This is a genomic window from Streptomyces sp. NPDC054842 (genome assembly GCF_053611025.1).
In genome coordinates this window covers 55811-112433 of the sequence record NZ_JBSGZN010000002.1, presented here as the reverse complement: position 1 = coordinate 112433, position 56623 = coordinate 55811, and the positions used below count along the sequence as shown (strand labels likewise).

The window sequence follows — 56623 nt, the reverse complement described above, 5'->3', positions numbered from 1 at the left end:
GCCGTCGAGCACCTGGCCGCGCAACTGGGCATCGACGACCCGGCGTGCCGGCGGCGGCCCGCGGCCCCTGCGCGGGCTGAATGTTGCCGGACCCAACGAGGAGTGAACGGGACCATGGTGGCTCCCCGCGTTCCGGAGTGTTGCCCGGGATAGGTGCCCGACAAAGGACTTCGTCGGAGTTGAAATCGGGGCCTTCGGGCCGGTGGTGAGGGTGCCGTTCACGCCCTCGACCGGGCCACAGTCGCCCTCCGGCGATGGTTCGCGCCCCCTGTGCCGCCCGCCTCCGACCAGCCGCTCACACGCCCGCCCGAGGCATCGAAGAAAGGGCTCTGACCTGGTGTTTTCCTGGGATTCGCCTAGCCTTGAGGAGTTCTGCTGGACACCATCGGAGGGGACATCGTGAGCGAGGAAGCCGCCAGGTACGACGCCAGCCACATACAGGTGTTGGAGGGGCGGGAGGCCGTTCGAAAGCGGCCCGGAATGTACATCGGCTCGACAAGTGAACGCGGCCTGCGCCACATGGTGTTCGAGGTTGCGGACCGGCCGGTGAACGAGGTTCTGGACGGCCGTGCCACATCCGTCGGCGTCACCCTCGCGCCCGACGGCGGCGTACGTGTCGCCGACGACGGGCCGGGCATTCCCATCGACGACGCCGGAGCCGCCGACGGCCCCGAGTCTGCGCTGATGTCTGCAGTTCTCTGCACGCCCGCCGTGGGGCTGTATCGATTCGACGTCCTCGTCAGGCGTGACGGTGCTCCTCCGGGACGACGCCCAGCGCCTGCTTGTGTGACAGTGCGATTCGGCGCCGGGTGGGGTCGACTTCGAGGATCTTGACGGCGAGTGCTTCGCCGACCTGAACGACGTCTTCGGGCCTCTCCACGTGCTCGTCGGCCAGTTCGGTGTTATGGACCAGTCCCTCGAATCCGTCCTCGGAGTCCTCGATGCGGACGAAGGCGCCGAACGGTACGAGTTTCGTGACGGGGCCGATGACGATCTGACCGACCTGCCGCGCGAGATCCTGCATCGGGTCCGGCTGCAGTGCCTTCAGCGACAGCGGCACACGCTCCCGCACCATGTCGACGTCGAGGACCTCGGCGGTGATCTCCTGGCCGACGCTGACGACGTCGGACGGATGGTTGATGCGCCGCCAGGACAGCTCCGGAATGTTGATCATCGCGGTGAAGCCGCCGATGTCCACGAAGGTGACGCCGAAGCTCGCGATGGTCGTCACCCTGCCGGTGACGACCTGGCCGCGCCGCAGAGTTTTCAGGAAGGCCCAGTCCCGGTCGCTCGGCGTCGGCTCGGTCTGCCAGCGGGCACGCAGGACACCGTCGCTGTCCGGCAGTACGGCGGTGAACAGAGGGAAATCTTCACCGGCATCTATGGATACGACGCCGGCAGCACGCGCGCCGGCGAGCTGGGAGGTCACCGCCGCGAACCGGGTCTCGTCCACGACCGTGCTCGTGATCTGTCCGTCCTTGTCCTCCCGGAGGACCTCCACCAGGCCTTCGTCGGGCAGAGCGGCCACGGCCGTGTCGACGTCGGTGAGCAGGTCCGGCCAGACCGCCAACCGGGAGCGCGGGGCCAGCTGGGTGCGCACGATCTCGATGGAGTCGCGGGTCAGGCGGTGCCACCGGGAGGCGTTCGCAGCGGAGGACTCCTCCAATGGTATGTGGCGCGGTGGGCGCTGACGGTCCAGTGCAGGCGGCCCCAGAAGTCGGCGTCGGCCGGCCGCTGCTGGTGCTGTGGGTCGTCGGGGGCGAAGTCGTACGGCGATGCGTTCAGTCGTTCGGGGAACAGGCCGAGCGCACGGGTGCGGGTCAGCGCTCTTTCACAGGGCCGACTGCTGCCGAGGTAGAGGTACTGGTCCCAGCCGACGTGCACCGTGAAAGCTCCCTCTGCCTCCAGGCGGCACCAGACCCCGTTGTCGCGGAGCATGGCCCGGACCAGTTCCAGGCCGACATCGATCGACACCAGTGCGCCGTCGTGAAACCCGGCGGGGCCGGCGGGGAAAGGGCCGGCCGGACCGTAGCCGTCGACCGGTGGCTCCAGGCCGAAGGGGGCGAAGCCGCCGAGTTGCGGCTCGCGGACGGCCAGCTTGTCGACGCCGGTGTCCTCGGCGAAGGCGGCGACAGCCTGCAGGTAGGCGGCTTCGACCGGTCCGTGATCGCTGATTGCAGGCTCGGTTCCGGTGTAGTGGCCGTACTCGTCACGGTCGGCGGGGTTGCACTTGGTGACCCGGTAGACATGGGGCATCACGTCACTGCCCGCCCGGGGTCGACGGCGCGGGTGTGTCTTGGTGGCGTGTGAGGACGCGGTGGACGCCGGCGCGGCTGACGGACTGCGCCTCTTCCCATGCGGTGACGACATTCCTCTGTTCTCCCTGGGGGCCGAACAGGCTCAGGAACTCGGCCGGTTGATCACCCGCGTTGGTCAAGGCGTGGGGCAGCCGGGTGTCGAACTCGGCGGCCTGCCCGGCGACCAGAACGAGTTGCCGGGTGCCTGCCAGGATGCGCAGTCGTCCGTACAGGACGTAGACCCAGCTGTACCCCTGGTGCGTGTGCGGTCCCTCTGAGCCGGCGGTCGTCGCTCCCGTCGCCAGCACGTGCTTGTGGGCGCGAGGACCGCCGTAGTGTCGGACCAGGGGCAGGACTGTCTGCGCCTGACCGGGCACGGCGACGGGACGCAGATGGATGCGGGGATCGCCGGTCTGCGGCGCACCGACCAGCTCGTCGAGCGGCACACCGTAGGTGGCCGCCAGCGGCAACAGCAGGTCGAGGGTGTATTTGCGCTGCCCGGACTCCAGCCGCGACAGCGTGCTCGGGGAGATACCGCTGCGCTCGCTGATGTCGTCCAGGGTCGCGCCGCGCGACTGTCGCAGCGTACGGAGTCGTTCCCCCACCGTCAGCAGCGCCGCCCGCAGATCGTCATGGTGCATTCCCGCATCTTGCCAGGTCGGCAAGGCGCCTTGGGCGAGGGGAACGGCAGGCCACAGGATCGCCGGCGAGAGAAGGGACCAACATGGCACTCACGCACAACTCCCAAGAGCCAGAGGCCGACGGCCGACTCGCCCCGGTCACCGACGTCGTGGTGATCGGTGGCGGCGCGGCCGGCCTGAACGCCGCGCTGACCCTCGGACGCGCCCGCCGCACGGTGTTGCTCGTCGATGCCGGACAGCAGCGCAACGCGCCCGCACCCAGCATGCACAACTACCTCGGCCACGAGGGCATCGCTCCGTCCGACTTCCTCGCTGTGGCGCGGGAGGAAGTCACACGCTACGGCGTGCGGCAGACCGCGTCCTCGGTCGTCGACGCGAGACGTGCCGGAGGCGGTGACTTCGAGGTCACCCTGGACGACGGCAGCGTGGTCACGGCGCGTCGTCTGCTGCTGGCCACCGGTCTGGTGGACGAACTTCCCGATGTGCCGGGGGTGGCCGAGAACTGGGCACGTTGGGTGCTTCACTGCCCCTACTGTCACGGCTGGGAGGTACGCGGCCGGCCTCTGGGTGTGCTCGCCACCAGCCGTGTCGGAGTGGAGCAGGCGCTGCTGTGGAGTCAGTGGAGCAGCGACATCACCCTGTTCACGCATACGGCACCCCCCTTGGACGACACCGCACGCGCGCGGCTCGCCGCGAGGGACGTTCGGATGATGGAGGGAGAGGTGTCGCAGTTCGACGAGGGGTCGGACCGTTTGCGGTACGTCGAGTTGGCCGACGGGCGGCGCCATGCGGTGAGCCACCTGGTGGTCGCGCCCCGGTTCAACGCACGGCTCGCGGGGGTGACCGGCCTGGGCGTCGAGGTGGCGGAACTGACCCTGTTCGGACAGGTCGCGGGTCGCCATGTGGTGACGGACGCGCAGGGAGGGACGAGCGTGTCGGGTGTGTACGCCGCGGGCAACGTCACGAGCCTCACGGAGACCGTGATCGGATCGGCGGCTGCCGGCCTGAAGACTGCGGCAGCCCTCAACCTGGACCTCATCACCGAGGACACCCAGCGAGCCATCGCCTCCAAGGCCGTTCCCGATGTGTCGCGACGTGCGCCGGCCTCCGGTGACGGTCGTCGGCCCGGCGGGTGACGACGAGCCGGCCCGAGAGACCGATGGGCTGCCGCAGGACGTGGCGTCGTAGCCTTTCGCGTACCCCCATCCGGTGGCTCGCGTACCCCCGCCCGGTGGCTCGCGTGCCCCCGCCCGGTGGCTCGCGTGCACCTGCCCGTGGCATCAGCGGGCGTTGGGACGAGACAGATGACCCCTGCGCCGCGTGAGCACTCGGGGCAGGGGCCTGGTGTCCGACGGCTGCGGAAGGGGCGCAGGGTCGTCCTCACCCTGGCATCACGGGTTCGTGAACCGGTACGGGTCCGGCACAGGAAGTGCCGGACCCGTCCCAGGCTTCGTGCTGCTCACCAGGCGTTCAGGTGCAGGCCTGTACACCTTCCAGCCAGGCCGGGCCCTGGATGTAGATGTTGGTGACCCAGGCCTTGTAGTCGGGGAGGTAGGACCAGACGTCGTTGGTGTAGCCCTCGGCGGTGACGCTTTCGGCGTGCTTCTGGCACTCGACGCGGATCGTCGTCGCGTCGGGGAAGGCGTAGACACGCCGGCTGTCGAGGGCGGCATCGACGTGGGTCCACACCCCGGTGCCCCACGTGCGGTGGACATGGCCGGTCACAGCCCCGGTGTTGACCCGCAGCGCGCCCAAGTAGTCGCCGCCCAGGCGCACGTCACTGACCATGATGCGGGTGCCGGACTGCCGGGCCTCGACCATCTTGCCCGCGCCGAGGTAGATGGCGATGTGATGGATCTGGTCGGGAGGGCCGTAGGCCAGCAGGTCGCCGGGGAGCAGTGGTGCCTGGCCCTGGTCGGCGGTGAAGCGTGCGGCGGCGCGGACGCTGTAGTACTGGGTGTCCGCGCTGCCGTTGAGGATGTCGGAGCCGGCCGCCTGCGCGTAGGCGTAGCGGACCAGGCCGGAGCAGTCGAAGCCTTTGCGCTCGGGGTCGTGTTCACTCGCGGGATCGGTGGGATCGATCTGGCCGTAGGTGGCGCCGGGTTGGGCTCCGTGGCCGCCGCCCCAGCTGTACCAGGTGCCGGCGGCGACCTGGCCGCAGGCGGCCGCCACCGCTCTGGCCGCGGCGTCGGAGGCGCCCGGCGCGAGCACGCCGCAGGTGCCGGCGGCAGCCGTGGCCGGTTGCGCGGCGGACGCCGCGGTGCTCGCTGCCGCCGCTGCGGTCCCGCTCGAAGGGTCGAGCAGGACCATGGCCGGCAGTGCCATGAAGAGGGTGAGGATGGTGATCAGTGTGCCGCGGATGCGCGTACGCATGTGGTCTCCCCCGTCGGTCGGTGGTCGGGGCTCGTCGTCCGGTGTCCTGCCGGTCCGGTGGCGATGCCTTCGCCGCAAGGCTGGTTCGGCCGTGGCGGCCGTGTCCAGACACGCGAGGTCGACCGTGCGGGCGGGAAACGGGAAACCCCCGAGGGAAACCCCGGCCGCCGCCGACGCGTGGCACGACAGCCTCAGCCGTCGCAGGACGTGGCGGCCTCCGGTCGAGCGGTCGCCTCTCGTCCGCGTTTCCAGTCGGCTGCGCCGCCGAGCCGGCACACGGCCGCGAGTCCGGCGTCGAGGTCGAAGTTCCACAGCCGTACCGTGCCGTCGTTGCTGGCGCTGGCCAACGTCCGGCCGTCGGGGGCGAATCGGACGCCCCAGACCGCGTTGGTGTGGCCCGTCAGCGCGGCGAACAGCCGACGTCCGGGCACGTCCCACAACCGGACGGAGCGGTCGTTGCCGCTGCTGGCCAGCGTGCGGCCGTCCGGGCTGAAGGCGACCCCCCGCACCGATCCGGTGTGCCCGGTCAGAGTCTTCAGGAGCCGCCGGTCGGCGGTGCGCCACAGCCTCACCGTGCCGTCGTTGCCGCTGCTGGCCAGCGTGCGGCCGTCCGGGCTGAAGGCGACGCCCCGCACCGCGCCGGAGTGCCCCTTCAGTACTCCCAGCGGGCGTCGTCGCGCCACGTCCCACAGCCGTACCGTCAGATCGTCCCCGGCGCTGGCCAGCGTCCGGCCGTCCGCACTGAACGTGACATCGTTGGCAAAGTCCGTGTGGCCCCGCAGCGTGTCCAGCTCACGGTGGCTCCGGGTGTCCCACAGCCGGACGGTGTGGTCGGAGCCGGCCGAGGCCAGGGTGCGGCCGTCCGGGGCGAACGTCACCGCGAACACGGACCCCGCATGTCCTCTCAGGACGGCCAGTTGTCTGCGTTCCGCCACATCCCACAGGCGGACGGTGGCATCGGAGTCGGCCGAGGCGAGAGTGCGGCCGTCCGGACTGAACGCGACGGCGAAGACCGAGCCCCGGTGCCCTGGGAGCACCGCCAGCTGTCTGTGCCGGGCCACGTCCCACAACCGCACGGTGTGGTCCGCGTGGGCGGTGGCCAGCAGGGCCCCGTCGGGACGGTAGGCCGCCTTCCACACCTCGGTGAAGGGCCGCGCGGTCAGCACCGAGCGGTCCAGGTCCCAGACCACGGTGGACTGGTCGAACCCGGCGGTGGCCAGCAGGGAACCGGACGGGCTGACCGCCACGCCCATGACGTAGTCCGTGTGTCCGGACAGCGTTGTCGTCAGCCGGCGGCTGTCCACGTCCCACAGGCGTACGGCTCCGTCGCCACAGGCGCTGACCACGGTGGTGCCGTCGGACGTGAACGCCACGGCGTTCACGTCGTCACCGTGACCGGTGAGCGTGGCGAGCGGTTTGTGCCGGTTCACGTCCCACAGGCGTACGGTGCGGTCGGCGCCGCCCGTGGCCAGGGTGCGGCCGTCCGGACTGAACGCGGCACCCAGCACTCCGTCGGTGTGTCCGGGGAGGACGACCGGCTTACGGCGTCCGGTCAGGTCCCACAGTCGTACGGTGCCGTCGGCGCCCGCGGAGGCCAGGATGCGGCCGTCGGGAGACCAGGAGAGCGCGTCGATGTCTCCGCTGTGACCGGTGAGGGTGTCGACCGGCCGGCTTGCCAGGCCCTCCCACAGCCGGATCCGGCCATCGGCACCCGCCGACGCCCAGCGCTTGCCGTGCGGCGCGAACACGACGTCTCCCAGCCGCCCGCGGTGCGCCCGCACCGTCGCGACGGTCCGGCGGCGCACCGTGTCCCACAACTGCACCGTGCCGTCCGTGCGGCCCGCCGCCAGCAGGTGTCCATCGGCTCCGAAGGCGACCGCCCGTACCTTGCCGGCCCCTGTGACGGTCGCGGTCCGGTGTCGGTCCGCGGTCCGCCACACCGCGACGGTGCCGTCCGAACTGGCCGTCGCCAGCCGCTTGCCCGCGGGGTCGAAGGCCACGTCGTTGACCGGTCCGCGCTGACCGGTGAGCCGGCCGGCGAAGTACTGGGCCTGCGTGCTGAGCAGCGCGCCGCGGGCCTCGGTGGTCGGCGACGTGCGGTAGGCCCGGGCGGCCATGAGCATGGACTCCTCCGGCTGTCCGGCCGCGAGGGACGTGGAGGCCACGGCGAGAGCCTGCGAGCGGGCGACGCGCCCCTGGTCCACCGCGCTGGACCGCTGCTGCACTGCCAGTACACCGGCGGTCAGGGCCAGTGCCAGCAGTCCGGTCAGCGTCGCGAGCAGCCTCCGCTGCTGACGACCGTGCCGCCTGGCCTGCTCAAGGCCGCGCCGCTCCTCGGCATCGCTCGCCGCGAGGAACCGGGTCTCCCGCGGGCTGAGTCCCGCCGCGCCGTCCACGTCCTCGGCCGCCCACAGCCGTACGGTGGCGAGCCGGCCGCCGCGGTAGAGGACCGACGGGTCCCGGTCCTCGCGCTCCCATTCCGCGGCGGCGTCGGCGATCTGCTGCTGGACCAGCATCCCGGCGCGGCCCGCCTCGATCCATTGCCTCAGCCGCGGCCAGGCGTGCAACAGCGCCTCGTGCGTGATCTCGACGGAGTCGCTGTCCAGGGTGATCAGCCGCGCGCGGACGAACGCGTCCAGTGCCCTGGCGGCGTCCTCCCCCTCGGTCGACTGCTCCAGCAGCGCCGAGCGGTCCACCCGCCGCCTCGTCTGTCCGCCGCTCTCGTCGACATGCACCAGCCGCACCAGCATGCGGCGGATCATCTTCTGTTCGCCCGGATAGAGCCGCGCGAACACGTCCTCCGCGGTCCGGGCGACCGCTCCGCGGATGCCGCCGGTGCGCTCGTAGCCGGCGAGGGTGAGGGTCCGGCCCTCACGCTGCTGCCAGGTGGCGAGCAGAGCGTGGGAGAGGAGGGGCAGCGCGCCACGCGGGGCCGGCGAGGAATCGGCCGGGCCGGTGCCCGGTTCGGTCAACGGACCCAGGTCGCGCAGGATGAGCTGGACCAGGCCGTTCTCCATCGTGAGGCCGGCGCGCTCCGCCGGGCGCGTGATCGCGGTGCGCAACTCGCCCACCGTCATCGGGCCCAGGACGAACAGTCCGTCACCGAAGGCCGCGGTCAGCTCCGGATGTTCGAGGCACCGGCCGCAGAAGTCGGCTCGTACGCCCAGGACCACGACGGCCGCGGGCGGCGGCTCCTGCCGGGTCGAGCGCGGTCCGGTCGTGCCGGCGGCCGCTGACAGGGACAGCACGCGGATGAACGTGCGCCGCTCCGCCTCGTCGGCGCACAGGGTGAAGACCTCTTCGAACTGGTCCACCAGCAGGACCAGGCGGTTGCGCGGCCCCCGGTCGCCGTCCGTCGCCGGCGGCCCGTCGGTGAGCGAGTCCACGGCTCGGAGCAGGAGGTGCGGATCGCGGGCCAGGTCGTCGGTGGTGATGCCGAGATCGGTACCGAGGACTTTGGCCACGCAGTCCAGCAGTTCCTGCAGCGGGTGGGCGGTGGGCGTCAGCACGGCCACCGCCCACTGGGCGGAACCGGCCATGGGCAGGGATCCGCCGCGCAGCAAGGGCACCAGGCCGGCGTTGAGGAGCGAGGACTTCCCGGAGCCCGAGGGTGCGACCAGCATGAGCGGCCCGAGGTCGACGCGTTCGAAGACGCGGTCCAGTAGGGCCGCGCTCGTCCGTTCCCTGCCGAAGAACCACTCGGTGTCCTGCGCGGTGAACGCCGACAGCCCTCGGTAGGGGCTTTGTTCGCCCTCTCCCCCGGTGGCACGCCGCCCCGGACCGTCTTCGGACGCCGCACGCGGTAACAGCCGCAGGAGTTCCCCTTCGGCCGACAGCACGTCGTCACACCGGCGCGCCACGTCCTCCGTGGGCGGTTTCGCGCCGTTCTCGATCTTGCTCAGATAGCCCTTGCTGTAGTGCACCTGACGCGCCAGCGCCGCCAGGGACAGTCCTCGTTCGTGGCGCAGTTGCCGCAGCCGCACGGCGAAATCGGCCGCATGCGTCTCCGGTCTCCCGACTGCGAAAGCGCTTCCCGCCCTGTCCGGTCGCTCGTCCACGCCACCCCCATGGCCGTCCGTGCTGAGCCGCCGGCCCGGTCAAGACCGACGAACCCATCACGCTACCGCCCGGCACTGACAGACCACGGGTAGCGGTAGGACGTATTCCGGACATGTCGCACGGGGAGGCGCGACACCCGGCCCGGCAGGAACCGACGGGGGTTTGGGGGCTGTGGGTACCGGTAGCACGGAAGGCCGGACGGCGTACGGGGCGGGTGCGCCGGCGGAGGAAGCAGGCGGGAAATCAGCCGTCGGAGGCGCGGATCGCCCGGTCCGCCTCGGCCAACTGGTCGCGCTTGTGCGCGGCCAGCCGTTCGACCCGGTCGCCGCCGGCCTTCAGGATCTGCTTCTGGTAGGCGGCGTCGACGGCATACCAGACGCCGACCACATTGGTACGCCGCTTGCACTCCACGTCGGCCTTCGCCACGGCCTTCTCCCGCTCGGAGACGCGACTGCCGCTGAACTCCTTGTCGTTGATGGCCTGCCAGGGGTCCCGGTAGTGGTGGCCCTTCTCGCTCATGCACGCCGCCCATGAGCGGAACGCCCGCTTCACCCGCGCGTCCTTCGCCGCCTTCAGCACGCTGTCGCTGTTGATGCGCCGCACGGTCTCCGCTTCGCCGAACTGCCCCTTGCCGCCGAGGGAACGTTGCGCTTCGCCCATGCAGCCCCCGTCCGGGACAGGTGCGCCCCGGTAGGTCAGGGGTTCGCGGCTGCGCGCCTGGGCACTGCCGGGCGCCGGACCCGCCAGGACCGTCAGTTGGGCCTCGCTCAGCCGGGGCGGGGTCGGTGGCGCGGCCCTCATGGCGGCGGGAACGTGGTACCCGCTGGTACGCGCCAGTCGCGCGTCGGCGAGGCCGTAGCGTCGCTCGGTGCGCGAACGGATCACCGGCGCCCGCTTCCCGTCGGACGGCCGGTAGTCGATGCCGTAGCGTTTCATGCACGCCGCGGCCAGGAGGTGCTGCGCCCGGTTCAGCCGAGCCCACTCCGCGTCGCTGAACTGGTAGCGCTCCAGAGGCAGTCGAAGCTCCGCCGGGTCGAGTACCGTCGGCGTCGTCTCGACGACGGGGCGCCGCGCGGCCCCGTCACCGTCCGCCGCGGATGCGGAGCAGCCGACGGCGCACGCCATCAGCACAGCAGCCGCGGCGAGTGTCCTCGCGGTCATGACCATCCCCCAACTCACGTGTCCCGTACTCGTCTGTGCGCTGCCCCCGCGCCCCGCGAAGGCAGCGGACCGAGGGGCTCGTCCGATACGGACGAGCCCCTGCGGCCGCGAAGTGCGCTGATCACACCCAGTTGAACGACGCGTTGTCGTTCCAGGTCCTCACGAGGTTGACCGAGCCGTACGCCGGCACGTCGTCGTAGGAACCGCTGAAGTTCTCGTTGTAGTACACGCGGCCCAGCGGGCTCCAGCGGTTGTACGCCGACGCCGAGTTGTTCTTCACCCGCTCGCCCTGGCCGGAACCCCCGGACAGGAAGACGTCGCTGCCGAAGTCACTGGTGGAGTAGTAGTAGTCGTGGAAGGAGCCGCTGAGGTTGCCGCCCCAGTACATGCACATCTCGGCCGCCTCGCAGACGCCGTTGTGTCCCGCTGCCTGGGCGGAGCCCGACGTCGCGACGGTTCCGGCCAGGGTGGCCGCCACGACGGCTCCCGCCGCGGCGATCTTCTTGAAACGCACTGTCGTCTCCCCGTGATCGATGATGGTGCCTGGTCTGTCGAACACCTCCAATGTCGTGCCGCCTCTCGGCACCGGGCGACCCGTTTCCCGTTGCCCGTGCCGTTCAGGGCAGGGAAACCGGCTCTCACCAGTCCTTGTCGGCGAGGCGGTCAACCCGATCGCGGCGCGGAGCCCGCTCGACCACCACAAGCGGGTGCTTGCGAGCACCCTCACCGCCGTCGACGGCGGCTCGCACGGGACCGCGAGCCGCTCGTGCGACCGAACCGGGGGCTTTCCGTGGTGGCTTGATTTGTTGAAGGCGCCCGAGAGCCGGACCGTATCAATCGCTACGAGAACTATTGACGCCTACATGACATGTGCCCTTCACTCGGCGCAGGCCCGGAACCGGTTCCGGTACCGGTCCCGGCAGACGTCCCCCACCACTTCTTCCAAGGAGGAGTGCCGTGCTGAGGAATCCCCCACGCCCTCCCACAGACCGCCGCCGCAAGCACCGCGCCTGGTCGACGGCCCTGGCCGCACTCGGTCTTCTGTTCGCCGCTCTGTACAGCGGCGCCCCTTCACCCGGTCCCGAGCCGAAGGCCGGGGATTTCCACGCCACCCCCCAGGGAGCCCAGGTCATCCGGGTGGCGGAGTTCCTCGCCGAGTGCCCCTACAGCCACCGGCTGCCCGACGACCCGATCGTCTTCCCCGGCCTCCCCGGCGCCTCTCACATGCACAGCTTCTTCGGGAGCCGGGTGACGAACGCCCACACGAACGTCACGGACCTGCTCCGCTCGTCGTCCACGTGCAGCCCGGCGGTGGACACGTCTTCGTACTGGGTGCCGACGCTCTACCGGAACGATCAGCCGGTGGAGCCCACCGGCACCACCTTCTACTACCTCGGTGAAGGGGTCCGGGACGACGTCATCCAGCGCATACGCCCCTTCCCGCAGGGGCTGCGGATCGTAGCCGGGAACGCGAAGGCCACGGGCACCAACGACCCCACGTCCGTGGCTCGTTGGTCCTGCCTGCACCACGGCGAGGTCAACCCTTCCAAGGACTTCGTGACCTGCCCCGCAGGGTCGATGCTGGAGTCGTACCTGGACTTCCCGCAATGCTGGAACGGTAAGGACCTGGACTCCGCCGACCACAAGAGCCACATGTCCTACCCGGTCAACGGCGAGTGCCCGACCAGCCATCCCGTTCCCGTGCCGAAGCTGCGCCAGGTCCTGCGCTACCCGGTTTCGGGCTCCACCCAGGGCCTGCGGCTCGCGTCGGGACCCGGGTACACCATGCACGGTGACTTCTTCAACGCGTGGCCCGAGAACGAGCTCGCCCGCAGGGTCACGAACTGCATCAACGCCATCGTCAAGTGCGGAGCGGAGGGCAACCCCTCCTGATCCTCCGTCCCCAGGCACCCAGCCCCGACACGCCAGAGCACCGAGAAGCAGAGGAACAGCGATGACGACACCCACCGTCGCTGGAGCAGGTAGGACCCTGGCCGCCGCTCTGCTCTGCGCACTGAGCGTGTCGGGGTGTGCCCACTCCCCACAACAGCCCGTTCCCTCCATGACCTCAACAGTTGAACCCGGTCAGCGCTCCCCCGCCCTCGGCGCGACCCAAGGCCATGCCGTCGCCTCCGCGGGGAGCTTCAACGCCACGGATCTCGGTTGGATACAGCTGATGATCGCGATGGACGGTCAGACGCAACGGCTTCTCGATCTGGTACCGGGGCAGAGCGCAAGCACGAAGCTCAAGACCTGGGCCGCCGGCGCCTCGGACCGCAATGGGGCCGAGCTCTCGGCCTTACGGGCCCTGCTCGCCGCCAGAGGCGCAGCCGACGACAATCCGCACAAGGGCCACGACATGCCCGGCATGGTGGACGAAGGGCAGCTGCGAGCCTTGGAGAGCGCCAACGGAGTGCGTTTCGACGTCCTCGCACGGTCCGCCCTGCACGACCACTACAGCCAGGTACGAAAACTGGCCTCAAGCATTCAAGAGGCCGAGGCGAGCGCAGACGTTCAAGAGGCCGCCCGCAAGGCGGGAGCGGACGCCACGAACGCCCTGCGCGACCTCGGCCACCTCTGACAGCTCTGCCCTGCACCGACTCACGTGCCGGGGCAGGTCCTTACGACCATGGGCAGAGTTCGTTCAAGGCCCCTCGCATCGGTCCACGAGAAGAGGGTGATGCGAGGGCTCGGCGGTCCGTTTCCCACCGGTCGGCTGTCCCTCGCTCGCCGGCTAGGACGTCCGGGCGCAGGCGGTCCGGTCGCCCAGGACGCACACGGTCACGTCGTCCAGGGCACGCGGTCACGTCGTCCGGCGTCGCCAGCGCGGCCCGACCGTCTCCCACTCCCGCGCCCACAGGTCGTAGCGCCGACGGTCCAGCCGCCACCGTACGGCCCGTCCGCCGGCGTACGTCATGCCACCGAAGGCGGCGCCCGCGCCGGCACCCAGGAGCGCGGACTCCGTCGCCGCCTCACCCGCCGAGGGCGGTTCCCGGGTGAGCCGGCCCTGACCGTCGGTCCATACGGGCACGATCGCACCCGCCTCCCGACCGGCGTCCACCCACGCTCGGGAGGTGTGCGTGCCACCGTCCGGAGCGGTCCAGCGGACCTCCGCCCGCACACTGATCCGCTGAGGTCCCTCGGCCATCGGGACGGCGTCCATGGTGCTCTCCAGGAGCACGCCCTGCGCGGGGCGGAGTGCGGCCCGCCGCTCCGCGAAGGACTGGTCGATACCGTGCGCCGTCATCGCGCCGACGAACGTGCCGCCCAGCGAGACGGCCGCCCATACCGCCACCACGATCCATGCCTCGACGACGTCGGCGTGCCGCCGCAGCGGATTGCTCCGCCACCGCCACATCAGGTGTCGTCTGGTGCTCGCGTACTCCGCCTCCGGCATCGGACTGCACCTCCCGGTCGTCCCCCTACAAGGTGACATCGGGTGGGCCATGACCGCATGTGCTGAGCGGTCGGGGGTCTCGGGTGCACCCGGTCCGGGCACGAGAGGACTCAGGGGCCGTTCGGCCCTGATGACGGGAAGTTTCTGCATCCGGTCACCCCTGGTCACGGGGCGACCGTACCCGGTGACCGTGCGGTTCAGCCGCGATGTGCCTCGGGGCCGGAGGCAACCGCAGCGCCCCTACCGTGCCGAGCGCGACGGTGTCGCGCAGCGGGGGTGCCCTCGTGAGCGGCGGACTGCCAGCACATGGCACGTGTAAGAGCACCCGGCGGCGACGCCGAGCGTCGAGCGTCGAGCGTCGACAGAACCGTCGCGCCGATGTCATCGCCGCACTCGGACCCGGTCAGGACGCCGCGGTCAGACGCCGGGGAGGGCCATCCACAGCTGCAGGTCCTGGGTGACCAGCCGGCCCGGTCGTTGCGTACCGGAGTCCGGGACCGTCACTCGCACCACCGACGTGTCGCCCTTCACGATTGTCACTTTCGCGCCGTCGAAGTCCGGTGCCTCGTCGCGGACGGTGGCCCGCAGCTCGTCGACGGCACTGTCGGCGGTAGCCCTGTCCTTGGCCACGACGCACATCACCTCGGTGTTCCGGCCTCCGGCGGAAACCCGTTGGCCGAGTGCGGAGAGTCGCACTCGCTTTCCGGCCGTCAGTGGCATGACATCGGCGCGATAGACGTCGCCGAGGCATTCGGCGACGCGCTGATAGTCCTTGTTGTCGGCCAGGGAGGCGCCGTCATCGGGGTCGACGTCAGCCAGGGCGTCGGCGCCGCCCATGGAGTAGGAGACCTCGTCGTCCGAGACCTGGAACAACGGTTGTTTCGTGCCGGACCGCTGCCAGAACTTCCGGCCGTCCTTCTCCCGCTGCTGGTAACCGTCGGACTTCAACGACTTGATGAGGGCATCCGCGTCGAACGGGCCCTTCAGGAGCCCGGCGTTGGCGCTTTCGACGGAGCTGTCGATCCGGGACGGCTTCAGCTGCTTGCCCCAAGGCCGGGGGTCGTATGCGCTCGCCGTCGTGATGCGCGGCTGGGTGATGGCGTCGTACTTCTTGGCGTCGCCATGCTTTCGTGCGAGCGCGGGGTCCATGTAGAGCACCTCGGCCGAGGCGGCGTCGTCGGACAGTTTCCCCAGGGCCGCCAGCAGTCCTGACGCCTCGTCGTCGGAGCCGGACGAACAACCCGTCACGGCCGTCAGCAGCAGAGCGGCGGATGCGGCGGGCAGGGCTGACTTGCGGAGGCTTATCGGCATGACGGAGGAGCCTATCGGCACGGCCTCACCACGCCCAACCGGATCGAGCGACCACTGAGCGAGGCTCGGGCAACGAGGCAGCGAAGCAGTCAGCGACGCCCCGGTGAACGCGACGCACCCCCTCGCGGACGTAGGGCACCCGCCTCCGCCGCCCGCGGGATGTGTCCCCTTCTCGCTGCGATGCTCCCGGACGCGGGAGCCGCGATCCGTGGCATGGGTGCGCCTGGAGGCACGGGCTTTGCCGGTAGCGTGATCGCCGCCGCACGCGGGGTCCGTGTGGACGGCCGACCCGTGCGAGAGATTCCGATGGCGAACGAGGGACTGTGATGAGCGAACCGACGAAGCCCACGATCGAGGTTCCTGAGGGTGCCCCGCCCACCGAGCTGACGATCCGGGACCTCGTGATCGGGGACGGACCCGAGGCGCTGCCGGGCAGGGTCGTCCAGGTGCACTACGTCGGGGTCACGTTCGCGTCCGGCAGGGAGTTCGACTCCTCCTGGGAGGCGGACCGGCCGTACAAGTTCGCCGTGGGCGGCGGCAAGGTCATCAAGGGCTGGGACCGGGGCGTGCGCGGAATGAAGGTCGGCGGGCGACGCGAGATCATCGTTCCCCCGCGTCTCGGTTACGGCAAGCAGTCGCCCTCCGCCCTGATCCCCGCGGGCTCGACGCTGATCTTCGTCGTGGACCTGCTAACGGTCGTCGGCGGCCCCCCTGGAGCGAGGCCCTGACAGACCGGCCCGTACTGAGCACGGCTGCGTCCACGAAATGCCGTGAGGCGCCAGTGCCCTCCGGCGACGACCACACAACTCCCGCCCGCGCGACGCACAGCGAACGCAGCGATGGCTTCGGGTCCGCTCGTCCGTCCGTCTTCCTGATGAACGAAAGCACTTCAGGTGAAGGGGTCTGGAAGGGCGAGCACCGCGAGTAACCTCTCCACCTCAGTACAGTCACGGCAGGCCGGGGAAATGGGCCTGCCCAGGGGGATTTGAGGGGGATCTTCCATGGCCGGGCCTCATCATGAGTCGAGCGGATTTCCGGACGACGAGGGTGCCGACGATTTCGTCCGCGAGTTCCGTCAGGCGGTCTCACCCGCCGACCGGGACATGCTCGCCCACACACCGCCTCTGCTGATCCTGGACGTCGCCGGCGACGACGTCGACTACGACCGCCGGGTCCGGCGGCTCGTCGAGGCGCTCGAGCGGGCGCTCCGCGGTCAACAGGACGCGAAGCTCGTCCCGTACACGCTTCCGACGGCCGACGACGCCTCCGCGCTGCTGTCCGGCGCCGCGGCCCGCGGACTGGGCCGGGGGATGCCCAGGCACATGACACCCGACCGGCTGCCGGGCTTCTGGCCCCTGTGGGATTCGGTCGCCTACATCCGGGCGCACGCGGAGGAACGGCAGGCTCCGGGAGCGGCCGCGCTGCGCGATCATGCGCACGAGCAGTTGCGCCTCAACCGCCAGCAGCGGCGCGAAGGACGCCTGCAGGCCGCCCTCTGGGCGCTCGGCGGCGGTGAGTCGCCGCCGGTCGGCGGGCTGCGCGGCTGGCTGCTCGGCTCCCTGTGGCACGGGATCACGCGGACGCTCCCCCGCTGGTGGTGGGAGCGGCGCAAGACCCGGCGGATGGTACGCAAGCCGCGCCTGTTCCGCCCCGCCCGTCAGCGATGGCTCGGCGGGATGCTGGGCATGACCGGTGATGCCGAGACGCTCTTCGCGGTCATGGACGAAGTGGCCGACCGGCAGATGTCGCGGCTCGTGCTGCCCCTCGACCATCCCCGGCACCAGGAGTCGCTGGCCGCCCTTGAGGCGCTGCTCACGCGAGCACTGCTGGAGGACCTGAAGGCGCCCGCGATCGGCAGATGGCGTCCTCTGCAACGCCGCCGCACCGCACGTCCGGTGCTACTGGTCCAGCTGCCCCGGCAGGACAGACCGAGTGCCGTGGCCGTGGAGCGCTTCCTGCGGGCGTTCCACCGTGAGCGCAGGAGCAGCACCCAGTCGCCGGGGCCGCTGGTCATCGCGATCGGAAGGCCCTCGCAGCAACTGCTGTCGGACCTCGGCAATCCACCCGTGTCCGGTCTCACCCCGGCGGGACGCCTGCTGCACCAGTCCGGCTCCGAGGTGATCCTGGTACGGCTGAAGGAAGAGCCGTTCACCCGGGAAGGGTTGTTCATCCGCCCCACGTCACCGGCGACCTACCGCGTCAGCGGCCGCCTGATGACCGCGGGGGTGGCCGGCGGCACCGTGCTGGCCCTGGCGCTGACAGGAATCGGCGCTGCCCAGGCGTTCATCCCGGACACCCCGGAGAACAGCAGGTGCGTGGCCGGTGACATGCCGGTCGCGGGAAGCAGGTACAACCGGCCCGTCCCGCTGCACCCCAAGCAGTGGTACGACCAGACGCTGGCGGAGATCCACGCCCAGAACCGGCGGGCCGAGGCTTTCGCGGCGCAGGGCAAGACCGTTCGCACGGTCGTCGCGTTCACATCGAACGGTCCGACATCGAAGACGGACACGCTGTTCGACGGAACGATTCCGGAGCTGCGCGGTATCGCCATGTGGCAGCGCAAGCTTAACGACGACGCGATCTCCGACGACTCCCGGGTGCCGCTCCGGGTCGACGTACGCCCGAGCGGCGAGGGTTTCGCACGCGCCGAGCAGGAGGCACGGAAGCTCGTCGACCAGGTCAGGGGGGCCGGCCAGGGCACCGGCAGCCCGACGTACGAGAAGGTGATCGGCGTACTCGGCTTCGCCCAGAGCAAGGAGGCCACGCGAGAAGCCCTCAAGATCCTGGAGCAGGCCGGCCTCCCCGTTATCGGGACCACCGCCACCGCGGACGAGATGCTGGTCAGCGCCAACTACTGGCCGTTCACGCCGCTCAACAGCACCGAAGCCCTCATCGCGGCCAACTTCGCCTCCAACTCCCCCGTCATCGCCCGCCCTTCCGGCGGGTGCGAGCCGGCCGAACGGGCCGTCGTCATCCAGAGCCCCGCGGACCTGTACAGCAAGAGCCTCGCCGACAAGTTCCGCGGTGACTTCCACGGCACCAGCCACCTCATCAACTTCTCCCAGACCAGCGACTTCTCCGGCGCGCCCGCGGGCACTCCGAAGATGAAGAGCGCCCACGACCTCGCCGAGAGCGTGTGTGACGCCCTGCGCGGTTCCGAACCCACGATCGTCTACTGGTCCGCGCGCGCCCGCGACTTCGTCGCCTTCGTCAACGCCCTGGACACCCAGGGGACTTGCACGGACCGCGACATCACCATGCTCGGCGGCAACGAGCTGACGAACGTGGCGCTCACCGGCGAGTTCAACGACAAGACCTGGCTGCGCCTGTACTACTCGGCGCACCGGATGCCGGCCGGCGACGGCGCCACCGACAACAAGACCAAGCAGTTCGTCGACGTGTACGACGGCTTCGTGCCCGGAGCCGCCAAGGACGACCCCTGGCGCGACGACGGCCACTCCGCAGTGTCGTACGACGCCTTCCACGTCCTGTCCCGCGCCGCGGACATGGCGGTCTCCGGCCAGGGCGACCTGGACCCCAACGCCATGCTCACCGCACTGCGGAGCGGCATCACCTTCGACGGCGCCACCGGCTACGTCTCCTACGGTCAGGGAAGCAACATGCCTCCACGGAACAAGACCCTCGTCCTGCTGCGCCAGTCGGACCAGGGGCCCAAGGTGGCCCTGGCATGCGGGGCCTACCGGCAGGACCGGATCGACCGCCCGGAAGACGGTGCCTGCGCCGCCCAGTAGCACATGCGCCGCACGTCGTGGCCGTCGATCCCGCCGACGATTGCACACGCCTCGATTGACCTCACAGGCAACCCAGTTCGGGCCGCGCCACCGTCGTACCGGCGGGACTCCGCGAGTCACACCCCTCAGGAGCGGAAGGTACGGCGGTAGGTGTCGGGCGGGACGCCGACACTACGGTGGAAATGACGGCGCAGGGTGGTGGCGGTGCCCATGCCGGTGGCCGCCGCGATGGCGTCCACCGTGGCGTTGGTGGTCTCCAGCAGTTCCCGGGCGTGGCGGATGCGCTGGGTATGCAGCCATTGCAGTGGTGTGGTGCCGGTGAGGTGTCTGAAGTAGCGGCCGAGATGGCGTGAGCTCATGCGTGCCTGGCGCGCCAGGTCCTCCACGGTGAGCGGTTGGTCCAGACGCTCCAGCGCCCAGGGGAACAGCTCACCCAGTGGGTGGTTGCCCGGGGCCGGGAGGGGGGTGGTGATGAACTGGGCCTGGCCGCCGTCGCGGTGGGGTGGAATGACCAGCCGGCGGGCGATCTTGTTGGCGTCGGCCGCGCCGTGGTCGAGGCGGACCAGGTGCAGACACAGGTCCATGGCGGCGGCCTTGCCCGCGGAGGTCAGCACGTCGCCGTTGTCGACGTAGAGGACGTCCGGATCCACGGTGGCCGCGGGGTGGCGCCGGGCCAGCTCGCCGGTGTGGGCCCAGTGCGTGGTGGCACGCCTGCCGTCCAGCAGTCCTGCCGCGCCGAGAACGAAGGCGCCCGTGCACAGTGAGGCCACGCGGGCGCCGGCCTCGTGGGCGCCGCGCACCGCCTCGACCAGTTCGGCGGGCGGTTCCCGGTCGGTGTCGGCCCACCCCGGGACTATCACCGTGTCCGCGCGCTTGAGGTGGTCGAGTCCGTGGTCGGGTTCGAGGAGGAAGCGGCCGACGTGTACCGGCCCGTCTCCGCAGACGGAGAAGTCGTACCAGGGGTCGACGATGTGGGTCAGGTCGCTTCCGAAGACCTCGAGCGCCACGGACAGTTCGTAGTGGAGCATGCCGTCGGTGACGGCCAGTGCGACAGCGGGCATGTCCGAAACTGTACGCGTCATGTCGTTTCCGACAGTCGTGCGGGGGCTGCCACGACGACAGGATGTGTGTGTCAGGGCGCAGCGGTTCGCAGCGCGGCGCGCGTCTCGCGTACACGGGGAGAGTCTCATGGGGTCAGGTCAGTCGGTGGCGGTGTTCGGCGCGTACGGTCACACCGGGCGGTTCGTGGTCGCGGAGCTGGCCGCGCGTGGGTTCGTCCCGGTGCTGTCCGGGCGCAACGTGCAGGCCTTGGGGGAACTGGCCCGCGCACACCGGCTGGAGGCCCGGGTGGCCTCGGCCGATGACCCGGCTTCGCTGGACCGGGCCCTGGCGGGGACGGCGGCGGTCATCAACTGCGCAGGCCCCTTCGCGTCGACCACCGGCCCCGTCATCGAGGCCTCGCTCCGCGCGGGCATTCCCTACCTGGACGTGGCCGCCGAGCTCGAAGCCAATCTGGACACCTTCGCCCACTACCGCGAACGGGCCCTGGAGGCGCGAGCGGTCATCGTCCCGGCCATGGCCTTCTTCGGCGGCCTCGGCGACCTGCTGGTCACCGCCGCCATGGGCGACTGGACGCGTGCCGACGAGGCCCACATCGCCTACGCGCTCAGCAGTTGGCACCCCACCGCCGGCACCCGGCTCTCGGGCGCGGTCTCCCGTGAGCGACGCGGCGACCACCGTGTGCGCTACGTCGGCGGGCAGTGGGAGCGCCTCACCGACGCCCCGCCCACCCTGGAGTGGACCTTCCCGGAGCCCGTGGGACCGCGGCAGGTGATCGGGGAGTTCACCATGGCGGACGTCGTCACCGTCGCCCAGCACCTGACCATCCCGGACGTGACCACCTACATGAGCGCCGAGGCGGCCCGCGACGTGGCCGCCCCCCACACACCGGCTCCCACCGCCGCCGACGGGAGCGGGCGTTCCGACCAGACCTTCCTCGTCGACGTGGTCGTGCGCCGCGGCTCGGCCGAGCGCCGGGCCACCGCCCGCGGCCAGGACATCTACGCCGTCACCGCGCCCCTCGTCGCGGAGGCCCTCGAACGCGTCCTGACCGGTCGCGTCAAGGCCGTCGGCGTCGTCTCCGCCGGCGAGATCTTCGATGCCCCCGACTTCCTGCACGCGCTGGCCCCGCACATCTCACTCGACCTGCACCCGCACAGGCAGCACGCCTGACGTCACCGCTACACGGTCCGCCGGGGCGCGCCTCAGCACGACGCGGACGGGCCGATCAGGCGGCGGCGAAAGCCTCCTCGGGGACGTCGTCGAGGACGAACCCGTTGTCGAGCCGGACGCGGACTGTGACCCGGAGCATCTGTCGCTGGTGGGCGACCCACTGCTCCTCCAAGGCGCCCACCTGCTCCTCCAGTTGGTTTCTGCTCGCCGAGGGCATCTCGTGGCCGAAGGAGTCGAGGAGCGACTTCAGGCGCAGGTACTCACTGACCTCGTGGCTCTCCTGCCGGTGATGCTCCGCCACATGCTCGACGGTCCCCTCGATGCCCGCCGCCAAGGCCAGTGAGGCGGCGAAGGCGACGGGTTCCTCCACGCTCTCCCCCACCTCCGCAGGGGTCACGGACCCGGCCAACCGGAGGTCCGCCGCCAGCCGCACTCGTTGCCCCACATTGAGCGTCATCGATCCTTCGTCTTCCTCGTCGGTCACTGGAGATCCGGTACGCGTGAGGACCTGAGTCGGCTTACGCCCCACCCGCGCGGCTCTCGCAGCCGCACACTAGCGTCAACGAGCCTGCGCGGTGGGACCGCATCACTGCTGCACGCGAGGTCGCCTCAGTTTCCCCGCGACAGGTGCTGCGCCTGCCGTTCCACCAGCGAATGCGTCACACCGACGGAGTCCTGGACGAAGGTCGCAAGAATCGGAGGCTGAGGTGCGATCGTTCCCCAGAGCCAGCCCAGGAACACCGCGGTGAACAACGTCCCCACCGTCGCCATGACGGTCAGCCGAACCGTGGAGGCGTCCTCCGGCCTCTCCGCGACACTGCGCGAACCGGACGTGCCTGCCCGCTGGGGCGGCAACTCCCCACCACGTTCCCGCGCGCCCGCGTTCGGTGACACACGCCGCTCCCCTCCCGCGCTCGAAGGGCGCCGAGCACCGGGTCCTGTCAGGGGGCCTTGCGGCGAAGTCATCGTCACTCACCCACTTTAATCGCGCCGCCCGACGGTCTCGGGGATATTGAGCTTCGGGTGTGCTGGCCTGGCCGTTCGGCTGGTGGGTGATCAACGGACGGTTTCGCGGACGAGGACGAGTGCCCAGCTTCTCCGCCGAGGCCGTGAAGCTACTCGCCCTGCATCGCGTCTGCCGGCACCTCGAAGACGATCTCGAGTCCGTCGCGCTCGTTCCCCCGTTCGCAGACGCGCGTGAAACCGAAACCCTTGATGGTGGCCAGGGAGGCGCTGTTGTCGGACCTGATAGTGGCTCGCACGGTCCTGACACCGGGTTCCGCGGCGGCCCTGACGAGCAGCGCCCTCAGCATGGCGCGGGCATAGCCCTGGCGGCGGTACCCGGGCACGACGGTGTAGCCGACCTCGACCGCGCCGGCCTCGTCCGGCGGCCCGTGGAACCCCGCGTCACCGACGACGGCCCCGTCCGGCTCGGACACCACGGCCCGCGTGATCCAGGGCGTGGCAGACGGGTCCTTGGCGAGTTGGTCGGCGCGATAGCCGAAGATCCAACGGGCCCTGTCGCAGACGAAGTACTCGTCAAGGGTGACTCCGGCCGCGGCGCTGCCGCCGGCGAGGTCACCGTCGGCAAGCGCCCGCAGCGCCTTTTCACCGAGCTCGACGAAGCGGACGCGTTTGGGGATGGCGATAACTGTGCTGTTCATCGCGGGAGATGCTCGCCCAGCACCGGAGTGCTGTCCACCTCTTTACGGCCTCGGCGGACATGGTGATCGTCCCGGTCGCGTCCACCAGCCGAACCGCCAGGACAGCAAGCCCGAAGCCCAATGCCCCCGAGGCCGCAAGCCGTCACCCTCTGCCTCCGGGGACGGCACAAGGCGCTGTGGACGTTCGGATACGCCTGCTCCTGCGCCGGTCGGTGCGAGGCACTCGAACCCACGAACCATGGGTGAGGATGATCCGTTCGGCCCGGAACACGCCTCTCGCGCTGCGAAGATCCTCGAAACGGAACGGGCAACAGGGCGTGGGGCGTGGGCGGGGCGGTGGCAGTGGAACGGGGCAGCATGGCCGAGCACGGTACGACGGAACGTACCGCTCGGGACCAGGCGGATCCGGGCGTGTGGGCTGACGACGTACCGCGCGCACGCGCCGCGCCGAAGGACCGGCCGGGCGGACGACAGTACGGCGACGGTCCCGGCGAACCGCGGCAGGCAGAAGGCCCGAGCCGGGAACGCGAGGCGCCGATGCGTGCCGTACCTCGGCACGTGGCCTGTGTGATGGACGGCAACGGCCGCTGGGCGCAACGGCGTTCGCTGCCCCGGACAGCGGGGCACCGGGCAGCCGAGACCACCGTCATCGACACCATCGAGGCGGCCCGGGCCGCCGGTGTGGAGTGGCTGAGCCTGTACGCCTTCTCCACCGAGAACTGGAACCGCCCCGGTCCCGAGGTCGACTATCTGATGCGGCTGGTGCGGCGAGTCGTGCGCAAGCATGCGCCGCTGCTGCTGGCCCGTGGCATCCGCTGCCGCTTCCTCGGGGTCGCCGATCCGCGCATCCCCAGCGAACTCGCCAGGGACTTCGACGATCTGTCGGTACTGACCGCCGACAACCAGGGCATGACGCTGACCGTCGCCTTCGGCCACGGAGGGCGCCGGGACATCGTGGAGGCCGCCAGGTCCCTGATCCGCAGCGGGACGCCCGCCGACGAGGTGACCGAGCGGCTCTTCGCGGACCACCTGCCCTTCGCCGACACACCGGACGTAGATCTCGTGATCCGCACCTCCGGCGAGCAGCGCATCTCCAACTTCATGCTCTGGCAGGTCGCCTACGCCGAGTGGGTCTTCCCCGAGGTGCTCTGGCCGGACTTCCGGGCCCCCGACTTCCTCGCCTGCCTGCAGACATACCGGCGCCGCGACCGACGCTTCGGCGGCGTCGCCCCCCGGACGAACGGAGACCCCTCATGAGCACCGAAACCACGGGAACGGCCGACGAAGTGCCCCTGTTCGGGCCGCAGTCGCAGTTCAACGCCTTCTTCAACGATCCACGCTGGGCGCTCGCCATGATTCGCGCCACCGTGCTGGAGGCCGCTCACCCGCAGATCGGCGCCGCTCTCATCGACAACTCCACCTTCGTCGCCCACCCCTGGCGCCGACTGCGCAACACCTTCCTCAGCATGCGGCGCATGTTCGGAGCCGACCCGGCCGTGCGCGAACGGGAGGCCGCCCGCCTCAACCGGCTGCACGCCCGCATGAGCGGCTCCGACACCCGCGGCCGCGCCTATGACGCCATGGACCGCGCGACCCGCGCCTGGGTGGTCGCCACTCTCTTCGAGAGCGCCGTCACCATGTGCCGGCTGAGCGGCCAGCCGCTCGACCAGGACACCATGGAGCGCTTGTACGCCGAGTTCCGCGGGTTCCTCGCCGCGCTCGACGGCGACGCCGCTGAACTCCCCGAGGAACTCGTCGACTTCTGGCGGTACTTCGACCGGGTCGTCGAAACGGAGTTGGAGAACACCGAGGCGGCCCGCGTCATCCTCTACCGGCTGTTCGACCACCTGCCCGCCCCGGCACTGCTCGACGGCGCGCCCACGCTGTGGGCAGCCGGCCGGGCCGTCGCGGGTCCGCTGTTCGGTGCGATCACCGTCGCCTCGCTACCCGAGTCCTACCGGCGCCGGGCCGGCCTGCCGGACATGCCCGGTGCCGCGGCCCTCATGCAGGGCGCCTACCTCGCCGCGGGGCTGGCCCGCTTCCTGCCCGCGGGCTGGATCAACGCCGAGAGCATCATCGAAGCCCTCTCGCTCTCGCCCGACAGCGACGACCCTCGCGCCCGGACAGTGACCGCCCTGCGTTCCCGCATGAAGCGGGCCTCGGCTCTGCTGCGCCTCCTCACACCACTGGGCGGCACCCCCGACCCCGACCCGGCGCCCTCGGACAGCACGGTGGAGAACCGGCGTTCGGCGGAGGAGTTCTTCCGCAAGGTGTTGGACCAGACCGGCGACGGCCACCTCGACTGGCCGGACCTCGCCGCGATGGCCCGCGAACTCTCCACCCGCCTGGACCTGGACGAGCCCCAGGAGAGCCGGCTCTACGACGCCTTCGCCGCCTGGTGGCGCGAACTCCAGGCCGCCCTCGACACCGACGGCGACGGCCGCGTCAGCGCCCACGAGTACGCCGCCGCCGTCCCCTCCCTCGCCGGACCCGCGCTCATCCGCGTCGCCGAGGTCCTCTTCGAGGCCACCGACAAGGACAGCAGCGGAACCATCGACGCCGACGAGTACCGGGCCCTCTTCCGTACCGGCTTCCACCGCGACCTCGCCACCACCGACGGCACCTACAGCCAGAGCGCCTTCGTGGGCGACTTCCTTTCCTTCATGTCGGGCCGCCGCACGAACACCGCGTACGACCCCCTCCTCGCCGACGCCTGACTTGCTGCCGGCCTTGCGCCCAGTCGTGAGACAGGACGACCAGCGACGTGGACCGTCCCGGACACCGCGCGGCCGGCCGGACTCGGCCAGGCGCGCGGGCTGTTGCGGTGTGTGCGGCCCGGGGGGCGAGGGCTCAGCGATGAGCCGGTGGCAAGGTGCCCGGCAGGGACGCGCCGCAGTACGGGCGGTGGCCGCGCCCACGCGCCGCTCCGGCTCCCGCTCCCGCTCCCGGCGGGAATGCCGGATATCACGGCATAAGGGTTCCCGGAACGCTAGCCTCTCCACGCAAGGTGCGCCGAGGAGTTGTGGGGGACGAGAGGCGTGACGAGCGACATGGCGGCACTGCGCCGCATGGAGCGCCATCTGACGGGCACGGCGCAAGAGGCCAACTATCTGGTCGACTTGTCCAATGTCGTCCGGGACCGGAATCTCGGCGGCGGCTCCGCGCGGGAGTTGCGCCGTTTGCGGCTGGTCCTGCGGGCCCTGTGCGAGTTCACCGGCGACCCGGAGGTCACCGTCCACGCGATCGCGGACAACAGCCTGCTGCACCCGCGGTACGACGGTGAGTTCGGCGACCCCGCGGAGGGCGCGCTGCTGCGGGAATGGCGGGATCGCGGCCTGATCGCCGCCATCGCCAAGGCCGACCCGGACCTCCTCGACCACGCCAGGGCGTTCGGTACCCGAGTGATCAGCAGCGACAACTTCACGGGGCACCGGGGCGAGCACGAGTGGGTGCAGGGGGACCATGAACACTTCCTGCGGCCCGAACGCGTGGCGGGCGGCCCGGTGCGGCTGGTCCTGCGGGACATGGGAGTCTTCGCCGACCGTCAGGTGTCCCGGGAGGGCGAGCGGGACACGCTCAAGGCCCGGAACCTGCTGGACTTCAAAGGCCGGCCCCGTTCGGACGTGCTCGGCCGGTCCTGGCGCTGCCCGCGCCCGGAGTGCCGGCCCAGCCCTGCGATCCAGGGCGGCAAGGTGGTGTGCCGTACCCACCGAACGCTGCTGACGGACACCGGGCCTCGGCGCCGCCGCGTCCAGCTGAAGATCCTCGTGGACGGCACCTGCCGCGCCTGGGAGAACGTCACCGAGGTCCGCGACGGGCAGGACCGGCAATTCGTGCTGGGGCGCGGTCACTTCGCGCGGATCGAGGAGTGCTGGCTGGCCGGGGACCGGCGGCGCAGGATCAGCCGGGAACACCTGCTGCTGATCTGCGGTGCGGGCGCCCTGCGGGTCGTGGACACCAGCTCGGCGGGCAGCAGGATCCGCACCGTCCGCCCGGGCGGTGCGCCCACCGAGTGGCGCGCCCTGCCGCGCCCCACGTCCGGGGACGGGCCAGTACCGGGCAACCGCGCACCGCGCGCCTTCGGTCCCGATGACGAGATCGAACTGGTTCCGGGCGTCGTCCTGCGTCGCAGTGGTCAGCGGTGGCCGGAGGAGCGTGCGGAGGGGGTACGTGCCAAGCCACCGAGAAATCCGGCGTACGGCGACGAGTTGACGCATGTGGACTGAGGTTGGGCCGCCGTTTCGGGGGAGGCCACGAGTGGGACCGGTGGGGGGCGAGTGGAACCGCTGCGCGAGGGCGATCCGGAGCGGATCGGCGGACACGAACTGTTCGCGCTTCTGGGTGAGGGCGGCTGGGGGAACGTCTACTTCGCCCGGACGGGCAGAGGCCGTTCGATCGCGTTGAAGACGATCAGGCCAGAGTGCCTGGAGGAGAATCCGGACCGTTTCCGCAGGCGTTTCGCCAGGGAGGTCGAGGCGGCGCAGGCGGTCGATCCCCGGCACACCGCGGAGGTCGTCGACTTCGACACGCACGCCGCGGAACCGTGGTTCGCGTCCCGGTACATCGCGGGCGTGAACCTGGCCGAGGCACTCGACCACTGCCGGAACCCGCTGCCGCTGCGTACCTGGCGGGTGCTGGCGGCAGGGCTGGCCAGAGCCCTGCACAGCGTCCATGACGCCGGTCTCGTCCACCGCGACCTCAAGCTCGCCAACGTGCTCCTGGCGGCCGACGGCGCCTACGTCATCGACTTCGGCATCGCACGGCACCTCTCCCCCACCGACGGCGGGACCCTGACGGGTACGGGAAGCGGTCCGCGAACGACCAGTTTCGCCGCACCCGAACAGCTCAGGGACGAGCGGGTGGGGCCGGCATGCGACGTCTTCGCCCTGGGAGTCGTGCTGGCCTGCACCGCCCTCAACCGGCACCCGTTCGGGACCGGATCCCCCATGGAGATCGCCGCCAACGTCCTGACCGGCAAGCCCTCGTTGAACGGTCTGCCGCCCGAGGTGGAGAGAGTGGTACGTCCGTGTCTGGAACCGGAGCCCGGCAACCGGCCTGCCCCGGCGGAGATCTCGGCCCTGCTGGGCACCGACGCGTCGCCGCAGGCACGGGACTGGCTGCCGCCGGGTCTGCGCGCCACGATCGACCGGCGGTCCCGTTTCGCCATCGACATCGACCGGCCGCTGCGCCCCCGGGGCACCGGCTCCGCCGCGGCGGCCGGGGCCGCCCTGGGACTGACCATCGAACCGACTCCGCCGGAAGCTGCATCCTCCCTCGGCGCCCGTCCGCTGCGGGAGGGAAGCCTGACGGCTGCGCCGGCGGCGGTGCTCACGGAGACGGAGGTGACCGCGCGGCCGGCGGCTTCCGCACCGGGCGGGGCGGTCGCCCCTGGCACCAAGGACGTGAAGACCAAGTCCGGGGCTGTGACTCAGCCGGCCGACATCGAGGCCATGCGCCGGAAGGCGGCCCACAGCAAGAAGTCCGGTGACTGGGAAGGGGCGCTGCTCTGGTATCGACGCGCGGCAGACGCCGGTAATCCCACGGCCGCCCGGGAGGCCGCCCAGCTGATCGAGAAGCACTTCCCCGACCGCCGCTTCGAAGCGCTCCCGCTCTACCGCATGGCCGCGGACCGGGGCGAGTCCTACGCCAAGTCGCGGCTGACCGAACTGCGGGCCGATGAGCAGCAGAGGCAGACACAGGAAGCGAAACGGGAGCCCAAGGCGTCGGCCAAACCGGCTGCCTCGGCGGGCGCCCAGAGCCCAGCTCAGCCCGCCGGAAAGGTCACCACCGCGACGAAGACCGCTGCCGGCCCGAAGAACACCCGCGACCAGCAGGGCGCCGGTACCGCCAAGCCCGGCAGCACCGGCGGAGCGAAGATGTCCGAGCTGCGCAGGGCGGCCGTGGAGCACGAGAAGCAAGGCCGTCTGCAACAGGCTCTGAACAGCTACGCCCAGGCGGCGGAACAGCCGGGCGACACGGCGTCCAAGCGCGATGTCGCCCGGCTCTGCCTGCTCCTGAGCACCAGCGCCGACAGCCCGGAAGAGCGTCGGCGCCTCAGGAAGCGCGCGGTACGGCTGCACCGGAAACTGGCCCAGGACGGCGACGCCCAGTCGATCCGGGCATTGGCGGAGCTCGGGCTGACGGTCGACAGCCGGGACCAGCACGAGAACCAGCTGGAGACTCAACTGCGGGCGCAGTTGCAGTCGGCGGGTCAGGGCAGTTCCAAGGCGATGCGTGCCGTGGCCCGGACGTATCTGCGGCTGGGCGGCGAGGAATACGTCCAGGCTGCGCTCTCGTGGCTTCGGCTCGCCGGCGAGTCGGGCAACACCGGCGCCATGCTGGAGGGGGCCCGGGCTTACGAGGAACTCGGGCAGCTCCGCGAGGCACTGGAGTGGTACCGGTGGGCCCAGGAGAGCGGTGACGGTTCCGCCGTGCCGCACATCGAGCGCCTGGCGGCCGAGCACCCCGGAGCGGCCCTGATGTCCCGCCTCTCCAGGCGCCTGCGGCGCGCCTGGTCCTGACATCGCGCGGCCTCGGACGACGACGCGTGCCGACGACGGCCTCGGCTGCTGCTCGTTGCCGGTGTTGGCCTGCAGTCCGGCCGGGACGGGCATCGTTGACGGAGTAGTCGGGGCGTGGCTCCCGCGCCACGCCCGTCGCCAGAGCCCTTCACCTGAGCCGCCCAGCACACTCGCGGGATCGTCGGACCGGCTCCGGCGTGGCGTCAGTCGGAGCCGGTCCAGCAGACCCAGGCGGTCAGGCAGGCCGTCCACATCAGGGACGTGCAGACCACCAGCGCACTGAACTTCAGCACTCGCGCGCGCAGGAGCGCGTAGCGAGCCTCGTACTCGTCGCGAAGCAGGCTGGCGCGGCGCACGACAGTGGTCAGCGTCAGCCGGGTCAAGCGAATGCGTTCCTCGACGTACTGGCGGGCGACTTCCTCCCCCTGGGCAGTGGTCAACCAGGGCATGCGCTCGGTGAAGTCGTGCGCCTCGCGCTGTGCGGCCTGGAGCTCGGCCTGTACCAGCAGGTACCCCTCGACCTCGTTGACAGCCGCCACCTGCGGCGGATCCTGCCTGTGCTCGCCCCTCATTTCAGGTCACTCCCGGCCTTCGGGATCGATCACGTCACGCTGGCCGGTCCGCTCCTTCTGGTCCAGCGCGGCCATGGGGGGATGGTGCAGGTCGAACGCCGGGGAGTCGGAGCGGACCTTGGGCAGGGTGACGAAGTTGTGGCGCGGCGGCGGGCAGCTGGTGGCCCACTCCAGGGAGCGGCCGTAGCCCCAGGGGTCGTCGACGTCGATCCGCTTGCCGTACTTGGCGGTCTTCCAGACGTTGTAGAGGAAGGGCAGGGTGGACAGCCCGAGCAGGAACGCCCCGATGGTGGAGATGGTGTTGAGCGCGGTGAAGCCGTCGGCGGCCAGGTAGTCGGCGTAGCGGCGGGGCATGCCCTCGGCGCCCAGCCAGTGCTGCACCAGGAACGTGGTGTGGAAGCCGACGAACAGCGTCCAGAAGTGGATCTTCCCCAGGCGTTCGTCGAGCATCGTGCCGGTCATCTTCGGCCACCAGAAGTGGAATCCGGCGAACATGGCGAAGACGATCGTCCCGAACAGCACGTAGTGGAAGTGCGCCACGACGAAATAGCTGTCGGTGACGTGCCAGTCGATGGGCGGCGAGCCGAGCAGAACGCCGGTCAGACCGCCGAACAGGAACGTCACCAGAAAGCCGGTCGCCCACAACATGGGTGTTTCGAAACTGAGCGAGCCTTTCCACAAAGTGCCGATCCAGTTGAAGAACTTCACTCCCGTGGGCACCGCGATCAGGTACGTCATGAAGGAGAAGAACGGCAGCAGCACCGCACCGGTGGCGAACATGTGGTGCGCCCAGACCGTCACCGACAGGCCCGTGATGGTGATGGTCGCACCCACCAGTCCCATGTACCCGAAGATCGGCTTGCGGGAGAAGACCGGGAAGATCTCCGTGACGACGCCGAAGAAGGGCAGGGCGAGGATGTAGACCTCGGGGTGGCCGAAGAACCAGAACAGGTGCTGCCACAGGATCGCCCCGCCGTTCTCGGGGTTGAAGACCTGTGCGCCGAAACGGCGGTCGGCCTCCAGCACGAGCAGCGCCGCCGCGAGCACGGGGAACGCCAGCAGGACCAGGACCGAGGTCAGCAGCACGTTCCAGGTGAAGATCGGCATCCGGAACATCGTCATGCCCGGGGCCCGCATGCAGATGATCGTGGTGATGAAGTTGACCGCGCCCAGGATCGTGCCGAAACCCGAGAACGCCAGCCCCATGATCCACATGTCGCCGCCGACGTACGGGGTGCGCTCACCGCCGCTGAGCGGCGTGTACGCCGTCCACCCGAAGTCGGCCGTGCCCTGGGTGGTCAGGAGACCGCCGAGAACGATGAGGCCGCCGAACAGGAACAGCCAGTACGCCAGCATGTTCAGCCGGGGGAAGGCGACATCGGGCGCGCCGATCTGCAACGGCATGATCGCGTTGGCGAAACCGGCGAAGGTGGGGGTCGCGAACAGCAGCAGCATCATCGTGCCGTGCAGCGTGAACGTCTGGTTGTACTGCTCACTGGACAGCAACTGGAGCCCGGGCCGGGCCAGTTCGGCCCGAAGCAGCAGCGCCAGCACACCGGCGAACAAGAAGAACGCGAACGATGTGATCAGGTACAGGTGCCCGATCTTCTTGTGGTCGGTCGTGGTCACCCACGACACGATCACCTGCCCCCTGCCGCGCCCCGCCACTGGCACCGGGGCCGTCGATTCGGTCACTGCGGCCATTGCATCCCCTATGCGAACAATCAGGCACTATTCACTCGAAAGCACACGATGTCGCACCAGGCGGCCGTCCGCACGCCTGCCACGCGGCCACAGCGGAATGGGTACCGTCGTCCGTCCCCGCACCCCGCTTGCTGCTCGACGCTCCACGTGTGCTGGCGACGTCAAGCTCGCCGCTCACCAGCCACCGCGCGACCAGCCCCACCGTCGGCGGCGGACCGTCGTCCCCACGCTGCGGCCGCATGCGCTCCGGGACCGTTCCTTGCGGAAGTACCACCCACCACGGGGTGTGAAGCGTCAGCTGTCCGAAGCGAGAAGGCCCGCGATGGCCTGATCAATGGACAGGTAGTCGGACTCCGATTCGCGCGGGATCAGGCGAAGCGTCTCCCGCAGCCAAGAGCTCAGGGTGACCCGGCAGATCTCGACCACGACGCCGGCTCGTGGAGGCCCCAGCCGCACGCAGACCACGCCCTCGCCCTGCCGACGCGCCGAAGGCCAGACCGCGACGTCACCGCACCCCTCGTGCCGGCGAAGCCCCGCTATGAGCTGCTCGCGCGACAGGTGCCAGTGGACGTTCTCTCCGCTCGCGTGCAAGGTCAGCAGTACCGTCAACGGCTGCTCGGCCGAGTACTGCAGGGTGATCCCGAGTGAGTGGGGCGGCCGGTCGTCGGAGACGAGGACGGCCCGATGCGCCAGATAGGTGTACGGAATCGGATCCGTCTGACGGAGAGAAACGGAGATGTAAGCAGACAACGCGCGGCCTTCCAGATGCGTTCGGGGCTGCGGAAGGCGGCGTCGCAGTGCACAGGGTTCACGCGGGCAGCCGCCGTCGCAGAGGGCAGCGCCTGCTCTCCCAAGCGCGCAGTCCCTCTACCCCGTCCGCCGGAGGCTAATCAGCGGCACCGAACCGCACCTCCAGGGGGTCGATCAGGGCGTGGAGCGCGTCCGTCCCACGACGCCGAGTGCAGCGACACGTCATTCAGCGCGGCTCGCGGTGCCCCGATGACAGCGCCGGAGCATCGACCGGACACTCGCGGTGGTGGCACCGACTCGCAGCACGCGGCTGGTGCCGGTGATGCGGAAGACCCTGCGTGCGAGCGAGGAGCGGGCCAGCACCGTCAGGGTGCGCCCCTGCGCCGACAGCACGTCGTTCAGTCGGAGCAGGACGTCCACGGCGGAGGTGGTGACGCACGGGGTGTGCAGGTCGATGATGACCGGACCGTGCACATGGCGGTTCGTGCACCGCAGTAGGTCCTGTTCTCTTGCCTGTTGGTTGTCGAGGTCGATGACACCGCAGACCTCGACGACCAGGCAGTCGCGCTCCAGGCGGCAGACCGGGGCATCGGCGTTCATGACGCTCTCCACAGCACGTCCTCACCGGACCCGGCGGTCTCCCGCCGCGTCGTCAACGAGTGCTGTGTCGTCGTCGCCAGTCCCCACCTGGCGTCCGGGCAGACGAACCGGTGGAGACGCGCCTTGAGTTGCGTGCGCATCACTCCGCTCGGGGAGCGGCGCGACGCCGGGCAGCACACCGCGCTCCAGGTCTGGACTTGTGCGAACGTGCGGGTGACCCGCAGGACGTGTTCCAGACCGGCCTCCCGCAATGTCTCGGCCACCTGCGGATGGCGGACGGTGAGGTACAGAAGGACGCGCCGCCGTTCCGCGGACAGGCGCGCACGCAGCAGGAGCACGAGCGCTGAGGTCGGCACGTGAGCGGCTCGGACGTCGATGATGACGACAGGCGTCCGGCAACGCTTCAACGCGCGGAGCAGCCGCTCCTCGGCGGCAAGCAGGTCGTCGCCGTCGGTGAGCGGCGGAAGCTCGATGACGTGGTGGATTCGGTCGAGTCGGTAGCTCTGCGCAGCCACGAAGCCCTCCCATGAGCGGATGTGTGGGCGCGGCCGCTTCCTGACCTGCACCGCGAGTGCCCCATCTGTCCCACGCCACACCAGTCGGTTCACCGGAGTCACCGCGCCCGGGCTTCACCTGGGAGCCGCACGCCACGTGTCCGGCGCGCCCGGCCACCTCCCGGCGATCCCGCCGGCCTGCTTCGGCTCGACGGTCTCAGGAAGTCGAGCGCTTCCGCCGGGTTCCACCGACCTGCCGGGTGGTACACGTGGCGGTACCACGCCCGCGGCGGCACACGTGCGCACCGGTTGTCGCGGCACCGAGACCGCGGGACGGTGCCTGATCCAAGGTCTCCGCCCGTGGAGCTCAGGAAGGAATCGACCATGAGCGCCGATGACGCGTACGACAGCAGCCAGATCACGCAGTGGCTGCTGGACACCGACTCTCTGCAGGACTTCCTGCAGGCGCTGGCCGACGCCGCCCTGGAGCTGTCCGATGCCGAGGGTTCGGGAGTGACGCTGGAGCGCGAGGGCCGGCCCGTCACGGTCGTCAGCTCAGGTCCCCCGGCACCGAAGCTGGACGAGAAGCAGTACGGTCAGGACGACGGTCCCTGCCTGGAGTCCCTGCGCACCGGTCAGGAGATCACCGTGCACGACATGCTGCGGGAGACCCGATGGGGGGACTACCCCTCGTACGCCGCCGCCTGCGGCATCCGCTCCTCGATCTCCCTGCCGATCGCTGCCCACACACACAGCGCGGGCGCCCTCAATCTGTACGTCGGCCCGCCCGACGCACTCGGCCACAGCGACCTCGACGCCCTGCGCTCTCTGGCCGACCAGGCCACCGGAGCCATTGCCCTGGCCCAGCGCCTCAGCGACGCTCAGGAGTTCGCCGAGCAGCTGAAGACCGCCATGGACTCCCGGAGCGTCATCGACCAGGCCCTCGGGGTGATCATGGGCCAGCGCCGGTGCACCGCCGAGGAAGCCTTCGGCATCCTGCGCTCCGCGTCCCAGCACCGCAACGTCAAACTCCGCGACCTGTGCACACAGATGATCACCAACATCACCGGCCGACCGCCCACCGCGCCGGAACTGCGTCCCCGGTCCTGAACCCCGCGTCACCCATTCCCGCTCGGACCGGGAGAACCCGCATGCCGAAGGAGCAGGAGACCCACACATCGCGGCGAACCGTACGCCGCGTTCTCCGCAAACCCTCATCGCCCTGCGCTTTACGAATTCAGGGATTGCGGAATTCAGCCGTTCAGGGATTCAGGGATTCAGGGTCAGCTCACCATCGATGATCTCTTTGCAGATCACCAGCATCTTGGCCTGGTGAGACCTCGCGTAGCGCCGCAGCACCTCGAAGGCTTCATCGACGGTGATCTGGTGTCGCTCGGCGAGAATTCCCTTGGCCTGTTCGATGATGATGCGGCTGTGCAGAGCCGCATCCATCTGGTTGCGCTCGACATACGCGTGCGCGATGGTTCGCTGCTGCAGAATCGCGATCGTCGCCACGTCGGCGAGGGTCTGTGCCAGGCGGACATCGGCTTGCGCGAGGGGACGGGAATCGCTCTGGAACAGGTTCAGCGCGCCGATGACCTCATCGCGCAGCCGCATGGGCAGGGCGTGGGTGGTGGTGAAGCCCGCCTCCCGGGCACGTACGGCGAACTCGGGGAACGCCGCCGCGACACCCGGCCGAGTGAGATCGACACCGATCCGCTGCTCACCGCTGCGGTAGCAGTCCACACAGGGCCCTTGTTCATGCTGGAGAGCGAAGAGTTCCAGCAGGCGGGTGTGCTCGTCCGACGCGGCCATCACTTGCATATTGCCGTTCGGATCAGCGAGCAGGATTCCCACCGCTTCCACGTCGAGCAATTCGACGCAACGGTCGCACAGCATATGCAGGAAATCGATCAGGTCGAAGTCGTCGACGAGTGTGTCGACGGCTTGGACCACGGCAGCCAGCATACGTTCCTCGCGCCTCATGCTCCTCATCCCCTTGATTCACCGGACTGCCCCGGCGTTGGTCCTTCATGCGAAAAGCGCAGGCGCCGTGCCACCACGTCATCGGCGACCTGCACTGTGCTTCGTCCTTGTTGGAAGGCATGCGCACGCAGGAGCAGCAGTGCGTCGGCGAGCGACACACCCGCCTGCACACTGATCATGCCGGTGGCCTGGTGGACCGCACCCCAGTAGAGATCCGAAGGGGCTCGTGCTTCGGCGAACGCGGCCAGCTGTCCTGGCGGAGGGCTGGCGATCACCGCGGTCAGTGCCCTGCTCAGGAGCAGGAGGTCGTTCATCGCCGGCACGGCCAGGTCTCCGGCCGTCGCCCGCTGGAGGGTAAGGGTGCCCAGACACGCTCCACCCAGGGTGAGGGGCAGGCAGAAGAGGGCTCGGATGCCGTACGTCTCCAGAGTGGGCCGCAGCATCGGCCACCGGTCCTGGGCCAGCTCGGACACGTCGGGGACGAGTACCGCGGAGTGGGTACGGCTGACGTCGGGACCCGGGCCCTGCCCCAGGGTGAACTGCGCGTCCTCCAGCGCCGTACTGGCGCCCGGGGTCGCCCAGACGAGTTCGTTCGGTGTCGCGCCCGCCCGTACCGTGACGGCCACGCCGCTCACCCCGAGCACCTCCGCGCAGACGGCGGGATCTCCGCCGAGGAGCGAGGACTCGCTTTCCTGCGGGCGCAACCGGGAAAGCACGACGGCCATCCCTGGACTGGCGCTCACAGTCACACTCCGCTCGTTCGAGACGCAGGCAGGCGCACCTCACCCTGCGCGCCCGACTCCCAGCCTAACCCTTCCACCTGTTTCAAAAGACGAGGCGCTGGGGACGAGACGGCGGGCGGCGCCAAGGACTTTCTCGTCCCGCCGTCTCGTCGCCTCGGCCCGCCGTTTTGCCTCATGGACCCCTGCGCCACTGACTGCTCGGAGTGCCGGTCCGACGTCGACGTCAGGCGGTACCACGATCCTCTTCGAGGTCGAGTCCGCCGTGGAGAAGAAGCTGAGCGACGTCGACGAGCGGCTGTCGGTGACTGAACGCGTGCGCCCGCATGCGCGCCAGAATCTCGTCGATGTCCATGCTGGTGCGCGCGGCGACAGCACCCGCGGCCTGGTGGACCGTGGGTGGGTAGCCCTGCGGGCCAGGCCCGGGATCCTTCTCGTCCCGGTCCAGCAGGGTGGGGTACGCATCCACGACGAGCAGCGCGAGTACGCGGGAGAAGGCCTGAGCGCGCACGCGGTCGGCGGGAGCGAGGGAGCCGGGGGCGGCACGGTAGATGTCCATGCTGCCCAAGGCGATGTCACCGACCAGCAGCGGCACCGCCGTGAAGCTCTGAACACCGAGGTCTGCCGCTGTCCTGACGAAGACGGGCCAACGGTTCCTGGCCTCGTCGGTGTCGCTCTCCACGATGCGGCGCTCCACGTATGCCTGTGTGCACGGCCCTTCGCCGGCGACCAGTTGGGCGTCTTCCAGGCGGTGGCTCCGCCCGTCGGTGGCGTACACCACCGCACGGATCTGTCCGGAGGTGATCAGGGTGATGCCCAGACCGTCGGCGCGCAGGTCCTCGGCGCAGGCCGCGCCTCCGGCCTTGAGATCCACCGGGCGGTCGGCGGCACTGGCCGTCTCCACGATGCGGCTCCAGACCGTGGTGTTCTCCCGGGCGTCCATTTTTTCCAGCCTCCTCGCGGGCGACCTCCGCCCGTCGGCCTCCGTGCGGGGGTGCCCCGGCCCGCCGGACGAGACGGTCGGCTCCATTCTCCCCCAGTCCCCGGGCACCCCACGGATGGTGACACCCGGGGCCTTGCTCTGCCGTGCTCGACAGAAGGACGCGCCGCGGCGGCACAGGTCGCGGAGGTGATGCCTCGCCGGTGCGCTGCGTGGGCGTACGCCCCGGTGATGTGACGTCCACATGTCGTGGCGCAGCCCTCCCGACCGGGGCCCGGGGTCGCGAGAGCCAGCCGGGCTGTCTTCCCAACCCACCCAAGAAGTAACCGAACCATGTACGGGTAAACCATGCCTGCGGTGCCGGATGCGCGTGCCCGCGGGATGTGCCCGGAACCGGACCCATGCGCAGGGCTGCAGCACCGCCGGCGGCTTCTTCGGCGGTGCACCGGTTCCACCCTGCCTACGATCACGCCGAGCGCCTGGTCGATGACGCTGCGCGGTCGCATGGCGGTCTCCATCTGACCGGCGCACTCCTGGCGGGTGCCCGAAGAGGCGGTCCGGTCCACGCCCTCAGTCCTGGTCGGTGTCCGCTCGGACGTCTCCGCCGCCGATCGTGTCCGCGTAGGCGGCCGGGTCCAACGTGCCTTCACCGTCGGGGTTGATCCCGGCGCTGCCGCCCGGCTGACCACCTCCCGTGCTGCCGTAACCGCCCGGGACCCCCGGGACAGCGTCGGCGTCGGCCTCTTCGGCCGTGATGTGGCGGGTGGCCCGGACGTTCGCGCGCCGTTCCGGGTACGGATAGCTGAACGGCTGGGATTCCGCGCGTTCCTCTTGTGCCTCACGGGCCTTTCGGGCGGCCTGTTCCGCCTGCTGAGAGTCGGGCTGTTCCTGGTTCTTCGTCATGGCAGTTCCCTGTGTGTGCGGCGTGTGATCGGTCGCGGCCGAGCCGGTGAGCCATGGATCTCCCGACATTCCCGCCGGAAGTCGCAGGTCGTCCGCCGGGTCACTTCGCTTCGGGACCGCTGGGAGGCACTCCGGCTTCGTCGGAGACGCCCCCGCACCTGGCCGTTCGGCCGGGGCGGTTCCGGACGAGATGCGGGACACCGACCGATTAGCCATGGAGGCGCCTTTCAAACACCCCCCGCCGCGCGAAGCCCGGGCCGCCGGAAGCGCTGCCCCGGCGGAACGCCTGCAGGTCCGGTGGTTGCGCGCGCATCCCTCACCGATATCAAGAAAGGACACCGTGCACCGCACCTGCGGCTGGTCGCACAGACCGGGAGCAGCCTGCTCCAGTGGTCGCATCGCTGGGCTGCGGCCATCGGGGCGATAAATGCGGGGGTGCCGACTCTCCGCATTCGGTCCGGGTACCTATCGGGGCACTGTCCACCCCCAGATGGGAGACCGCCATGCCCGATCTCAGCCCCATTGACCTGCAGAAGGCCCTCAAGGGAGCCGACTACCCGGCCAGCCGCGACGACTTGGTGTCGGTGGCCAAGAGCAACGGCGCCGACGACAACGTCGTACAGATGCTCTCCGAGGCGGGGACGGACCGCTTCGAGGGCCCCAACGAGGTACAGAAGGCCCTCTTCGACGGCAACTAGCCCCGAGGGTTCCAGACGGAGTCGTGGACGTCAGGTCCCCCGCCGGTCGTCCTGAAGTGAACGTGGCGGTGTGCCGCAGGCGCCCATGGCTGCCGAGACGGGCGGTGCGGCGCGACCGTCACGACTGAGGCGACCGGCGTCCCTCCTCGACGGGGACGCCGGCGCACGTTGTCCTTCAGCCGGTGTACTGACGGGCGGTCGACTCGCGTTGGGGGTCCTCCAGGAGCCGTAGCCGGGACTCCACCGGCTCCGGCAGCACCTGCCTCTCGCGCAGCACCCACGGCAGCGCGGCGGCCGCCTCGCCGAACGCGCGTACGGACACCATGTCGCGGGGAACGGTGCGGGCCAGGTGGACGGTGCGGCGCAGTGCGCGCCCGGCCGGCCGGCGGAGCCAGGTGAACCACAGCGTGTTGCGGATGCCATGGGCACGCCGGAGGGTGGCATCCCTGACGGCCGACGGATGGTGATGAACCGTCAGATGGTCGGCGTAGGTCAGCCACCAGCCGTGGGCGGCCAGGTCGGCGGCGAGCAGTTCCTCCTCCCCACCGAGCCACAGCCGGGGATGGAAGCCGCCCGCGGCGCGGAAGGCATCGGTGCGCAGGACGGTCGCGGCCGCCAGGAAGGAGCCGAGGGCCGGTCCCGGCAGCCAATCGGGGCCGGGAATGGGCGAGTTGCGCAGCTCGGTGACGATCGGGTCTTCCGTGCCGTCGGGTTCGACCACGATGCGTGTCGTGACGGCGCCGAGCGTGGGGTGCAGGTCGAGCAGGTCGGCGGCCCCGGTCAGGGCGCCTGGCGCCCACCAGGAGTCGTCGTCGCAAAAGGCCACGTACGGCGTGCGCACATGATGCATGGCCAGGTTGCGGCCGACGGCGCCGAGGTTGCGGCCGGGACGCAGCAGCATGACCTCGGGATGGTGCCGGGCGACGGCCTCGGCGGTGCCGTCGGTGGAGGCGTTGTCGGTGACGATCACCTGCGGACGCTCCGGCAGTTCGGCCAACCGGCGCAGGGTGCGCAGGAGTTCGGTGCGGCGGTTGTGGGTGATGACGACGACGGTCGTACGGGGGTCGGTCATGCCGTTGCTCCGATGGCTGCGGCTGCGGTGTCCAGGGTGCGCGCGTCCCGTTCGACCCGCCGTGGCAGCGGCTTGCGGGCGCGCAGTGCCGCGGGCAGGCGTGCGAGGGCTTCGCGCAGTGCCTGGCGGGCGTGCGGATCGTGGCGGGCGTCGCCGGCCAGGTCACGGGTGCGGGTGAGCGCACAGCGCACGGGGCGGCGCAGCCATACGGTGAGCAGGGCGTTGCGGCGGATGGTGACGGAGCGGCCGGTGCGCGGTGACGGTGCCGGGTGGTGGTGGGCGATCACCTCGGGGCAGTGGGTGACTCCCCAGCCGCGGGCGGCGAGGTCGTAGGCGAGCAGCGTCTCCTCCCCGCCGAAGAACAGCACCGGATGGAAGCCGCCCGCCTGCAGGTAGGCGCTGCGGCGGACGATGGAGGCGCAGGCGAGGAAGCCGAGGACCTGGGTGCCGGGCAGGTCGGCCGCCGGGCCGAGGGGTGAGGTGGCGAGCACCTCGTTCAGCGGGTCGGGGTCGGCGTCCGGGCCGACCAGCGTGCGCGCGGACAGCAGGCCGAGTCGCGGGTGGGCCTCGAAGAGGTCGGCGGCGCGGCTGAGGGCGCCGGGGGCCCACCAGGAGTCGTCGTCACTGAACGCCACGTACGGCGTGTCCAGGGCGCGGACGCCGTCGGTGCGGGCCAGCGCCCCGCGGTTGGCGGGCAGGCTCACGACACGGACCTCGGGGAAGTCGCGCGCGAGCAGTGCGCGGGTGGCGTCGGTGGAGGCGTTGTCGACGACGACGACCGGCGGGCGCTCGGGGAGGTCCAGCAGGTGCCGCAGGGTGCGCGCCAGCGAGGGCCCGCGATTGCGGGTGGCGATGACGACGCCGACGGATGATTGCGTCATGGCGATCCCGTGAGTCGGTCGAGGGCTTCCAGGACGTCTTCGGGACGGATGCGCAGCAGGGCCGGGTCGGTGTCGTCGCCGTGGGGGTCGCCGTCCGGGCCCGGATGCCACAGCACCTGGTGGCGCCGGTGTGCGGGCGGTCCCCAACGGCTGGGCGGCACGGGGCCGAACAGGGTGACGGAGGGGGCGGCGTGGGCGACGGCCAGGTGAGCGATTCCGGTGTCGCCGCTGACCACCGCGCGGGCGTCGGCGACGAGCGCGGAGAGCCGCCCGAAGGGCAGTCCGCCGCCGAACAGGTCGGTGTCCGGCAGCCGCGCCTGCTTGGCCAGCCGTGCCACGAGGTCGCCCTCGTCCGCTCCCCCGGTGACCACGACCCGGTGTCCCCGCTCGCGCAGGGCGGTGGCCACGGCCGCGTAGCGGTCGACGGGCCAGCAGCGCGAGGGCGCTCCGGCGCCGGGGTGCAGCACGATGGCGCCGGGCGCCGGGGAGGGGCCGGGCGGGCGGGCCAGGCGGAGGTCGGTGGCGTCGGCGGGTAGGCCGTACGCCTGGAGCAGGCGGCACCAGCGGTCCCGTTCGTGCTCCTCGGCGTACCAGGGCGGTCCGTCGATCTCGGGGGTGCCGGGGTGTGCGAAGGCCAGCAGCCGGAGCGGGCGCAGGGACTGCAGGAGCCGGTGGCTGGGCGGGCCGTTGCCGTGCAGGTCGACGGCGACGTCCGGTGGCGGGCCGGTCCAGTCGAGGTGGTGCGGTACGGCGCGGCCGGGGGCGGAGGCGGGCAGCAGCCGGTCGACCGCTCCCGTGGCCGCGACGACCGGGGCGAGTTCCGCGGGGGTGGCCAGCACCAGCTCATGGTCCGGGAACCCCCGGCGCAGGGCGCGCAGTGCGGGCACACCGGCGAGGAGGTCACCGAGGCCCAGGGCGCGCAGGACGAGCAGACGGGGGCGCGTCACCGTGAACCCTCCGCGGCCCGTTCGATGAGCGCGGTGGAGGACCGTCCGGCGAGATAGGGCAGCAGCACCGCCTGTCCGCCCCACTCCTGCAGCAGTGCCGCCTCGGGGAGATCGGCGCCGCTGTAGTCGCCGCCCTTGACCCAGACGTCGGGCCGCAGTTCGGCGAGCAGCTGTTCCGGGGTGTCCTCGTCGAAGACGGCCACCGCGTCGACGCACTGCAGGGCGAGCAGGACGCGGATCCGGTCGGCGAGCGGGTTCACGGGGCGGCCCTCGCCCTTGCGGCGCTGTACCGACGCGTCGGAGTTGAGGCAGACGATGAGGCAGTCGCCGATCCGCCGGGCCGCCTGCAGCAGGCCGACGTGCCCGGCGTGGAGCAGGTCGAAGCAGCCGCCGGCGGCGACGACGGTACCGCCGGCGCCCCGCACCCGGGTGATCACGGCGTGCGGGTCCTGGGCCGCGTCGGGGCTCACGCGCTCCTCCGCGGAGGGACGGCGGTCCGCCTCGGAGAACGCGCCGTCGGCCACCGCGCCCGCGCCGCCCGCGGCGACGAACTCGCTCGCCGCGGCCACGGCCCCTTCCACCGCCTCGCCGACGAGGGCTCCGTCGGCCAGCAGGCCGGCCGCCGTGGCGGCGAACCGGTCGCCGGCGCCGCACGGGTCGCCGTGATGGGCGGCGGGCGCCGGGACGAGCAGGGGGTGCTCGCCGTAGGACAGCAGCGCGCCGCGCGCGCCCATGGTCACCGCGACGCTGGCGACCCGCCAGTGCCGTACGAGCGTGGCCGCCTCGCGGGCCGCGACGCGCAGGTCGCTGTCCGGCGCCTTGGTGGTGTCGTCCTCGGCGGTCGCCGCGAACACGTGCGCCTCGGACCTGGCGGGGGTCACCAGCCGTGTGCCCGGCACCGGCGGTCCGCCGCGCGGGTGCGGGTCCCAGACGACCGGCGGGCGTTCGGCCAGGACGTCGCGCAGGGCGTCGGCGGCACCCCGGCCGTAGTCGGAGACCAGGACGGCCGGGGCCGAGCGGACCGCCGCGCGGGCCTCGTCGGTGGCCTCACGGACGCGTCCGTCACCGCGGTCCAGGCGCACCACGGGACGGCCCTGCGCCAGCACGCGGGTCTTCTCCGGCAGCGCACCCGTCAGGGGCAGCCGGATCACCTTCACCCGCCTGCCGAGCAGCCGCAGCAGTTCCTCGCTCGCCGGATCGTCGCCCACTCCCGTGATCAGGGTGACGTCCCGGCCGTCCCGGGCGGCGAGGCAGGCCGCGAGGGCGGCGCCACCGGGCCGTGCCAGCCGCGCGCGCTCCGCGACGACGGGTACGGGTGCGTCGGGCGCGAGGCGGTCGGCGGTGCCGGTGAGGTCGCGGTCGAGCAGCGCGTCGCCGATCACGACCAGGGCGGACTTGCGGGAACGGGAGCGTGCCATGGTCACCTCCCGTACCTCTCCACGGCCGCGTCGAACGCCTCGCACACCATGTGCACGGCCACCAGGTGGAGTTCCTGGACCGTCGCGGTGGAGGAGCCCGACACGCACAGGGCCTCGTCGCTGCCGGCCATCAGCGGGTTGGGGGCCGGGCCGGTCAGCGCCCACACGGTCAGACCGGCCGCTCGTCCGGCGTCGGCGGCGGCCAGGAGGTTGGCGCTGGCGCCGGACGTGGAGAGCAGCAGCAGGACGTCCCCGGCGCGGCCGTGGGCGCGGACCTGGCGGGCGAACACCTCGTCCACGCCGTAGTCGTTGGCGATGGCGGTGGTGGAGGAGGTGTCGGCGTGCAGCGCGAGCGCGGAGAACGGCGGTCGGTCGTCGCGGTAGCGGCCGACCAGTTCGGCGGTCAGGTGCTGGGCCTGGGCCGCGCTGCCGCCGTTGCCGGCGGCGAGCAGCCGTCCGCCGCCGCAGAGGACGGCGGCCAGCCGCTCGCCCCACTTCTCGGTCAGATCGGCGCTTTCGCGGAACCGGACCAGGGCGTCGAGCAGTTCGTCGCAGTGCGCGGTGACGGACGATTCGGCGTGAGTGCTCATCAGGCGACCTCCGTACGCAGTTCATGGCCCAGGGCGGTCTGCCGGTGGACTCGCTCCACTCCGTCCGCGACGCGCCGCCAGGTGTAGCGGGCGAGCACGCGTTCGCGGCCGGCCGCGCCGAAACGCTGACGCCTGCGCTCATGTCCGAGCAGGTCGCGGACGGCGTCGGCGATCGCCGAGGCGTCGCCCGGCGTCACGAGCCGTCCGGTGCGCCCGTCGGCGACGGTGTCCCGGTGGCCGCCGACGGCGGTGGCGACGACGGGCGTCCCGCAGGCCATGGCCTCCAGAGGAACGATGCCGAAGGGCTCGTACACGGGCGTGCACAGGACCAGGTCGGCGCCGGCCATGAGCGCCGGCATCCGGCGCGGGTCGACGGCGCCGAGCAGGCGCACCCGGTCAGCCACGCCCTGCTCCTCGGCCAGTTCCCGCAGCCGTCGGGCCTCGGGTTCGGTGTGCAGCCGGTCGGCGGGCGGGCCGCCGGCGATGAGGAGTTCGGTGTCCGGGATCCGGCCGAGCGCGCGGATCGCCTGGTCGTAGCCCTTGCGGGGAACGAGCCGGCCGCAGGCGAGCAGCCGGTGCCGTTGCTCCCGTGCGGGGGCGTCGGCGGTGTCCACCCCGGGGTGGAAGTGGTCGGCGTCGACGCCGCACGGCACGACGGACACCCGGCTGGAGGGCACTCCCATGGCGGCGAGTTCGTGCACCTCGTCGGTGCAGGTCGCCAGCACCCGCTCACACGTACGCCCGATCTGACGTTCGATGCCGATCCGTTCGATGGGACTGGTGTCGTCCCGGCCCTGGTGGCGCCGCTTCACGGTGCCCAGGGCATGGAACGTCTGGATGACGGGGATGCCGTGCGAGTGCGCGCCGATCTGCGACGCCATGCCGGACATCCAGAAGTGGGCGTGCACCACGTCCGGCCGCTTCCGGCGCCAGGCCCGGGACAGGTAGGCCCCGAAGACGGGCATGTACGCGAACATGGCGTCCTTGGGAATCACCTCCGGTGGACCGGCCGGCACGTGCTCGACCACCGCGCCACCGGGCAGCGGAACCCGGTCGGGCAGATCGGTCGCGTCGCGCCGGGTGTAGACAGTGACGTCATGGCCACGACGCGCCAGCTCCTCGGAGAGCCGGGCGACGTAGACGTTCTGGCCGCCTGCGTCGACACCGCCGAGCGCGGCGAGCGGACTCGCGTGCTCGGACACCATGGCGATCCTCATCGGGTCACCTCCTTCAGCAGCCGCTCCCAGTCGTCCAGGAAGCGGGAGAGCCCGTAGCGGGCGAGCGCCGCGGCGCGTGCCTTCTCACCGACCGCGCGTGCGTACGACGGGTCGGCGAGGAAGTCACGGACGGCATCGGTCAGTACATCGATGCGGTTGGAGACCACCCCGGCACCCGGCGGCACCGCCTCGCCGGCCTCGGTGGTGGCGAGGGCGACCACGGGCATGCCGAGGTGCATGGCCTCCAGCAGGGACAGGCCCAGAGAGGTCCAGCGGACGGGGTGGAGGTAGAGACGGCGCCGGGCCATCTCCGCGTGCAGCTCGCGCTGCACGAGCTCGTGCGAGAGGCAGCGCCCGGGCGGCAGACCGAGGTGCTCGGCGAGGCCGTCGGTCTTCATCCCGAAGACGTCCAGCGGGGCGGCTTCGGCGAACGCCGGCAGCAGATCGGTGCCGGTCGTACGGCCGCGCCGGATCGGCTCGTTGACGGCGACGGCCGCGTGCGGGATCTCCCCGGTCCACAGGGGGCCCGGGTCGACGATGCCGTGTTCGATGACGGCGGTCTCGGTGCTCCCGGCATCCCACATCAGGCGGTTGAAGTGGGTGACGTGGACCAGCGGCACGCCGGACACGTCGGCGACCGGGTGCCGGCTGTCCGGCACCCCGGGAGGGCCGTGCGGGGCGTTGTGCTCCAGGTAGACCATGGGCGGGCGCCGGCCCAGCCACTGCTCCACGAGAGCGAACTCGTGCGGGCGTTGCAGGATCACCACGTCGATGTCCGCGTCCCGCAGCCGCTCCGGCGGCAGCTCGATCACGCTGTCCGGCCAGTCGAACGTGCGGGCGCGGCCGAGTCCGTCGGGGCCGCGGTCCGGGGTGACCGGTACCACGTAGGTGTGCGGGCCCTGCACGAAGGCCGTGGTCCACGACCCGTGCACGTGCCAGATCAGGATCCTCATTCCGCGACCATCACTTTCTCCACGGCGGCCACCACGTCATGGGCGGTCACCGACTCCAGGCACGGATGGCCGGGCACCGGGCACTGCCGGGCGCGGCTGTCCGCGCAGGGCGCGCCCTGGTCGCCGAGCAGGACGTACGGGACGCCGTAGGGGCGCCAGCGCTCGGCGGGAACGACCGGGGCGAACAGGGAAACCACGGGGGTGCCGACGGCGGCGGCCAGGTGGGCGGGACCGGTGTTGCCGGTGACGACGGCCCGTGCCCCGGCGAGCACGCCGGCGAGTTCGGAGGCGTCGGTACGGCCCCCGAGATCGAGGCCGTGCTCACCGGCGACGTAGGCGGTCAGCTCCCGCTCCCCCGGGCCGCCGGTCACCACGACGCGCTGTCCGGCCGCCGTCAACTCCCGCACCGCCTCGGCGCACCGCTCCCGGCTCCAGGCCCGGGCGGGGACGCTGGCACCGGGGTGCAGCACGACGTACGGCTCGGGACCGCTCAGCCGGACGGTGGTGGGCGGAGGCAGGACGCGGAGCAGGCCGTCGTCGACGCGGGGGAAGCCCGCCGCCTCGGCGAGGTCGAGCCCGGCCTCCGCCTCATGGGCGTGCGGGTCGCGGCGGTGGCGCACGTCGAGCAGCGAGCCGGGGTAGTCCACGCTGTCGGCGGCGATGTGCGCCACGCCGGCCAGGCGCAGCAACAGGGCGGTCGGCAGGGGCGACTGGTGGAAGGAGGTCAGGATCAGTGCCGCGTCGGCGCGGACCATGTCCACGAGCAGCTCGATCTCTCCGCGGCCGACCGGCGAGGGCGTGAAGCCGACCCAGGGCGCGTCCCAGACGAGGACGTCGTCGACGCCCGGCAGCATGCGGGCCGCGGAGGCGCCGAGCCTGCCGCACAGGACGGTGACGTGGTCGGCCCGGGCGGCGACGGCACGGATCGCGGGTCCGGCGAGCAGTACGTCGCCGAAGCTGTCCAGGCGGCTGACGAGGGCCCTCATCCCAGCCTCCCGGTGGTGCCGTGGGCGGCCTCGACGGCTTCCTCGCCGACGGGAGCGGAACCGAGCGGCTGCCGTCGGGCCAGCAGGGTCCGTACGGCGGTGCGCAGGTCCGGGGCCACGTGTGCGGCGGCCGCCACCTCTTCGGGACGGGTCTGCGCGGTCGGGACGAGGACGCCGAGGGCGCCTGCCCGGCTCGCGGCCTCGACGTCGGCGCCGATGTCACCGATCACGGCGATCCGCTCCGGCGGCGTACGCAGCCGGTCGGCGGCCCAGAGGATCATGCCGGCACGGGGCTTGCGGCAGTCGCAGCCGTCCTTGGGGCCGTGCGGGCAGACGGCCCACACGTCGAAGGGGCCGAGCAGGTCGTCGATCCGCTCGTTGACCCGGCGGACGTCGGCGGCGGAGAGCAGCCCGCGCGCGATGCCGGACTGGTTGGTGACGACTCCGGTGCCGATGCCCCGGCCGCGCAGCAGGCCGAGCGCCTCGCGGGCGTCGTCGACCGGGCGGACCAGCTCGGGGTCGCCGTTGTAGGGGACGTCGTGGACGAGGGTGCCGTCGCGGTCGAACAGCACGAGGTCGATGGCGTTCACCGCGTCACCTCCGGCCAGGGAGCGGCGTCGCGGTGACGCCAGAGGCCGTTCAGCCAGTGCCAGGTGGCCGCGGGCGGGATGAGCGCGCTGGTGACCAGCATGGTGTCGACCTCGTACCGGGTGCGCGGGCCGGGCGCGATGCGCGCCCAGGCGAACTCGCCGGTGCCGGCGGCCCATCCCAGAGCGGCGGCCGCGGCGGCCCGCCGGTGTCCGGTCGCCGCGAGGGCGCAGGCGGCCAGGCCCGTGGCCGTGATCGCGAGGTGGCCGCGCAGCCGGCCGCGCGTCGCCGCCGCCCGGTGCCACCAGTCGGGCCCGTGCAGACGGCGCATCAGGGCGTCGTCGGCGTTGCCCCGCTGGGCGCGCAGCGACGCCCAGCGGTCGGCCGGCCGCACCGGGTGCCGGGTGGTGCGCCGCCCGTGCACGATGCGCCATCCCGCCTCCAGCACCCGCAGGGCGAGGTCGGCGTCCTCGCGGAAGGCCCGCTTGAAGCGTTCGTCGAAGCCGCCCACCTGCTTCAGCGCCTCGGCGCGGAAGGCCATGTCGGCGGTGATCCAGCGGGCCTGGGCCAGTCCTGCGGTGCCGCGCTCCCAGTCGGTCGGCCGGCGCTCGCCGGGGAGCGGCACGGCGATCACGCCCTGCACGGCACCGGTCTCGGGCCCCGCTGCCGCCAGGTCCTGGACGAGCTGGTCGCACCAGTGCGGTCCGACCTGCACGTCGTCGTCGAGGAAGGCCACCCAGGGCGCGGTGACCGCGCGGGCCCCGCTGTTGCGGGCGGCGGCGGGCCCGCGCCCTCCGCTGTGGATCACCAGGGTGCGCTCGCGCAGCTCGCCGAGGACGCTCAGCGGGTACTCCAGCGCGTCGAGGTCCGGCTCGGGCTCGGGCCGGTCGTCGACGAGGACGATCTCCCCGGGCTTGGGACCGGTCGCCGAGGCGAGCGCGGCCAGGCAGTCGGCGAGCGTGTCGCGCACCAGCGTGGGAATGACGACGGCGTAGGCGGTCATACGTCAGGTCCTCCCGAACATCGCGCCCCGGCGCACCGCGAAGGGTCCGATGGCGAGCAGGTCCACGGGAGCGGAGCCGAAGCACTCCAGGGCGTCGCGTGGATCGTCGACCATGGGCCGGCCGGCGGTGTTGAGGCTGGTGTTGACCACCACGGGCACTCCGGTGCGCTGCTCGAAAGCGGTCAGCATGCGCGCCACGAGCGGTTCCTGGCGGGCGTCGACGGTCTGGATGCGGGCGGTGCCGTCGACGTGCACGACGGCCGGGATGCGGTCCCGCCACTCCGCGGCGACGTCGTGCACGAACAGCATGTACGGGCTGGGCAGCGGGCCGCCGGAGAACAGTTCATGGGCGCGTTCCGCGAGCACCATGGGCGCGACCGGCCGGAACTCCTCACGGCCCTTGACCCTGTTCAGCCGCTCCAGGTTCTCGGCCCGGCCCGGGTGGGCCAGCAGGGAGCGGTGGCCGAGGGCGCGCGGTCCGTACTCGCTGCGTCCCTGGAACCAGGCGACGACGCCGTCCCGGGCCAGTTCCTCGGCGACGGCCTCGGCGATGTCGGCGGGCTCCTCATGGGGGACGCCGGCCTCCTGGAGCCAGGCGCGGATCTCCTCGTCGCTCCAGCCGCGGCCGAGGTCCGCCCCGGGCATGCGCTCGGGGTTCTCCGCCAGGTGCAGGGCACCGCCCAGCGCGGTCCCGGCGTCCCCGGCGGCGGGCTGGACCCATACGTTCCGGTACGGGCCGAGAGCGGCGATCTTGGAGTTCGCGACGCAGTTGAGGGCGACACCGCCGGCCAGGGCGAGGGCTTCGCCGCCTGCTTCGCGGTGCAGCCAGTGCACCAGGTCGAGCAGCACCTCCTCGAGGACGGCCTGGGTGCTGGCGGCCAGGTCGGCGTGGTCCCGGGTCCACTGCTCGTTCTTGCCGCGGGGCTGGGTGAGGGCGGCCCAGTCGACGCCGTGGGCGCGGAAGCCGCCGTCGCCGGTGGCGTGCACGTACTCCCGCAGCTGCGGGAGGAAGCGGGGCTTGCCGTAGGAGGCGAGCGCCATCACCTTGTACTCGTCGCTGCTGCGCAGGAAGCCCAGGTGGTGGGTCAGGTCCTCGTAGACGAGCCCGAGCGAATGGGGCAGCGGCTGGGTGAAGAGGGTGTCCAGCTTGCCGTCGCCGTAGCGGCCCGCCAGGTGCGAGGCGCTCTCGCCGCGGCCGTCCAGCACCAGGACGGCGCTGTCGGGGTGCGGGGTGGCGCGTCCGGCGGAAGCGGCGTGCGCGACGTGGTGCGGGACGAAGACGACCCGCTCGGGGTCCAGGCCCGGCAGCGCCTCGGCGAGGAACTCGGGGGCGCGCCGTGCGTAGTCCTGTCGCATCGGGTCCCAGGGGTCGTCCAGGCCCATGTCGGCGGCGGGCCGGGCGAGCTTGGGGTCGTAGGAGTAGGTGACGGCGTCCAGCTCCTCGGCCCGGACTCCGGCGTGCTCCAGACACCAGCGGGCGGACAGTTCGGGCAGCTCCCAGGCGGAGAACGGAAGCGGCCGCTTGCCGTGCTTGCGGCGGCTGAAGCGCTCCTCCTCCGCGGCGGCGACCGTGCGGCCGTCCACCAGGAGGGCGGCGGCAGGATCGTGGAAGAGGGCGTTGATTCCCAGAATGCGCATAGGTGCTCCGTCTCGGACGGCGTGCGGCCTCGCTCTGGTCCCGGCGAGTCCCGCACCGCGGTTGTCTCAAACATGTGAAGTCAGCTCACTCCCCGGACGGCCGAACGCGGGCCGTCCGTGGGCGTGCATCGCTGGTCACGGCGCGTGTCGCCACCGCGAAAGGGAGATGTGCTCAGGAATGTCAAGCGGCCACGGACCGCGAGAACCAGCCAACCGTCCGCTTCAGGCCCTCGGTCCAGTCGACGCGGGGCTGCCATCCGAGCCGCTCCAGGGCCAGCCGGGTGTCGGGCCTGCGCCGGCCGGGGTCGTCGACCGGCCGTTCGACGAACCGGATGCGCGAGGAGGACCCGGTGATCTCGACGATCCGGCGGGCCAGCTCCAGCATGGTGATCTCCTCACCGCCGCCGATGTTGACCGGTCCGGGGTCACCGGAGGCGGCCAGGGCCAGGACGCCGTCCACGGTGTCGTCGACGTAGCACAGCGACCGGGTCTGGCTGCCGTCACCGGCGACGGTCAGCGGCACGCCGTCCAGTGCCTGCGAGATGAACGCGGGGACGGCGCGGCCGTCACCGGTGCGCATGCGCGGACCGTACGTGTTGAAGATGCGCACGATGGCGGTGTCGGTACCGTGCACCTGCCGGTGTGCGGTGACCAGGGCCTCGGCGAAGCGCTTCGACTCGTCGTAGACGCTGCGCGGGCCCACGGGATTGACGTTGCCCCAGTAGGACTCCCGCTGGGGGTGCTCCAGCGGGTCGCCGTACACCTCGGAGGTGGAGGCGAGGACGAAGCGGGCGCCGTCGGCGCGGGCCCGGTCCAGCGCGTGGCGGGTGCCGGTGCTGCCGACGTCCAGCGTCTCCAGCGGCAGGCGCAGGTAGTCGACGGGCGAGGCCGGGCACGCGAAGTGCAGCACCAGGTCGAAGCGGCCGGGAAGGGCCTTCCAGGCCCCGGCGTCGGTGGCGTCCGCGCGCACGAAACGGAAGCCGGGATGCTGTTCGAGTGCGGCCACGTTGCCCCGGGAGCCGGTGGCCAGGTTGTCGAGGCACACGACGTCGCACCCGCTGTCGAGCAGCCGATCGCACAGATGGGATCCCACGAATCCGGCGCCACCGGTCACCAAGACCCGGCGCCAGGCCTGTCCGCCCATGGGACTCTCCTCGCTCTTGGGTTCACATGTGTCGCTTGAGTAACCAAACGCGACATTTGCATGCTCAACCCCCGGCGCCCCTCGGGCATCCGAGCGGGGGGATTCCAAGGGCCACCTGGGGAAACGGGCAGTCTTCATTCCTTGAATTGCGCTTCGACCGCCCCCGTGCTTCCTCCCCACTGCGCCAGGTCGGCGGAGGTGACTCGGTGGTTCCGGGTACCCGGCTGCTCCCGGAGCCGACCAAGACAGGCCCGGCACGGGGCGAGGCGAGGAGGTACGGGATGGGACCGAGGAACCAGGTGGTCGTGGTGACCGGAGCGTCCGGCGGAATCGGACGGGCCACCGCCGAGGCGTTCGCCCGCAGGGCGCGGTGCACGGCGGCTGGCACGGGCGACGGCGCACCGCGGTGCGCCGCACGGCCGTCGCCGCCGCCCTCGTGGGAGCCGCTGTCACCGCCGGGCGCCGGCTGAGCCGGGGGCCGGTGGGCGCCTGACCGACGCCCGGCCGTGCGCCGGAGGAGGACCGGGTCGGGTCGGGCCGGACGAGGTGTCCGCGTGGGCGGTGGGCACATCCGGCGACGCCCGGGCGTTTCTTCTCACTTGACCGTGCAACCCGGCAGGAGGGCAGACCCCGCGGCGCGGACGTGTCGACGCGCCACACGACTGAGGAGGCATTTGATGGATCACTCCCGGGTTCCGGTCCTGGAGGCCCTGCAGGAGTTTCGGCGCCGGGGTGACGTGGTGTACGGACCGCCGGGCCACAAACAGGGGCTGGGAGTCGATCCGCGAGTCGTCGACATCATGGGGGAAGGCGTCTTCGCCTCCGACGTGCTCTCGCTCAACGGACTCGACGACCGCCGCCAGTCGCAAGGGGTCATCTCCCAGGCGGAGGAGCTGATGGCCGACGCCGTCGGGGCCGAGCAGGCGTTCTTCTCCACATGCGGCAGTTCCCTGTCGGTGAAGACCGCGATGCTGGCGGTCGCCGGGCCCGGCGAGAAGCTGCTCATCTCCCGCAACGCCCACAAGTCGGTGATCGCCGCGGTCATCGTCAACGGCGTCGAACCCGTATGGGTCCACCCGAAATGGGACGCCGAACGTCACCTGGCGCACCCGCCGGAGCCCGAGAACGTCCGGGCGGCACTGCAGGCGCATCCCGACGCGAAGGGCATGCTGCTGATCACCCCGACGGACTGGGGCTCCTGCGCGGACATCCGCGGCGTCGCCGACGTGTGCCACGACCACGACGTTCCCCTGATCGTGGACGAGGCCTGGGGAGCGCACCTCCCCTTCCACCCCGATCTGCCGTCGTGGGGCATGGACGCCGAAGCCGATCTGGTGGTGACGAGCGTCCACAAGATGGGAGGCGCCATCGAACAGAGTTCCGTCTTCCACCTCCAGGGCGACCGCGTCTCCCCGGACGTCCTCAAGCAGCGCGAGGACCTGCTGGGCACCACGAGCTCCTCGTCCCTCGTGTACGCCTCGCTCGACGGCTGGCGTCGGCACATGGTCCAGCAGGGACACGGCCTGCTGGAGACGGCCCTGCACCGTGCCGCGCGCATTCGCGAGGCGGTCACCGCCATGCCCGGCCTGCGCCTCATGGGCCAGGAGGTCGTCGACGAGAAGCTCACCCAGGAGCTGGACCAGCTGAAGATCACGATCGACGTGCGGGAACTCGGCATCAGCGGCATGCAGGCCGCCGAATGGCTGCGGGCGCACTGCCACGTCGACGTCGGCTCGTCCGACACCTGCCGCATCAGCGGGCAGATCACCCACGCCGACACCGACCGGACCGAACAGCTCCTCGTCGACTCCCTCCAGCGTCTGGTCGACCGAGCGGACACCATCGACGCCCGCACCCCCGTGCAGCTCCCGCAGCCCCCCGACGAACTGGAGCTCGAGCAGGCGGTCCTTCCCCGTGACGCCTTCTTCGGCCCGGCCGAGCAGATCCGTGCCGACAAGGCCGTCGGACGTATCGCAGCGGAGATGATCAGTCCCTACCCTCCCGGCGTCCCCGTCGTGGCCCCCGGGGAAGTCATCACGACAGCCGTGGTCGACTACCTGAAGAGCGGCACCGCCGCCGGCATGCTCATCCCCGACGCGGCCGACCCCACCGCCCAGACCCTGCGCGTCACCGCTCGATGAGACGGCCGTCAGCCGCGACAGGCGACTTCGTCCGCCTCGTGCCCCACCCGCACCGGCCTCGCACCGCTGACGGCTCCCCCGGCGGACCGGCGGCCGTGCGGAGAAGAGCCTGACGGCGGCGCGGGCGAGCCGGCGACCGGACCGGTCAGGCCGCATCTCGACGACGGACGGAGACGACGATGGCAGGCACATGGTTGATCGGTGAGACGTCCGCGGTGGCGAGGCGCACGCACGAGACACCGTCGCGCCCCTGGCGGGCGATTCTGCTGGGACTCGCCCGGCGGGAGGACCCGCAAGCGACGGCGGCGGACTCCCTGACCGAGCTGGAACGCCTGGCCGCCACCGATCAGATCGCCGTGGTGGACCGCCTGGTGCAAGTCCGCGACCGTCCCGACCCGGCGACATACCTGGGTTCCGGGAAGGTGCGCGAGCTGGCGGAACTCGTGGCGGCCCGTCAGGCGGACCTGGTGATCAGTGAAGGCGAGCTCACTCCCGGCCAGGTACGCACTCTGGAGGAGAGCATCGGGGTCCGGGTGGTGGACCGCACCAGGCTGATCCTGGACATCTTCGGCGAGCACGCCCGCAGTTCCGAAGGCAAGGCACAGGTGGAGTTGGCCCAGCTGGCTTACGAGCTGCCGCGGCTGCGGGGCCAGGGCCGCGAGCTGTCGCGCATCGGGGGCGGCCGGGTGGCGGGCGGTGCGGGTATCGGCGTCCGCGGACGCGGTGAGATGCGGCTGGAGATCCAGCGACGCCACCTGCGACGGCGTATGCGCGCCCTGCGGGAGCAGGTGCGCCGCACCGCCCGCCGACGGGAGGTGACGCGGCAGCGACGGGCGCACAACCGGATCCCGTCCGTGGCGATCACCGGCTACACCAACGCCGGCAAGTCGGCCCTCCTCAACCGGCTGGCGGGCGCGGACGCCGATGTCGCCGACGTCCTGTTCGCCACGCTCGACCCGCTCGTCCGCCAGGCCGGCACCGCCGCCGGACTGACCTACACCCTGACCGACACGGTCGGGTTCGTGCGCCGTCTGCCGCACCAGCTGGTCGATGCCTTCCGGTCGACACTGGATGAGGTCGTCCAGGCGGACCTGGCCCTGCACGTCGTCGACGCGTCCTCGCGGGAGGCGAACGAGCACATCTCCACCGTTCGCGGCGTCCTGCACGACATCGGTGCCGACGCCGTCCCCGAACTACTGGTGCTGAACAAGGCGGACGTCGCCGACCCCGAGCAGTTGACCAGGCTGCGGCGGGAGCATCCCGGGGCCGTCGCCGTGTCCGCCCGCACCGGCGAGGGACTGGACGATCTCCGCGCTGCCCTGCAGAAACGCCTGCGAACTCTCCCCCGGCCCACCGCCGGTGGCGGTCCGCCCTCGATAGAGACACCGTCGTGAAGAGGCATCGCCCGACGAGCGGCACGGGCCGACTGCGACGCGTCGGGATGATCGATCCGGTGCCGCCGCCTGCCACGAAACGGACCGCGACCCGGCGAGGCCCTGTGCGAACTTCCTGCGGTGACGCCAGGTCTCACAAGAGCCTCTGTCAGCAATGAACGCACCTCAGCCGCAACCCGCCGATGATCGCCGCACCTAAGCCGCTCGCCGGCCGGCCCGGTGCTTGACCGTCGGGCCGAGTACCGCCTCCGCGAGCTCCAGGAGGCGGCGGGGCTGTTCCCGCCAGCCGATGAACCGCACCGACAGGCCCTTGGTGTGCGCCGCCTTGCAGAGCCGGCTGACCAGGCGCAAACCGGCGACGTCCATGAAGGTCACACCTCCCATGTCGATGAGCACATCGTCGGTGGGCTTGGGCAGCTGAGCCAGCACCTCTTCCAGGAGTTCCTGGGCATGGTGATCGAGGTCGCCGTACAAGAACATGCGACACGTCCGACCGACGCGAACCGAGGTGAACGAGAAAGCGCTCATCGCGACAAGACCCTCCGGGAGGGGAGTTGTTCGCCGACCCATGAGGGTCCGCAGGCGGAGGCTTCCCAACCGCACGGCCGACATGCGGGAGTTCGGACAGGAACGAGCTCCCACGACACGACCGCCGCTCGCGTCGGACGATCACACCCCGGCGGGGAGCGGAGGGGCCATCGTCTCGTCACGCACCCACGCGCAGCTTCGCGCGATGAGCCGACTCACATGCATTTGTGAGATCCCGAACCTCTCCGCGATGCGCTTCTGCGTCATGCCTTCGAAAAAGCGCAGGTAGAGGATGGCCCGCTCGCGTTCGGGCAGTTTCCGCAGCGCTCGGTTGACCGTCTGGCGGTCCACCACGATCTCCAGCGCGGGGTCCACGAAACCCAGCGTGTCGGCGAGGCTGTAACCGTCGCCTTCGCCGTCGCCATCAGCCCGGATCGCGGCGTCCAAGGACAGCGCGCGGTAGCTCTGCAACGCCTCCAATCCCATGACGACTTCGTGCTCGGAGAGGCCCGCGTGGGCAGCGAGCTCGGCTCGGGTGGGTTCGCGGCTGCCGGGGCGCTGGGTGAGTTCGCGGCGGGCCAGACGCACCTGGTTGCGCAGTTCCTGCACTCGACGAGGCACCCGCACGGCCCACAGCCGGTCCCGGAAATGCCGCTTCACCTCGCCGGTGATGGTGGGGACCGCGTAGCTTTCGAAAGGACCCTGCTCCGGGTCGTACCGGTCGACGGCCTTGACGAGACCGAGCGCGGCCACCTGACGCAGGTCTTCGATGTCTTCGCCGCGGTCACGGAACCGGCTGGCGATCCGGTGTGCCATCGGCAGCCACATGCGTACCAGTTCGGCGCGTACGGCCTCGTGTTCCGGCCCCGGGGCCAGCCCCTTCAGCCGAGTGAAGAGCGCGGCCGCGCCGTCAGGGGGTGCGGTATGGGCAGCCTGCCTCGGAGGGCGCGTGGCGGCCCTGTCGGCGACATCGGTGGGCATCCGGCGGGGCGGACCGGCGCGACCGGTCGTCATATCGGAAACCACGGGAGATCACTCCTGGACGGTGAACCCGGGTTCGGACCGGAACGGCGTGGGAACGGGCCCGAAGGAAGTCATCAGAGGTTCGCCGTGCGGTGACCGTGCCCGGCCCGCCGGAGGCGGCCGCAGCAGGGGGACGATCCCGCTCGGCGCGCGCCTCCGATCCGAAGCACGATCCACGGGTCCCCCCGTGAATCGCTGCCAAACACGCCTCCTTCACCCCGCTCGACGGAGCGGGGCATGGGCGGATCGGTATGGAGGTCGAGCGGGCAGGTCCGGGGAGGAAGCGCCGCCTCATCGTCGGCGGA

50 protein-coding genes are annotated in these 56623 nt (G+C 71.2%); 14 read left to right on the top strand and 36 right to left on the bottom strand.

The features are described from left to right. Positions 1–739: 739 nt before the first annotated feature. Genes ACWGIS_RS02225 through ACWGIS_RS02215 form a run of 3 tightly spaced genes read right to left on the bottom strand, consistent with a single transcriptional unit; the run spans position 740 to position 2938 of the window. Positions 740–1600: a S1 RNA-binding domain-containing protein gene (locus tag ACWGIS_RS02225; RefSeq protein ID WP_453360522.1), complete on the bottom strand. Its 861-nt coding sequence runs from the start codon at positions 1598–1600 to the stop codon at positions 740–742. Positions 1601–1620: 20 nt separating this feature from the next. Then, entirely contained in the window at positions 1621–2256 is a 636-nt protein-coding gene (locus ACWGIS_RS02220; RefSeq protein ID WP_453360521.1) for a hypothetical protein, read from the bottom strand. A gap of 4 nt (positions 2257–2260) precedes the next feature. Next, entirely contained in the window at positions 2261–2938 is a 678-nt protein-coding gene (locus ACWGIS_RS02215) for a helix-turn-helix domain-containing protein (protein WP_453360520.1), read from the bottom strand. Between the two features lie 83 nt (positions 2939–3021). Between ACWGIS_RS02215 and ACWGIS_RS02210 the strand changes: the two genes are divergently transcribed. Next, the gene (locus ACWGIS_RS02210; RefSeq protein WP_453360519.1) at positions 3022–4074 is read left to right on the top strand and encodes an NAD(P)/FAD-dependent oxidoreductase; all 1053 of its coding nucleotides are present in this window, start codon (positions 3022–3024) and stop codon (positions 4072–4074) included. Positions 4075–4408: 334 nt separating this feature from the next. Here ACWGIS_RS02210 and ACWGIS_RS02205 read toward each other — a convergent pair whose 3' ends face one another. The 4 genes from ACWGIS_RS02205 to ACWGIS_RS02190 form a co-directional block, all read right to left on the bottom strand. Continuing rightward, a complete protein-coding gene (locus ACWGIS_RS02205; protein WP_453360518.1) occupies positions 4409–5311 on the bottom strand; it encodes a C40 family peptidase in 903 nt (300 codons plus the stop codon). Positions 5312–5502: 191 nt separating this feature from the next. Further along, the gene (locus ACWGIS_RS02200) at positions 5503–9294 is read right to left on the bottom strand and encodes an nSTAND1 domain-containing NTPase (RefSeq protein ID WP_453360517.1); all 3792 of its coding nucleotides are present in this window, start codon (positions 9292–9294) and stop codon (positions 5503–5505) included. A 319-nt stretch (positions 9295–9613) separates the two neighbouring features. Further along, positions 9614–10531: a hypothetical protein gene (locus ACWGIS_RS02195; protein ID WP_453360516.1), complete on the bottom strand. Its 918-nt coding sequence runs from the start codon at positions 10529–10531 to the stop codon at positions 9614–9616. A gap of 121 nt (positions 10532–10652) precedes the next feature. Continuing rightward, entirely contained in the window at positions 10653–11045 is a 393-nt protein-coding gene (locus ACWGIS_RS02190) for a peptidase inhibitor family I36 protein (RefSeq protein ID WP_453360515.1), read from the bottom strand. A 443-nt stretch (positions 11046–11488) separates the two neighbouring features. Between ACWGIS_RS02190 and ACWGIS_RS02185 the strand changes: the two genes are divergently transcribed. Beyond that, the gene (locus ACWGIS_RS02185; RefSeq protein WP_453360514.1) at positions 11489–12424 is read left to right on the top strand and encodes a DUF1996 domain-containing protein; all 936 of its coding nucleotides are present in this window, start codon (positions 11489–11491) and stop codon (positions 12422–12424) included. A 169-nt stretch (positions 12425–12593) separates the two neighbouring features. After that, complete coding sequence (locus ACWGIS_RS02180; protein ID WP_453360513.1) at positions 12594–13112, top strand: DUF305 domain-containing protein; 519 nt, start codon at positions 12594–12596, stop codon at positions 13110–13112. A 222-nt stretch (positions 13113–13334) separates the two neighbouring features. On the opposite strand, the gene ACWGIS_RS02175 is transcribed toward ACWGIS_RS02180, so the two are convergent. Both ACWGIS_RS02175 and ACWGIS_RS02170 read right to left on the bottom strand, forming a co-directional pair. Then, a complete protein-coding gene (locus ACWGIS_RS02175) occupies positions 13335–13928 on the bottom strand; it encodes an Rv1733c family protein (RefSeq protein WP_453360512.1) in 594 nt (197 codons plus the stop codon). A 417-nt stretch (positions 13929–14345) separates the two neighbouring features. Continuing rightward, positions 14346–15239 (bottom strand): hypothetical protein, encoded by an 894-nt coding sequence (locus ACWGIS_RS02170; protein WP_453360511.1) that lies wholly within the window; start codon positions 15237–15239, stop codon positions 14346–14348. A gap of 326 nt (positions 15240–15565) precedes the next feature. On the opposite strand from ACWGIS_RS02170, the gene ACWGIS_RS02165 reads away from it, so the two are divergent. Together ACWGIS_RS02165 and ACWGIS_RS02160 are read left to right on the top strand one after the other, a co-directional pair. Beyond that, positions 15566–15967 (top strand): FKBP-type peptidyl-prolyl cis-trans isomerase, encoded by a 402-nt coding sequence (locus ACWGIS_RS02165; protein WP_453360510.1) that lies wholly within the window; start codon positions 15566–15568, stop codon positions 15965–15967. Between the two features lie 273 nt (positions 15968–16240). Then, positions 16241–18991: an ABC transporter substrate-binding protein gene (locus ACWGIS_RS02160; RefSeq protein ID WP_453360509.1), complete on the top strand. Its 2751-nt coding sequence runs from the start codon at positions 16241–16243 to the stop codon at positions 18989–18991. Between the two features lie 125 nt (positions 18992–19116). Here ACWGIS_RS02160 and ACWGIS_RS02155 read toward each other — a convergent pair whose 3' ends face one another. Further along, positions 19117–20052, bottom strand: a complete 936-nt coding sequence (locus ACWGIS_RS02155; protein ID WP_453360508.1) for a helix-turn-helix domain-containing protein — start codon at positions 20050–20052, stop codon at positions 19117–19119. A gap of 127 nt (positions 20053–20179) precedes the next feature. Between ACWGIS_RS02155 and ACWGIS_RS02150 the strand changes: the two genes are divergently transcribed. Then, on the top strand, positions 20180–21223 hold the full coding sequence (locus tag ACWGIS_RS02150) for a saccharopine dehydrogenase family protein (RefSeq protein WP_453360507.1): 1044 nt from the start codon (positions 20180–20182) through the stop codon (positions 21221–21223). A gap of 55 nt (positions 21224–21278) precedes the next feature. Here ACWGIS_RS02150 and ACWGIS_RS02145 read toward each other — a convergent pair whose 3' ends face one another. The 3 genes from ACWGIS_RS02145 to ACWGIS_RS02135 all read right to left on the bottom strand — a co-directional run bounded on the left by ACWGIS_RS02145 (position 21279) and on the right by ACWGIS_RS02135 (position 22887). Beyond that, positions 21279–21707, bottom strand: a complete 429-nt coding sequence (locus ACWGIS_RS02145; protein WP_453360506.1) for a hypothetical protein — start codon at positions 21705–21707, stop codon at positions 21279–21281. Positions 21708–21832: 125 nt separating this feature from the next. After that, positions 21833–22117 (bottom strand): hypothetical protein, encoded by a 285-nt coding sequence (locus ACWGIS_RS02140; protein WP_453360505.1) that lies wholly within the window; start codon positions 22115–22117, stop codon positions 21833–21835. A gap of 221 nt (positions 22118–22338) precedes the next feature. Next, positions 22339–22887, bottom strand: coding sequence for a GNAT family N-acetyltransferase (locus ACWGIS_RS02135; protein ID WP_453360504.1), 549 nt, complete (start codon positions 22885–22887; stop codon positions 22339–22341). A gap of 537 nt (positions 22888–23424) precedes the next feature. Here ACWGIS_RS02135 and uppS point away from each other — a divergent pair. The 4 genes from uppS (at position 23425) to ACWGIS_RS02115 (ending at position 29408) form a co-directional block, all read left to right on the top strand. Continuing rightward, the gene (gene uppS, locus ACWGIS_RS02130) at positions 23425–24144 is read left to right on the top strand and encodes a polyprenyl diphosphate synthase (RefSeq protein ID WP_453360503.1); all 720 of its coding nucleotides are present in this window, start codon (positions 23425–23427) and stop codon (positions 24142–24144) included. Next, positions 24141–25604, top strand: a complete 1464-nt coding sequence (locus tag ACWGIS_RS02125) for an oxygenase MpaB family protein (RefSeq protein WP_453360502.1) — start codon at positions 24141–24143, stop codon at positions 25602–25604. The genes uppS and ACWGIS_RS02125 overlap by 4 nt, the downstream gene beginning before the upstream one ends. Positions 25605–25925: 321 nt before the next feature. Next, positions 25926–27113 (top strand): FHA domain-containing protein, encoded by a 1188-nt coding sequence (locus tag ACWGIS_RS02120; RefSeq protein WP_453360501.1) that lies wholly within the window; start codon positions 25926–25928, stop codon positions 27111–27113. Between the two features lie 51 nt (positions 27114–27164). Continuing rightward, a complete protein-coding gene (locus ACWGIS_RS02115) occupies positions 27165–29408 on the top strand; it encodes a protein kinase domain-containing protein (protein ID WP_453360500.1) in 2244 nt (747 codons plus the stop codon). 203 nt (positions 29409–29611) lie between these two features. Here the strand turns inward: ACWGIS_RS02115 and ACWGIS_RS02110 are convergent, their stop codons facing one another. From ACWGIS_RS02110 to ACWGIS_RS02090, 5 genes are all read right to left on the bottom strand, one after another. Continuing rightward, the gene (locus ACWGIS_RS02110) at positions 29612–29947 is read right to left on the bottom strand and encodes a hypothetical protein (protein WP_453360499.1); all 336 of its coding nucleotides are present in this window, start codon (positions 29945–29947) and stop codon (positions 29612–29614) included. Between the two features lie 39 nt (positions 29948–29986). Next, positions 29987–31684, bottom strand: coding sequence for an aa3-type cytochrome oxidase subunit I (ctaD, locus tag ACWGIS_RS02105; RefSeq protein ID WP_453360498.1), 1698 nt, complete (start codon positions 31682–31684; stop codon positions 29987–29989). A 294-nt stretch (positions 31685–31978) separates the two neighbouring features. Next, a complete protein-coding gene (locus tag ACWGIS_RS02100; RefSeq protein ID WP_453360497.1) occupies positions 31979–32434 on the bottom strand; it encodes an SsgA family sporulation/cell division regulator in 456 nt (151 codons plus the stop codon). Positions 32435–32656: 222 nt separating this feature from the next. After that, positions 32657–33034: an STAS domain-containing protein gene (locus tag ACWGIS_RS02095; RefSeq protein WP_453360496.1), complete on the bottom strand. Its 378-nt coding sequence runs from the start codon at positions 33032–33034 to the stop codon at positions 32657–32659. Then, positions 33031–33549, bottom strand: coding sequence for an STAS domain-containing protein (locus ACWGIS_RS02090; protein WP_453360495.1), 519 nt, complete (start codon positions 33547–33549; stop codon positions 33031–33033). Before ACWGIS_RS02090 ends, ACWGIS_RS02095 begins: the two co-directional genes overlap by 4 nt. Positions 33550–33912: 363 nt before the next feature. Between ACWGIS_RS02090 and ACWGIS_RS02085 the strand changes: the two genes are divergently transcribed. Then, a complete protein-coding gene (locus ACWGIS_RS02085; protein WP_453360494.1) occupies positions 33913–34638 on the top strand; it encodes a GAF and ANTAR domain-containing protein in 726 nt (241 codons plus the stop codon). Positions 34639–34797: 159 nt separating this feature from the next. On the opposite strand, the gene ACWGIS_RS02080 is transcribed toward ACWGIS_RS02085, so the two are convergent. The 4 genes from ACWGIS_RS02080 to ACWGIS_RS02065 all read right to left on the bottom strand — a co-directional run bounded on the left by ACWGIS_RS02080 (position 34798) and on the right by ACWGIS_RS02065 (position 38097). Beyond that, positions 34798–35514: an ANTAR domain-containing protein gene (locus tag ACWGIS_RS02080; RefSeq protein ID WP_453360493.1), complete on the bottom strand. Its 717-nt coding sequence runs from the start codon at positions 35512–35514 to the stop codon at positions 34798–34800. A 5-nt stretch (positions 35515–35519) separates the two neighbouring features. Next, positions 35520–36257 carry a GAF domain-containing protein gene (locus ACWGIS_RS02075; protein ID WP_453360492.1) on the bottom strand — a complete coding sequence of 246 codons (738 nt, stop codon included), beginning with the start codon at positions 36255–36257 and terminating at the stop codon, positions 35520–35522. A 223-nt stretch (positions 36258–36480) separates the two neighbouring features. Beyond that, positions 36481–37197, bottom strand: coding sequence for a GAF and ANTAR domain-containing protein (locus tag ACWGIS_RS02070; protein ID WP_453360491.1), 717 nt, complete (start codon positions 37195–37197; stop codon positions 36481–36483). Between the two features lie 567 nt (positions 37198–37764). After that, entirely contained in the window at positions 37765–38097 is a 333-nt protein-coding gene (locus tag ACWGIS_RS02065) for a hypothetical protein (protein ID WP_453360490.1), read from the bottom strand. 503 nt (positions 38098–38600) lie between these two features. On the opposite strand from ACWGIS_RS02065, the gene ACWGIS_RS02060 reads away from it, so the two are divergent. Continuing rightward, positions 38601–38795: a DUF2795 domain-containing protein gene (locus ACWGIS_RS02060; RefSeq protein ID WP_453360489.1), complete on the top strand. Its 195-nt coding sequence runs from the start codon at positions 38601–38603 to the stop codon at positions 38793–38795. Positions 38796–38970: 175 nt separating this feature from the next. Here the strand turns inward: ACWGIS_RS02060 and ACWGIS_RS02055 are convergent, their stop codons facing one another. The 12 genes from ACWGIS_RS02055 to ACWGIS_RS02000 form a co-directional block, all read right to left on the bottom strand. After that, positions 38971–39867, bottom strand: coding sequence for a glycosyltransferase family 2 protein (locus tag ACWGIS_RS02055; RefSeq protein ID WP_453360488.1), 897 nt, complete (start codon positions 39865–39867; stop codon positions 38971–38973). After that, positions 39864–40748 carry a glycosyltransferase family 2 protein gene (locus ACWGIS_RS02050; protein WP_453360487.1) on the bottom strand — a complete coding sequence of 295 codons (885 nt, stop codon included), beginning with the start codon at positions 40746–40748 and terminating at the stop codon, positions 39864–39866. Before ACWGIS_RS02050 ends, ACWGIS_RS02055 begins: the two co-directional genes overlap by 4 nt. After that, positions 40745–41695, bottom strand: coding sequence for a glycosyltransferase family 9 protein (locus ACWGIS_RS02045; protein ID WP_453360486.1), 951 nt, complete (start codon positions 41693–41695; stop codon positions 40745–40747). Before ACWGIS_RS02045 ends, ACWGIS_RS02050 begins: the two co-directional genes overlap by 4 nt. After that, positions 41692–43113, bottom strand: a complete 1422-nt coding sequence (gene rfaE2 / locus ACWGIS_RS02040) for a D-glycero-beta-D-manno-heptose 1-phosphate adenylyltransferase (protein ID WP_453360485.1) — start codon at positions 43111–43113, stop codon at positions 41692–41694. The genes ACWGIS_RS02045 and rfaE2 overlap by 4 nt, the downstream gene beginning before the upstream one ends. Positions 43114–43115: 2 nt before the next feature. After that, positions 43116–43703 carry a D-sedoheptulose-7-phosphate isomerase gene (locus ACWGIS_RS02035; RefSeq protein WP_453360484.1) on the bottom strand — a complete coding sequence of 196 codons (588 nt, stop codon included), beginning with the start codon at positions 43701–43703 and terminating at the stop codon, positions 43116–43118. Then, complete coding sequence (locus tag ACWGIS_RS02030; RefSeq protein ID WP_453360483.1) at positions 43703–44920, bottom strand: glycosyltransferase; 1218 nt, start codon at positions 44918–44920, stop codon at positions 43703–43705. The genes ACWGIS_RS02035 and ACWGIS_RS02030 overlap by 1 nt, the downstream gene beginning before the upstream one ends. After that, positions 44917–45873, bottom strand: coding sequence for a glycosyltransferase (locus tag ACWGIS_RS02025; protein ID WP_453360482.1), 957 nt, complete (start codon positions 45871–45873; stop codon positions 44917–44919). Before ACWGIS_RS02025 ends, ACWGIS_RS02030 begins: the two co-directional genes overlap by 4 nt. Next, a complete protein-coding gene (locus ACWGIS_RS02020) occupies positions 45870–46859 on the bottom strand; it encodes a glycosyltransferase family 9 protein (protein WP_453360481.1) in 990 nt (329 codons plus the stop codon). The genes ACWGIS_RS02025 and ACWGIS_RS02020 overlap by 4 nt, the downstream gene beginning before the upstream one ends. Next, positions 46856–47449: a D-glycero-alpha-D-manno-heptose-1,7-bisphosphate 7-phosphatase gene (locus tag ACWGIS_RS02015; protein ID WP_453360480.1), complete on the bottom strand. Its 594-nt coding sequence runs from the start codon at positions 47447–47449 to the stop codon at positions 46856–46858. The genes ACWGIS_RS02020 and ACWGIS_RS02015 overlap by 4 nt, the downstream gene beginning before the upstream one ends. Then, on the bottom strand, positions 47446–48450 hold the full coding sequence (locus ACWGIS_RS02010; RefSeq protein ID WP_453360479.1) for a glycosyltransferase family 2 protein: 1005 nt from the start codon (positions 48448–48450) through the stop codon (positions 47446–47448). Before ACWGIS_RS02010 ends, ACWGIS_RS02015 begins: the two co-directional genes overlap by 4 nt. 3 nt (positions 48451–48453) lie before the next feature. After that, positions 48454–50088, bottom strand: a complete 1635-nt coding sequence (locus tag ACWGIS_RS02005) for a carbamoyltransferase family protein (RefSeq protein ID WP_453360478.1) — start codon at positions 50086–50088, stop codon at positions 48454–48456. A 181-nt stretch (positions 50089–50269) separates the two neighbouring features. Beyond that, positions 50270–51232, bottom strand: coding sequence for a UDP-glucuronic acid decarboxylase family protein (locus ACWGIS_RS02000; RefSeq protein ID WP_453360477.1), 963 nt, complete (start codon positions 51230–51232; stop codon positions 50270–50272). A gap of 677 nt (positions 51233–51909) precedes the next feature. Between ACWGIS_RS02000 and ACWGIS_RS01995 the strand changes: the two genes are divergently transcribed. Together ACWGIS_RS01995 and hflX are read left to right on the top strand one after the other, a co-directional pair. After that, the gene (locus ACWGIS_RS01995; RefSeq protein ID WP_453360476.1) at positions 51910–53373 is read left to right on the top strand and encodes an aminotransferase class I/II-fold pyridoxal phosphate-dependent enzyme; all 1464 of its coding nucleotides are present in this window, start codon (positions 51910–51912) and stop codon (positions 53371–53373) included. A 179-nt stretch (positions 53374–53552) separates the two neighbouring features. Continuing rightward, on the top strand, positions 53553–54767 hold the full coding sequence (hflX, locus tag ACWGIS_RS01990) for a GTPase HflX (protein ID WP_453360475.1): 1215 nt from the start codon (positions 53553–53555) through the stop codon (positions 54765–54767). A 195-nt stretch (positions 54768–54962) separates the two neighbouring features. Here the strand turns inward: hflX and ACWGIS_RS01985 are convergent, their stop codons facing one another. Together ACWGIS_RS01985 and ACWGIS_RS01980 are read right to left on the bottom strand one after the other, a co-directional pair. Beyond that, positions 54963–55247: an STAS domain-containing protein gene (locus tag ACWGIS_RS01985; RefSeq protein WP_453360474.1), complete on the bottom strand. Its 285-nt coding sequence runs from the start codon at positions 55245–55247 to the stop codon at positions 54963–54965. Positions 55248–55436: 189 nt separating this feature from the next. Then, positions 55437–56321 (bottom strand): RNA polymerase sigma factor SigF, encoded by an 885-nt coding sequence (locus ACWGIS_RS01980; RefSeq protein ID WP_453360473.1) that lies wholly within the window; start codon positions 56319–56321, stop codon positions 55437–55439. Positions 56322–56623: the final 302 nt, after the last annotated feature.

Bases quoted from the DNA above. Each gene is read 5' to 3' on its own strand.
- ACWGIS_RS02220 (WP_453360521.1), bottom strand. From the start codon at position 2,256: ATGCCCCATGTCTACCGGGTCACCAAGTGCAACCCCGCCGACCGTGAC.
- ACWGIS_RS02215 (WP_453360520.1), bottom strand. From the start codon at position 2,938: ATGCACCATGACGATCTGCGGGCGGCGCTGCTGACGGTGGGGGAACGA.
- ACWGIS_RS02210 (WP_453360519.1), top strand. From the start codon at position 3,022: ATGGCACTCACGCACAACTCCCAAGAGCCAGAGGCCGACGGCCGACTC.
- ACWGIS_RS02205 (WP_453360518.1), bottom strand. From the start codon at position 5,311: ATGCGTACGCGCATCCGCGGCACACTGATCACCATCCTCACCCTCTTC.
- ACWGIS_RS02195 (WP_453360516.1), bottom strand. From the start codon at position 10,531: ATGACCGCGAGGACACTCGCCGCGGCTGCTGTGCTGATGGCGTGCGCC.
- ACWGIS_RS02180 (WP_453360513.1), top strand. From the start codon at position 12,594: ATGACCTCAACAGTTGAACCCGGTCAGCGCTCCCCCGCCCTCGGCGCG.
- ACWGIS_RS02175 (WP_453360512.1), bottom strand. From the start codon at position 13,928: ATGCCGGAGGCGGAGTACGCGAGCACCAGACGACACCTGATGTGGCGG.
- ACWGIS_RS02170 (WP_453360511.1), bottom strand. From the start codon at position 15,239: ATGCCGATAAGCCTCCGCAAGTCAGCCCTGCCCGCCGCATCCGCCGCT.
- ACWGIS_RS02165 (WP_453360510.1), top strand. From the start codon at position 15,566: ATGAGCGAACCGACGAAGCCCACGATCGAGGTTCCTGAGGGTGCCCCG.
- ACWGIS_RS02160 (WP_453360509.1), top strand. From the start codon at position 16,241: ATGGCCGGGCCTCATCATGAGTCGAGCGGATTTCCGGACGACGAGGGT.
- ACWGIS_RS02155 (WP_453360508.1), bottom strand. From the start codon at position 20,052: ATGCCCGCTGTCGCACTGGCCGTCACCGACGGCATGCTCCACTACGAA.
- ACWGIS_RS02150 (WP_453360507.1), top strand. From the start codon at position 20,180: ATGGGGTCAGGTCAGTCGGTGGCGGTGTTCGGCGCGTACGGTCACACC.
- ACWGIS_RS02135 (WP_453360504.1), bottom strand. From the start codon at position 22,887: ATGAACAGCACAGTTATCGCCATCCCCAAACGCGTCCGCTTCGTCGAG.
- uppS (WP_453360503.1), top strand. From the start codon at position 23,425: ATGCGTGCCGTACCTCGGCACGTGGCCTGTGTGATGGACGGCAACGGC.
- ACWGIS_RS02125 (WP_453360502.1), top strand. From the start codon at position 24,141: ATGAGCACCGAAACCACGGGAACGGCCGACGAAGTGCCCCTGTTCGGG.
- ctaD (WP_453360498.1), bottom strand. From the start codon at position 31,684: ATGGCCGCAGTGACCGAATCGACGGCCCCGGTGCCAGTGGCGGGGCGC.
- ACWGIS_RS02095 (WP_453360496.1), bottom strand. From the start codon at position 33,034: ATGAACGCCGATGCCCCGGTCTGCCGCCTGGAGCGCGACTGCCTGGTC.
- ACWGIS_RS02085 (WP_453360494.1), top strand. From the start codon at position 33,913: ATGAGCGCCGATGACGCGTACGACAGCAGCCAGATCACGCAGTGGCTG.
- ACWGIS_RS02080 (WP_453360493.1), bottom strand. From the start codon at position 35,514: ATGAGGCGCGAGGAACGTATGCTGGCTGCCGTGGTCCAAGCCGTCGAC.
- ACWGIS_RS02070 (WP_453360491.1), bottom strand. From the start codon at position 37,197: ATGGACGCCCGGGAGAACACCACGGTCTGGAGCCGCATCGTGGAGACG.
- ACWGIS_RS02065 (WP_453360490.1), bottom strand. From the start codon at position 38,097: ATGACGAAGAACCAGGAACAGCCCGACTCTCAGCAGGCGGAACAGGCC.
- ACWGIS_RS02060 (WP_453360489.1), top strand. From the start codon at position 38,601: ATGCCCGATCTCAGCCCCATTGACCTGCAGAAGGCCCTCAAGGGAGCC.
- ACWGIS_RS02055 (WP_453360488.1), bottom strand. From the start codon at position 39,867: ATGACCGACCCCCGTACGACCGTCGTCGTCATCACCCACAACCGCCGC.
- ACWGIS_RS02050 (WP_453360487.1), bottom strand. From the start codon at position 40,748: ATGACGCAATCATCCGTCGGCGTCGTCATCGCCACCCGCAATCGCGGG.
- rfaE2 (WP_453360485.1), bottom strand. From the start codon at position 43,113: ATGGCACGCTCCCGTTCCCGCAAGTCCGCCCTGGTCGTGATCGGCGAC.
- ACWGIS_RS02035 (WP_453360484.1), bottom strand. From the start codon at position 43,703: ATGAGCACTCACGCCGAATCGTCCGTCACCGCGCACTGCGACGAACTG.
- ACWGIS_RS02030 (WP_453360483.1), bottom strand. From the start codon at position 44,920: ATGAGGATCGCCATGGTGTCCGAGCACGCGAGTCCGCTCGCCGCGCTC.
- ACWGIS_RS02025 (WP_453360482.1), bottom strand. From the start codon at position 45,873: ATGAGGATCCTGATCTGGCACGTGCACGGGTCGTGGACCACGGCCTTC.
- ACWGIS_RS02020 (WP_453360481.1), bottom strand. From the start codon at position 46,859: ATGAGGGCCCTCGTCAGCCGCCTGGACAGCTTCGGCGACGTACTGCTC.
- ACWGIS_RS02010 (WP_453360479.1), bottom strand. From the start codon at position 48,450: ATGACCGCCTACGCCGTCGTCATTCCCACGCTGGTGCGCGACACGCTC.
- ACWGIS_RS02005 (WP_453360478.1), bottom strand. From the start codon at position 50,088: ATGCGCATTCTGGGAATCAACGCCCTCTTCCACGATCCTGCCGCCGCC.
- ACWGIS_RS02000 (WP_453360477.1), bottom strand. From the start codon at position 51,232: ATGGGCGGACAGGCCTGGCGCCGGGTCTTGGTGACCGGTGGCGCCGGA.
- ACWGIS_RS01995 (WP_453360476.1), top strand. From the start codon at position 51,910: ATGGATCACTCCCGGGTTCCGGTCCTGGAGGCCCTGCAGGAGTTTCGG.
- hflX (WP_453360475.1), top strand. From the start codon at position 53,553: ATGGCAGGCACATGGTTGATCGGTGAGACGTCCGCGGTGGCGAGGCGC.
- ACWGIS_RS01985 (WP_453360474.1), bottom strand. From the start codon at position 55,247: ATGTTCTTGTACGGCGACCTCGATCACCATGCCCAGGAACTCCTGGAA.